We start from the raw sequence: 56,766 nt of genomic DNA, 5'->3' as shown, positions 1-56,766 counted from the left end.
TGCCAGTCATTCCCCACCATGATAGGGATGGTGAAGCGCGTCGATTGCAGAGATGATGCCGACGTCGGAGCCAGCGGGGGGAGACGCGATGAACTTCGAGTTGACGGTCGAGCAGCGCCAGATCCGCGAGGCGGTGCTGGAACTGTGTGCGCGCTTCGACGAGCACTACTGGCTGGAACGCGACAACAGCGGTGAATTTCCCGAAGACTTCTGTCGCGCGCTGGCCGATGCCGGCTTCATGGGCATCGCGGTGCCGGAGCAATACGGCGGCAGCGGCCTGGGCGTCACCGAAGCGGCGCTGGTGCTGCAGGCCATCTCCGAATCGGGCGCCGCCAACAGCGGCCTGTCGGCGATCGGCATCGGCCTGTTCGGCGCCAAGCCCATCATCATGTACGGCAACGACGCACAGAAGAACGAATGGCTGCCGCGCATCGTGCGCCGCGACGACATCGCCTGCTTCGGCGTCACCGAACCGAGCACCGGCCACGACACCACGCGCCTGAAGACCCGCGCGGTACGCAAGGGCGACCACTACATCGTGTCGGGGGAGAAGGTCTGGATCTCGACCGCGCAGGTCGCCAACAAGATCATGCTCATCACGCGCACCACGCCCATCGAGCAAACCGCGCGGCCGATGGACGGGCTGTCGCTGTTTTATACCGATCTCGACCGACGCTATGTCGACGTGCGCAAGATCGACAAGATGGGGCGTGCCTGCGTCGACTCCAACCAACTGTTCTTCGACGACCTGCCGGTGCCGGTCGCGCATCGCATCGGCGAAGAGGGCAAGGGTTTCCGCTACCTGCTGGCCGGCCTCAACGCCGAGCGCATCCTGGTGGCGGCGGGCCTGGTCGGTCTCGGCCGCGTGGCCTTGAAGCGCGCCGTCGACTACGCCAATCAGCGCGTGGTGTTCGGTCGGCCGATCGGCCAGAACCAGGCGATACAGCACCCGCTCGCCAAGAACCACATGGAACTCGAGGCGGCGAACCTGATGGCCATGAAGGCCGCCTCGCTCTACGACAACGACCAGGAATGCGGCGCCGAGGCCAACAGCGCCAAGTACCTCGCCGCCGAAGCGGCCTTCAGCACCTGCACCAACGCGGTCATGACCCATGGCGGCATGGGCTACGCCAAGGAGTACCACGTCGAGCGCTACCTGCGCGAAGTGATGATTCATCGCATCGCGCCGATCAGCCCGGCCTTGATGCTGTGTTACATCGCCGAACGCGTGCTCGGCCTGCCCAAATCCTATTGAGGACTTGCCATGGACTTCGCGATTGAACTCGCCACCGCCGCCGACAGTTGGAAGGTCGCCAAGCGTGCCGAGCAGCTCGGCTTCCACTCCGCGTGGTTCGAGGACAGCCAGATGGTGGCGGCCGATCCCTTCGTGGCGATGGCCGCCGCCGCCATGCAGACCTCGCGCATCCGGCTCGGCACCGGCGTGTGCGTGCCGACCAACCGCCTGCCGCCGGTCACCGCCAACATGCTCGCGAGCTTGAACTCGCTGGCGCCGGGACGCATCGACTGGGGCGTCGGCACCGGCTTCTCGGCGCGTCGCGCGATGGGACTCGGCGCCATCAGCGTCGACACCTTGAGTCGTCATCTGCGCGCGGTGCAGGGCCTCCTGGCGCGCGACACCGTCGAATGGGATTTCGGCGCCGGGCGCCGGCGCAAGATCCGCTTTCTGAATCCCGAGGTGCCGCTGTTCAACACCACCGACCCGATACGCACCCACGTCGCGGCCATGGGCCCGCGCACGCGCGAGCTGGCCGCCGAACTCGGCTGCCACTGGATCACGCTGTTCATGTCGCAGGACCAGGTGCGCGCGGAAATGGCCGCCATGGAGGCAGCGTGGCGCGCCGCCGGACGCGACCCCGCCGCCCATCGCAAGCTCGCCTTCACCTTCGGCGCGGTGCTGCGCGACGGTGAAAGCTGCGCGACGCCGCGCGTGCGCGCCCAGGCCGGGCCGCTGGCGGCGATGGTGCTGCACAACCTGATGGAAGCCGACGCCGGCGATCTCGGCACCGGCGACGTGGAAGACGACGCGCTGGTCGCCGCCTACCGGGCGCTGTATCGCGATTACCAGCCGGCCGATGCCCGCTACCTGACCCTGCACCGCGGCCATGCCTTGTTCATGCGCCCGGAGGAAGACGCGGTACTGCCGGCCGATTTCATTCGCAAATCGACCTTCACCGGCACCGTGCGCGAGCTCGCCGACCAGGTCAAAGGCATTGCCGACGCCGGCTACAGCGAGATTTCCTTCGTGGTGTTGCCGCAATATCCCGACGCGGTCGATGACTGGGCGCGGGTCATGGAAGCGGCCAAGGTCTGACGTCCCGCTGCGTTGCCTGCGGCGGCACGCTGGCCGTGCGCCGCGCCATCGGCTAGCCTCGCGCCCCGTGTCGTCACGTTCACCGCTCATTGCTCTCGCCCTGCTGTTGCTCGCCGCGGCGGGCGCCATGTATTGGCTGGCGGTGCTGACGGTCGACGATGTCTTCATCGTCTATCGTTACGCGCGCAATCTCGCCAACGGCGCGGGCCTGGTGTTCAACGTCGGTGAGCGCGTGGAAGGCGTCACCTGTTTCCTGTGGACGCTGGCACTGGCGCCGCTGCACGCGCTGGGCGGCTCGCTGCCGCGGCTCGCGCCGCTGTTATGCGCGCTCTGCGGGCTCACCACCATCGCCCTGGTCACGCGCCTGCATGCCGCGTGCGAGGACCGGCGGCACATCGCGTGGCGCGATCTGCTGCCGGCACTGTTGCTGGTCTCCAGTCCGCCCTTCATCTATTGGTCAGTGGGCGCGCTCGAGGCGGTGCCGTTCGCGCTGCTGGTGAGCCTGGCGCTGCTGGCCCACGCGCGCGAGATGCGCGCTCCGGCAGCGTGGCCCGCGTCGGCGCTGTGGCTGGGACTGGCGGCCATGACGCGTCCGGAAACACCGGTGGTGGCCCTGGCTTTGATGGTCGATCGACTGTTGCATGCGCGCGAACGCGGCGACCGTGCACTCGCCGGCAAGGCCATGCTGCGCTGGCTCGCGGTGCTGGCGGCGGTGGTGCTGCCCTTCCTGTGCTTTCGCTACGCGTATTTCGGCGAATGGCTGCCCAACACCTATTACGCCAAGCTCGGTGCGCCGCTCACCGCGCGCCTGCCCACCGGCCTGCATTACCTGCTGGGCTGGACGGAAACCCTGCTGCCGCACTTCGGTCTCGACGCCCGCACGCGTCGCACCCTGGCCTGGCAGGTGCTCATCCTGCTCATGTTGATGCTGCTGGTGGCGCTCGCCGAACGGCGCGTGCGCGCCTGTGCGCTGACGGCCATCGCCCTGCTCGTCGCCTGCGTCTTCGAAGGCGGTGACTGGATGACCATGTCGCGCTTCGTGGTGCCGGCACTGCCCGCACTGGCCGTGGTGGGCGCCGCCGCGTTGCTGAAGCTCGGCGCACGGCGCCACCGCGCCTGGCTCGCGGCCGCGGTGACGATGCTGGTCGTGGTGGCGGGCGGCGTCGCCGCCCAGCGCGAACGGGACGGCGGACGCGGCATGCGCGCGGTGGCGCTCGGCCATGAACGCGCCCACGGCGCGCTCGGCCGTTACATCGTCCGCCATGCCGCGCCCGGCGACACCGTGGCCCTGATGGATGTCGGCCTCATCGGCTGGCTGGCGGCCGACCAGCGCATCCTCGATATCTCGGGCCTGACCGATCATTTCATTGCTCGCGCGCCGGGCCCGTTTCTCGACAAGCGCTACCCGGCGTCCTATGTACTCGATGCCAAGCCGCGCTTCGTGGTGCTGGCGCCGGGCTTCGGACCCGATCGCCGTATCGCCGCCGAGCCCGGCTTTCAGTCGCGCTATCGCCTCGTCCAACGCCACAATGCCCAGGCCAATCTCGAGCCGCCCGGCAACTATCCCCTGCTGCTCTTCGAGCGTCGCGCGGATGGCGGCGCGGCGCCGGCCGCACGATGAGGCGCCCGGCGCCGATTTAAGCTTTGCGCTTCGCGGCCGCTCTCTGTCGCTCAACGTACTCGGTCGCAAGTCCGACGAGAGGAGCGCAGCATGGCCACAGAACCTTACGGGCAGAGCGGAAACCAGGACTTGATCCAACGCTTCCTCAGCCATTGTCATCGCAAGCATGTGCCGGCCAAGAGCACCATCATTCGCCAGGGCGACCCGTCGCGCGACCTGTTCTACGTGGTGAGTGGCTCGGTGACGGTACGCATCGAGGATGAGCAGGGCAACGAGCTGGTGCTGGCTTACCTCAATGCCGGCGAATTCTTCGGCGAGATTGGCCTGTTCGGCGATGACGTCAAACGCAGTGCCGTGGTGCGTGCCAAGGTTGCGAGTGAAATCGCCCAGATCAGCTACGAGCGACTGAAGAGCACGCCTTCGCTGTTTCCCGACCTGTTGATGATCATCGCCGAGCAGCTCGCCCATCGACTGCGGCGCATGGACCAGAAGATCGGCGACCTCGCGTTCCTGGATGTCGCCGGCCGCGTGGCCCGCACCCTGACCGAGCTCAGCAAGGAACCGAGCGCCATCACCCACCCGGACGGCATGCTGGTGCGCATCACGCGCCTGGAGCTCGGCGACATCGTCGGCGCCTCGCGTGAAATGGTCGGCCGCGTGCTGGTGGTGCTGGAAGAGCAAGGACTCATCAGCGTCGATGGCAAGTCGGTGGTGGTGCTCGGCAAACGTGAATTCAGCCAGCCGCGCGTGCGACCGGCCCTGGCGGCGGCCGCGGCAGGACGCTGAGCGCGGCGCGACTCACGCTCGATTCCGGCGACGGTGCCCGCTATCCTGCGCGGGTACCCGGCGGCGGCCGCATTTCTCCGCGCCGATGGATGCCTGGCATAAGGATGGTGCTGTTTCCACTTCAGGAGCACGTCTTCCGTCCGCCGTCATGGCCCCGTCCCCGCAATCAGCGCTGGTCTATTCCCTGGTGCGTATCGGTCTCGGCAAGACCTTGCTGGCGACCAAGGGCGGCGATCGCTATGTCGTGCACAGGCTCGAAGAGCGCGACGATCGCCTGGGTTTGATCAAGCTCGGTGAGCTGAAAGCATACGGCGCGCCGGTGATCGGCCGCGTCAGTCGCCCCGAAGCGATCCTGAGCTTGCCGTGGCGCGAAACCTTGACCTTCTATGGCCGCTGGTACGACGAGCTGTCGTCGGCCGATCGCAAGTACGCCTTGCGCAGGAAGATCGCGCGCGCGCCGCTGGAAACGCTGCTCGAGCAGATCGCGCGTGACGACCGCTATGGCCTGGTCGGCACCTACTACGCGGTGTTTCGCACCATCATGGACTGCAAGCAACGCATTCCCCTGATCCTGCTCGACACCAACCTGGTGGACGAAGGCAGCCTGCCGGTGATCCTGCCCGACGCGACCGACGACAAGAGCTACAAGGAAATGGAAGCCTTGCTACGCCTCATGCTGCGCATGGAAGAGGTGAAAGCCTCGTAGGTGCGAATTCATTCGCACGCTCAGATCTTCGCCGCCGCCAGCTCGCCGCTCTTGAACATCTCCACCAGCCTGAACTTCTGCAGCTTGCCCGAAGCGGTGGCGGGAATGACCGGCAGCGCGTACCACTGGCTGGGCACCTTGTGTCGCGCCAGGCGTGAGGCCACGTATTCGCGCAGCGCCTCGCCGCTGGCTTGCGTATCGGCCTTGAAACTCAGCACCGCGCCCACCTGCTCGCCCCAGTAGTCGTCGGGGATGCCGACCACCGCCACTTCGGCGACGGCGGGATGGGTGTAGAGCACTTCCTCGATCTCGCGCGGATAGATGTTCTCGCCGCCACGAATGATCATGTCCTTCAGGCGTCCGGTGACGCGGCAAAAACCGCGCGCGTCCATGCTGCACAGGTCGCCGGTATGCAGCCAGCCGTCGGCATCGATGGTGGCGGCGGTCGCCTCAGGCATGTCGTAGTAACCCATCATCACCAGGAAGCCGCGCGTGCACAGTTCACCCGGCGTATCCAGCGGCGCCGTCGCGCCGCTCACGGGATCGATGATCTTCACTTCGATCTGCGGAATCGGTTGACCGATGGTCTCGCTCTTGTCGAGCGCGTTGTCGTGCGGGCGGGTATGGGTGATGGCCGGCGAGGTCTCGGTCTGGCCATAGCCGATGATGAGCGTCACGCCGAACTGCTCTTCGACCTGGCGCACCACTTCCATGGGCACGATGGTGGCGCCGGAGAACACCGTCCTGAGCGTGGACAGATCGCGCGGCCGGCGCGCCTGTGCCGCCAGCAGCGCGATCAACATGGTCGGCACGCCGAAGGTATAGGTGACGTGCTCCTGCTCGACGAGATCCAGCATGGACTCGGCGTCGAAGGCCGCCGGCTGCACCATGGTCGCGCCGATCTGCGCCATGCCCAGCACGTTGCCGACGCAGCCTGCGGTATGGAATAGCGGCGCCACCGCGAGATTGATGGTGCTGGCATCGAGCGCCTTGACCAACGCCATGATGCGCGAATTGTTGGTCACGCTGTAATGATTGAGCAGCGCACCCTTGGGCTGCCCGGTGGTGCCCGAGGTGTACTGGATCATGCAGGGTTGGCGCGGATCGACCGCCGGCAATACCGCGCCCTGGTCGTGGGCGGCGACGAAGTCGGCGAGATCATCCAGGCACGCGACGGCGGCCAGCGTGAGGCCTTCACGCGTCACCGCCTCGTCGACCGCCGCGCGCATGTCGAGGCCGCGGTAATCGCGTGCATGGAACACGCCGCGCGCACGCGACTGGCGCAGCACGTAGGCGAGTTCGCTGGCGCGATAGGCGGGGTTGACCGTCACCAGCACCATGCCGGCCAGCGCCAGGCCATATTGCACGATGATCCACTCGGGACTGTTGCCGGCCCACACCGCCACGTGGTCGCCAGGCTTGAAGACGTTCAGCAGTGAGCGCGCGGTGCGCTCGGCCTCGTGCAGCAAGGCGCCATAGCTCCAGCGCCGGCGGCTGGCCGCGTCGGCGTTGCCCTCCACCAGCGCGATGCGATCGCCATGCGCGGCGGCCGCCGCGCGCAGCACGTCGCCGCAGCTCGTATCAAGCAGCGCTATGTCGCCTTGCAGCGGCCAGTAGGATTCGGTGAGCAGCGTCATGTCGGCAGATTGAGCACGTGCTTGGCGATGATGTTGCGCTGGATCTCGTTGCTGCCGGCGTAGATCGGCGCCGGCCGCGCGTTGTAGAAGTGGCTCAGCACGTCGACTTCGGCGCTGCCGAAACGCTGCACGCCGCGCGCGCCCGCCGCCTCGCCGCCCGCCTCCAGGATCATTTCCGAGAGCCGCACGTAGGTTTCGGTCGACCAGATCTTGAGCAGCGAGATATCGATGCCCGGCTCTTCACCACGTTTCAGCATCGCGGCGTAGTCGCCGTACAACGCTTCGAGGTCGAGCACGTCGAGCGCGATGCGCGCCAGCGCGTCGACGAACACCGCGTCCTCCAGGCGACCGTCGGCGCGCGCGAGGTCGCGCAGTTGATGCAGGGCGTGCTGACACAGCTTGGGGCTGCCGACGAACAGTCGTTCATGGCCGAGCAGCGACTTGGCGATGGTCCAGCCCTGGTTGAATGCGCCCACCAGGTTGGCGCGCGGCACGCGCACGTCGTCGAGGAACACTTCGCAGAAATCGACGTGACCGCCAAGGTTGATGATCGGCCGCACCGTGACGCCGGGCTGGTCGAGATCGATGAGCAGAAAGCTGATACCGGCCTGCGGCTTGGCCTGCGGGTCGGTGCGCACCAGGCAATACATGTGCGTGGCATCCATGCCGTGAGTGGTCCAGGTCTTCTGACCGTTGACGATGAACTCGTCGCCCTCGAGCACCGCGCTGGTCGACAGCGAGGCGAGATCGGAACCGGCATTCGGCTCGGAATAGCCCTGGCACCAGATCTCGTCGCCGGTCAGCGCGCGGGCGAGGTAACGCTCGCGCTGTTCCTGGTTGCCATGGGCCTGGAGTATCGGCCCGATCATGACGATGCCCTGGTCGGGCGCGCGCGCCACGCCCCAGCGTTCCAGCTCTTCGATGAAGATGATCATCTTGCTGGCGCTCAAGGCCATGCCGCCGTATTCGCGCGGCCATGCCGGCGCCGCCCAGCCACGCGCCACCAGCTTGGCATGCCAGTCCTTGATCTCGGCCCAGCGCAGCTGGCCGGGCGGATGACGCAGCTGCGGCGGGTAATTCGCTTCTATCCAATGGCGCACGGTGCTGCGGAACAGGCGGTCTTCGACTTCGTTCCAGTCGCCGCCCGGCGGCAGGTAATCATCGGGCAAGGGCGTCGGCAGCGCTTCCTGCGTGGCGCTCTCGCCGTGCAGCAGCGCGGCCATGCCGCGCAGCTCGGTGATGGCGCCACCGTAGCGCGCGCCCATCACCAGGCCACGTTGCACGTACAGCGACACGTCGCATTGCTCGGTGTAGCCGATGGCGCCGTGCAGTTGGATCGCTTCGCGCAGCACGCGCGTGACGGTGTCGCAGGCACGCTGACGCACGCGTGCGCAGGCCAGCGTGCTGTCCGCGCCGGCATCGATGCTCGCCACCGCCACGTCGAGCGCGGCGCGCGTCAGGCGCACATGCATGAACATGTCGACGGCGCGATGCTGCAAGGCCTGGAAGCTGCCGAGCGCGCGACCAAACTGGCGACGCGTGCGCAGGTACTCGAGCGTCATCTCGAGCAGCGCTTCGCACAGGCCGAGCATGTAGGCGCTGCCGCCTACCGCGGAAAACGCCAGGCTGCGCGCGACCTGTTTGGGGATGAGCGGCACGCTGATCGCGCAACGCAGGCCCTGGCAGGCGACACGGCCGTCGCGCGTGTCGTCGGCCAGCGTCACGGCGTCAATGGTGAGACCGGGCGCATCACGCGGCACCACGCACAGCACATCGCCGCTCGCGGTGCGCGCCGGGATCAGCAGCACATCGGCGTCGGCCGCCAGCGGCACCTGGCCCAAGTGCCCGTCGAGGACCAGCACATCGCCGTCGCGGCGCGCGCTGACGGCGCGCTGCCAGGCGGCCGGCGTCAGGGGCGCGCCGTAGATCACCGTGCCGTCCATCAAGGCGGTGAGCCGGTCTTCGACGCCAGGGGCGGCGGACAGCAGGCTGGCCGCCATCACCGCGCTTTCGATAAAGGGCTCGCCGGCCACCACGCGCCCGAGTTCACGGCACACGCTCGCCACCGCCCGCGCGCCGAGGCCGAGGCCGCCAACGTCCTCGCCCACCACCAGGCCGCACCAGCCGAGTTCGGCCATTTCGCGCCAGGCATCGCGATCGAAGGCGTGGCCGGCGCCGTGCAACGCGCGCAGGCGCCGCGGCGCAAGCGCGCGCGCGCAATAGTCGGCGACGCTGTCTGTCAGCAGTTCGGTGTAGTCCGGTTCGCCACCGGCGGTGGGGCTCGTGTTGTTCATGGCCGGCAGCATAACGGGCCAAACGGAATGTGCAATTCAACTTGTAGGGAGGTGATGACAGCAGCGCCGGTGATGGCCCGAATGTGCGTGTGACGCTTGAATTTGCGCGGTGGATCTTTCACCGTGCCTCGCACTCGCCAGGCGGCGCCGAAACCAGAGGACCCGCGTTTCATGGCCCCATCGCAAGTCGACAGCGTCGGCCGACAGGCCCGCCGCAGCAATCACGTGAGCGCCCTGGCGGTCGGCCTGGTGCTGCTGCTCGGCGCCGGCTGGTATTACCTGTCGGCGCGCAGCGCTTCGGAGCACCTCGCCAAGAACAGCTTTCGGCAGTTGAACAATCTCGCCGACCAGGCCGACGCGGTGATGGTCAATTTCCCGCACCTGTTCAATTTCCTGCCGGTGGCCGCCAGCGCCGGCACCGCCGCGACGCGCGATGCCGCTGTTGCACGCGAGGATTGCAGCGCCGCCGCCATCACCGCCGAAGGCGCGGCACTGCAACGCTACCTGCAGTGCCAGCTGCTGAGCGGCGCCGCGCGCAATGCCGAACGCGACGCCGCGGTGCGCGAGGCGCTGGCCACCGTCAGCCAGGTGCGCAAGGACCATCGCGACAACGAGATCCGGTACCGACGTTCGCTGCAGAGCAATCGCCTGCTGGCCAATCTCAGCATGCGCTGGGTCGAGTTCGCCGACTCGATGTGCGTGGGCAGCGGCGATACGCGCGTCAGCGGCCCGCATTTCGATTTGATCGGCGCCGCCGGCCAACGCGAACTGGTGGTCACCGATTGCCCGAGTGATGGCAAGCCGCCGGCCTCGGGGCGACGCCTGCCGAGCGCGCACCTGCCTTTCGGCGCGCTGTTCGACGCGGCCGGTCTGAATTTCGATTTCGACCAGTTCGCGGTGCTCGATGCCGAAGGCAGCATCCTCTATCTCTCCACCGCGCGGCTCGGCAAAGGTCGCCACGATTTCGGCCGCCTGCCCGACACCAGCGAATTCGCACGGGTGCTGAAGCTCGACATTGGCAAGATGCCGGTCGCGGCCGGCGCCGACGGCGCCACCGGCGGCGCCGAAGACGAACGCTACACGCGCATCCTGAAACGCCGCTTCGGCGCCACCGACTACACGGTGTTCGTGCAACCCCACGTGCCGGCGCTGCCGCCGGCGGCGGGCGCGCGCGGCGCGGCCAGCTGGTACGTGGTGGGCTTGAAGGAAACCAGCCGCTTCAATGCCGAACGTTTCCACGTCGGCCCGCTGCAGTTCGCGCTGTTCAGCTTCGCGCTGCTGCTCGCGATTGCCGTGCTGCCGGCGGTGCGCCTGCTGTTCCTCGGCCGCGGCACCAGCCTGTCGCGCTTCGATTTCAGCCTGTTGGTGGTGAGCCTGATCGTGGCCACCGGCAGCGCGGTGATGCTGGGTCTCATCGTCAATTCCAGCGCCAAGCTCGCCATCGACACCGATGCCACGCTGGAACAGCTGGCCGGTGAATTGAAGCGCGGGCTCGAACGCGAACTCACGAGCAAGGCGCGCGCGCTGGACGAGGCCGAACGCACCATCCTCGCCAGCTACCGGGCGCTGCCGGCGCCGCTCCAGGCGCTGCTGGTCGAAGCACGAGGCCTGCACCAGCATTCGCCGCTGTACCAGGCGCTGGCGGCGGACTATCCCGCGCTCGGCTTTCCGTCGCGGCACGCGCACCTGTCGCGCGACGATGTCGCCGCGCTGCAGTACCTCGCCAGTGATCAGCCACTGTATCGCGACCTGACACGCGTGCTGCTGCGCCAGCCCGAGTTGATTACGGCCTTGCCCGACATCCTCACGCTGCAGCGCCATGCCCATGCCTACTACGACGGCCTCGTGGCGCTGGACGCGCACAACGTCGACCCGGCCTGCGCCAACCCCAGCGCCTCCTACCGCCTCGCCGATCAGCCGCGCGACGACGCCACGCCCGCCACCGCCGGCGACTACGCGCTGGCATGGCTCATCGACGAGAACGGTGACCAGGTGTTCGGCCAGCTCAACAACCGGCGCGGCCAGCTGCGGCATCTCAACGTGCCGAGCCGCGACTATTTCAAGCGCGCGCGCGACGGCCAGGTGTGGCACCCGGCCTGGGCCGGGCCTGAGGGCATCTATGTCGAGCGCGTGTGGTCGCGCAGTGAAGGACGCAAGACCACCATCTTCGCGCGGCCGCTGGCCACCGATGTCGACGAGCTGGCGCCGGCCCTGCGTGCCTGTGGACCGCGGGTGGCGGCGCTCATGACCAACATGCGAGCCCTGACCGCCGCGGTACTGCCGGCGCACTACGGTTACGCCGTGATCGCCGACCAAAGCGGCGAAGTGCTGTTCCATGCCAATGACGAGGCGGCGCTGATCGAAAATTTCTATACCGAGACCAACAACGACAAGGCGCTGCTGGCCGCCACCGAACACGACCAGGACGAGCACTTCACGAGCTTCTACAGCGACCGCTGGATCCAGGGCTTCGTCACCGCCGTGCCGGGCATGCCGTGGTCGGTGGTGGTGTATCACGACAACGAGCTGTCGGCCTCGCTGATCTTCGAGTCGGCGGTGCTGGCCTTCGTGCCGGTGTTCGCCATCGCGCTGCTGGTGCTGCTCGGCATGGAGTTGCAGCATGGGCTCGGCTACATCATCGCCAACGCGTGGTGGCCGCATCCCGACAACGCGCTGCGCCATGCCCTGACCGCGGCCATCAGCATCGCCTACGCGATTGCGCTGTTCTTCAACCTCGGCAACCGCGATGGCCTGGCGCTGGTCACGCAGCCGATCCTGATCGGGCCGCTGTTGTTCGCCTACCTGTCGCTGCTGTGGGCGGAAGCGTCGCTGCGCAAGGTGCTGCTGGTCGTGATCCCGCTCATCGCGCTGACCTGGGGCTTCATGCTCGACGGCGTGGTGTTCGCGGTGCTGGCCCTGGCATTGGCGGGCGTGATCGTGGCGTTCAGCCGCGTCGAGCGTATCGCGCTGGCGCTCCGGCCGTGGTTTCGCACCGTGCACGCCATCGCCGGCATCGGCCTGTTCACCGCCGTCGCCGGTGTGCCGGTGTTCGGCTTCTACCAGGACGCGGTCAGCTACTACCTCGCGCGCGAAGCGGATTTCGCCAACGCCTGGACGCGCCACCAGCTACGCACGCGCGGCAACACCATCAGCGAGTATTGCCAGACCCTGCGCGAAGGCGCACGGCTGGGCGGTGAGTGCGCGCTGCCAGCGCCACGCTACGATGAACGACTCGCGACGCTGCACGCCGAGCCGGCCTGCGCGGCCACCGCCAGCGCGCCGCCCTGCGACTATCACCCGAAGGATTCCTTCGCCTACCGCGCGGCGCTGCTGTTGAAGCAGGGGCTCGCGCCCTATTCCGACGAGAACGCCATGTTGCGACCTTTGAGCGGCGCGCCCAGCCTGAAGGCGCCGGTGTTGCGAAGGCCGGACGTGTCGCGCTATCTCGATTCGAGCGCGATGTTCCTGATCCTGTCCTGTACTTCGCTGTTCCTCGGCCTGGTGTCGTGGCTGGCGTCGCGCCGCCTGTTCGGCCTGCAGGGCGCGGGCGCCTACAGCTTCCTGCCGCCGTGGCCGCTGGCGGCCGACGCGGCGGACGAGCGGCCCGCGCTTGCCGAGCTACGCGCCTCCAGCGTGCTGGTCGGCTATTCGCCGAGTGCGCTGGAGCTCGAGCAATGGGCGGCCCATTGCACGGTGATGCCCTGGCATGTGGTCGAAGCGCAGGCCGATATCGCGCTCACGCTGGTGGTCACGGGTCTCGAGTTCGCGCTCAAGGACAGCTACGCCGCGCGCGCCGCCGCCTGTCGCGAGGCACTGCGGCAGTTGCTGACGCGCGGCGCGGTGGTGGTGCTGGTGTGTGAAGTGGTGCCGGATTTCTTCATCCACGACGCGGTCGCCAACGGCATCGGCCATCTCGGCAGCGATGGCGCGGCGCAGTTCGCCTGGCTCGATCTCATCGACAGCTTCGAACGCCTGGGCGCGCCGCAGCGCTGGCAGGGCGGCGTCACGCGCAGCGACCCGGTGGACGACGAGCTGTCGACCTTCCCGGAACTGCAGATCCACGCACCGGCCATCAAGCAACGCACGCGCGACGCGGCGCGGCCGGTGCAGTTCATGGCGGTGGTGTTCCGCGTCGCCGAGAGCGTGTACTTCCGCAAGTGGAGCGCCTCGACCTTGCGCGAGCAGGCGCTGCTGTTGCAGCTCGTGCGTCGTGAGCTGGTCAATCCCGACCAGCACGACGTGCTGGAGAGCCTCTTGAATCGCGGCCTCATCGTGCGCGAGCCGCGCATCCGCATCGCCAGTCGTACTTTTCAATGGTTCGTCGAGAACGTCGAGATCTCGCGCGAACTCGACCAGTTCAGCGCGCGCTACCAGGACAGCCTGTGGCAGTCCATGCGCTGGCCGGTGATCATGGTGCTGGGCCTCTTGGCGCTGTTCCTGTTCCAGAGCGGCGACGACAAGATGCAATGGGTGATAGCGTCGCTGGGCTCGATCATCACCTTGAGCACCACCGTCAGGCAGCTGTGGACGCTGGTGAAAGGGGACGCATCGTAGGTGCGAACAGGCGATCGGTGGGTCAGGCTTCAGCCTGACACCTGCAGGTGCGAATGACTCCGCACCTGCAAGCCATACCCTGCGCTCAGAGATTGCCCTTGTGCTGCACGCCATCCACCGGCAGCATCGCGCCCGACACCCAGCTCGCCTTGTTCGAGGCCAGGAACACCACCGCGTTGGCGACTTCCTCGGGCTTGCCCATGCGACCGAAGGGAATGCTCGCGACCACCATGTCGAAGAACGCCGGGTTGTCGCGCTTGACGTTTTCCCAGAAGCCGCCGGGGAAGTTGATCGAACCCGGCGCCACGCAATTGACGCGGATGTTCTTGGGCGCGAGTTCCATGGCCATGCTCTTGGAATGGCTGATGAGGCTGGCCTTGGCCGCGGCGTAGGCCGCCACGCCCGGCAGGCTGGCTTCGAGGCCCGAGATTGAGCTGATGTGAATGACCGCGCCGCCGCCCTGCGCTTCCAGCCATGGCACCACTTTCCAGGTCGCGCGCACGGCCGCCATCACGTCCACCGACACGCTCGCCGCCCAGCCTTCCTCGGTGTCGGTCACGCCGAAGCCGGACGGATTGTTGACCAGCACATCGACGCGGCCCAGCACCGCGTGGGCGTTGTCGAGGAATCCGCCGAGCGAGGCGGCATCGCCGACGTCACAGCTCGCCGCGAACACCTTCACACCCAGCGCCGCGAGCTCGGCGCGGGTCGCTTCCAGCGCCTCGGCGCCGCGCGCGCAGATTGCGACATTGGCGCCTTCGCGCGCGAATTCCAGCGCGATGGCGCGGCCGATGCCCTTGCTGGCGCCGGTCACGATGACGCCCTTGCCCTTGAGTCCGAGATCCATAGCTTCCCCCTGTGCGTGACGCGCCTCACGCGCGATGTATTGAACGGCTGAACGCGCAGCGACGCGCGTGGAGGGGGCAAGATAGGGGGAGATCGGGCGATCGGCAAGATATTGTTGCCGTCATTGTAGGTGCGAATTCATTCGCACATTAATGGCCCGACGGGACGTTACCGCCACGACGTTTAATGTGCGAATGAATTCGCACCTACAGGAGCATGACGAAGGCGGGCTTTTACAACACCAGGCTCGGACCGCCGTTGTTGGTCCAGTAGTCGTTGTCGTAATACTCGCGCCACTCGATGATCTTGCCGTTCTCGGTCAGCTCGAACATGCCGCACACCTTGAGCTCCATCTGCCAGGTGCCGCTGCCGTTCCAGTCCCACTGGTCGACACGCTCGGTGATGACCTTGTTCTCGTGGCCGAAGCAATTGACGAGCTTGAACTCGACTTTCTTGGCCGGCGCGAAAATCGACGCAATCATCTTGCGTACGTTTTCCTTGCCGCGTATGGCTTCCAGCGGCTGGTTCAGATAGCACATGTCTTCGGTGCACTGCGCCATGCAGGCGTCGACGTCGAGGTCGTCCCAGCCTTTCAAAAACGCGCGGACCACGCCGACATTGCGCGCAATCTTCTGTTCGTTGGTCATGATGTCCATAGTCTCCATCTCTAACTACGTGGCGGTGGTCGGGGGTCAGTCGAGGTGCAGCGTCGGGCCGCCGTTCTCGAACCACATGCGATTGTCGAAATAATCGCGCCAGCCGCAGATCTTGCCTTCGTCGTTCAAGTCGAACATGCCGATGCAGGGCAGCTTGAGGCCCCAGCCACGGCCGTCGAAATCCCAGCAGTCGAGACGCTCGGTGACGACCGTGTTGCCGCGCCCGAAGCAGTTGCGCAGTTCCCAATGGCAGGCGCGCGTCAGCTTCATGATGCCGGCCACGATTTTGCGCACGTCACGCTGGCCGATGACCGGCGCCAGCGGCTGGTTGATGTAGACGATGTCGTCCGACAGGCAGGCCATCGCGACATCGGGGTCGAGCGCCTCCCAGGCGTCGACGAACATGCGCACCTTGAAGTAGTTGCGCGCGATCTTTTCTTCTTCGGTCATGGGTTCTCCCCTGTTGCTGTGGTGATGGCCTGCCTGGTGGTCGCCAATCAACGGCGAACAATAGGGGCCGCCGATGGACTCGAAAAGAGACGCTACTGACAATGTCTGTTATTTTGATGACATGACAATTCATGGTTCGGGGCCAGCCCCATGGATGCAGGTGCGATAGAAGACCTCATGATGCCGGCCACCTACGGCCGACACCTGGCGCGCCTGTTCCCGGTCGACAAGCTGCTGGCCAGCACCGGCCTCACCGCCGCCGACTTCGCCGAACGCGACCGCCGCATCACGGTGCGCCAGGCGCTGCAGTACATCAGCAATACCTTGGATCTCGCCGACGCGCCGGACTGGTACATGGCCTGGGCCGGCAACATCGCCGAGCATTTCCACGGGCCGGTGAGCTTCGCCCTCATGAGCTCGCCGACGCTGGGCGACGGCCTCGACGCCTTCGTGCGCTACTTTCCGGCGCGCATTCCCTACATGCACATGCAGGGCCGGCGCGACGGCGAGGAATTCTATGCCGAGCTGTGCCCGCTCATCGAACTCGGCGCGGCGCGCGCGCTGCTGGTGGAGACGCCGCTGCTGGTCCTGCAGCAATACCTCGCCACCGTCTACGGCGTCGACTTCAGCGGCGCACGCATCGAACTCGACTACCCGGCGCCGGCCTATGTCGCCAGCTATGCGCGCTATTTCAAGGCGCCGGTCGCGTTCAATGCCGTGCGCAATGCGCTGGTCATGCCGGCGGCGTGGCGCGAACTGCGCAACCTCGATTACCACGAATCGACCTGGTCGCACGCCCTGCGCCAATGCGAAGCGCTGGCGTCGTCACCCGAGCGCACCACCCTGGGTGAAGTGCGCAACTATTTGTGCCGCGCATTCGAACTCGAGGAGCGCCGGCGCGCGTTGCCGACCCTGGATGAAGTAGCCAATGCGCTGCATCTCGCGCCGCGCACCCTGATCCGCCGGCTGCGCCGTCTCGGCACCACCTACCAGGCCATCATGGATGAATTCCTGCGCACACGCGCGGCCGAGCTGCTCGCCAACGATCGCGTGAAGATCAAGGAAGTGGCGGCCGCCTTGGGCTTCCACAATCCCGCCAACTTCGGCAAGGCCTTCAAACGCTGGTATGGCGTTTCACCTGGCGGCTACCGCGCGCGTCACGACCATCCTGCGCCTTGATCAAGAAAGCACGCGGCGCGTCGCTAACCCTGCGAGGCGCGCGCGACCGCGATATTTCCCTGCGATTGCTGCAGAAATGCACGGCCCGAGTCTGATATCGATCAGTTTGGCGATGTGCGCTACGCGGCTTGGCGCGACGCTGACAGCCTGCGCCTGCAGGATTGTGCGCAGGGTCACGCGCATGGCTGGAACACTTCTTATACTTCGCCCTCAAAACACGCGGAGTGATTTTCTTCGATGAAGATTCGCCGACGAGGACGTGAGAAAACCATGTTGAGCCACCGTCTCATCGCCTGTGTATTGCTGGGTATCGTATGCAACGTGGCGGCCGACCCGCCCGACTGGGCCCCCGCCCATGGCCATCGCGAGAAGCATGGCGGCAAACATGATCGCGGCGACGAGCGCCGCTACGAAGGCCGACGCCGCGAAGTGGTGGTCGCTCAGCCGGTGGTGGTCGAGCAGCGCTACGGCGTGCTGAACGGTCATTGCAATCGCCAGGCGCTCGGCACCGTGCTGGGTGGCGTGGCCGGCGGTGTGGTCGGCAACCAGGTGAGCAATGGCGACCCCGCCGCCACCGCCATCGGCACCGTGGTCGGCGCGCTGCTCGGCAATGCCGCCGCGCAATCGTTCGACCCGATAGACCGCGGCTGCTCGCAGCAGGTGCTGCAGTACGCGCAGAACGGTCGACCGGTGCAGTGGATGAACGGCGCGACGACCTATGTCATGACACCCGCCGCGATTTTTCGCCAGGGCGACCGGCAATGCCGCAATTTCGTCATGCTGGTGCGCAGTGGCGGCCAGCAATGGCAGGAGAACCGCCGCGCGTGTCGCGGGCCCGGCGACAGCTGGTATGTCGATAATTGATGCACAGTGGATAGAAGGAGAGCGACATGAAAACTAGATTCATTGGTCAATGCGTGCTGGTGGCGAGCCTGGTGGCCGTCGCGGGCTGCGGCACCACCACCCAGGATCGTGGTTTGAGTGGTGCGGGCATCGGTGCCAGCGCCGGCGCCATCATCGGCGCGGTGACCGGCTTGAGCGTGGTGGAAGGCGCGGTGCTCGGCGCCGTCGGCGGTGGTCTGGTCGGCTCGCTCACCAAGCCCGACCAGGTCAACATGGGCGACCCGGCCTGGAAGAAATCCCAGACCACGCAAGCCGCGCCAGCCGCCGCCGCGGCACCGCAGGCGGTCGCCGCCCAGCCCAACCTCAACCAGGCGGTCTCCAACCTGCAGTCGCAGCTCGCCGCGCGCGGCTATGACCCGGGCCCCATCGACGGCGTGATGGGTGAGCGTACCCGTCAGGCCATCCGCGCCTACCAGCGCGATCGCCAGATGCCGGTCGACGGCCAGGTCAGCCAGGCGCTGGTATCGAGCCTGGCGGCGAACTGAGGCGCGTCAACGCCCAGGTGATCGCTGTGGGTCCGACTTCAGTCGGACATTGAATTGGCAGCCGGTCGCGACCGTACGAGCCTGAATGTCCGACTGAAGTCGGACCCACATATTCCTTCTCTCCTGTCCCCCACATCGCGCTAAACTTCGGCCACAGCCGTGGCGCCCTGCCGCGTCCCCATTCACATCAACGAACGCTGCCGGCACCTGCCGCCGCGGATAAGGCCAGAGCATCCATGAAAAAAGTCTACCCAGACGCCAAGACCGCCCTTGCGGGCCTGTTGCATGACGACATGACCATCGCCGCCGGCGGATTCGGTCTGTGCGGCATTCCGGAGAACCTGATCAGCGCGCTGGTGGACAGCGGTGCCAAGAACCTCACCATCGTCGGCAACAATGCCGGTGTCGACGATTTCGGCATGGGCCTGTTGTTGCGCACCAAGCAGGTCAAGAAGGTCATCGCCTCCTACGTCGGCGAGAACAAGGAATTCGAACGCCAGGTGCTGGCCGGCGAACTGGAACTGCAATTGACGCCGCAGGGCACGCTGGCCGAGCGGCTGCGCGCCGGCGGCGCCGGCATCCCCGGCTTCTATACCCGCACCGCGGCCGGCACCAAGCTTGCCGAAGGCAAGGAAACGAAAGTCTTCAAGGGCGTGGAATACGTGCTCGAGGAAGGCATCACCGCCGATGTCGCCATCGTCAAGGCGTGGAAGGGCGACAAGGCCGGCAACCTCGTCTATCGCAAGACCGCGCGCAACTTCAATCCCATGATCGCGACCTGCGGCAAGATGTGCGTGGCCGAAGTGGAAGAGCTGGTGGAAGTGGGTGAGCTCGACCCGGATCAGATCCACACCCCGGGCATCTACGTCGACCGCATCGTCCAGGGCAAGAACTACGAGAAGCGCATCGAGTTCCGCACCGTGGCCGGTTCGGGCGCCAAGAAAGACACGCCCGAGCGGCTGATGATGGCCAAGCGCGCCGCGCAGGAACTCGAAGACGGCTACTACGTGAATCTCGGCATCGGCATTCCGACCCTGGTGGCCAACTACATTCCCGAAGGCATGACCGTGACCCTGCAGTCGGAAAACGGCCTGCTCGGCATCGGTCCGTTCCCGGAAGAGGCCAGTGTCGACGCCGATCTCGTCAACGCCGGCAAGCAGACCATCACCGCCATTCCCGGCGCGAGCATTTTCTCGAGCGCCGATTCGTTCGCGATGATCCGCGGCGGCCACATCAACCTGTCGATCCTCGGCGGCCTGGAAGTCGCGCAGAACGGCGACCTCGCCAACTTCATGGTGCCGGGCAAGATGGTCAAGGGCCCGGGCGGCGCCATGGATCTCGTGTCAGGCGTGAAGAAGGTCATCGTGCTGATGGAGCACACCGCGAAAGACGGCAGCTCCAAGGTGCTGAAGGAATGCAGCCTGCCGGTCACCGGCAAGGGCGTGGTGAGCATGATCATCACGGAGCTGTGCGTATTCGAGGTGCTGCCGGGTGGCAAAGGCCTCGCGTTGAAGGAGCTGTTCCCCGGGGTGACTATCGAGGACGTGCGCGCCAAGACCGCCGCCGATTTCATCGATCAGCGGGCCTCTTGAGGCTGTAGCGTCCCTGTAGGTGCGAATTCATTCGCACATTGAATGGGTGGCTGGGCGCTGTGCATCGCCCTTCAATGTGCGAATGAATTCGCACCTACAACTTCATTTGATTCCGCCCATTACTTGGCCGTATCGCGGCAGCGACGCACTCGCCAACGCGCCAAACACCATGAGCCCCGTCACCATCGCCAGCGTCGCCTGGTAATCCCCGTAATGATCGAACAGGCGCCCGGCCAGCAGCGGCCCGAGCGAACTCGACAACCAGAAACACGCGTAGACCGTCGCGTAGATGAAGCCGTAGTGGCGCAAGCCGAAATAGCGCGCGGTGAGAAAGGCCAGCAGATCGACTTCGGCGCCGAGTGCGAAACCGATCAGGAACGCGGCCAATGGCGCGCGCTCCGCGCCGCCGCCCATGAGCAATGCGCAGCCGCCGGCGGTGACGACGAAGATCGCGGCGGCGACGAACGGCGCGAACAGGCGATCGATCAAGGCGCCGATGCCGATCCGACCTATCACCACGCCGATGCCGATCAGCGACGCGATACGCGCGGCCTGCGCTTGCGCAAGTCCGGCGTCGCGCAGCATCGGCACCATGTGCACGACCAGCGCCGAACAGGCGACGGCGGTCGCCGCGAAGCCGATGGCCAAGGTCCAGAACACGCGCGTGCCGAGCGCCTGGCGTCGTCCCATGCCGGGCAGGTCGAGGCCGACATCACGCGCGGACTGTCCGCCACGCGGTTTCAACCACAGGTAGACCAGCGGCCATGGTGCGAAGGCCAGCACCGCGAGCGTGACGAAACCGGCGCGCCACCCGTAGTCGGCGATGACGCTCTGCATGAGCAGGGGCAATACGATGGCCGCCGTGCCGGGCCCCGCCAGCGTGATACCGAGAGCCATGCCTCGCGCGGCTTCGAAGCTGCCCGCCACGGCGCGCGTGTAGAGAATGGAGGAAGTGCCGATGCCGGCGACATTGAGCGCGAAGAACAGCGCATAGAATGACGCGCGCGGCCCGTCGAATTGCGATACCACCAGCAGCATGAGCACGAAACACGGCACCGCCACCAGCGCCACGCGCCGCGCGCCGAGCCTGTCGAGCAGCCAGCCCAGCACCGGCGCCGCCAATACCAGGCCGACGCTGCCATAGAACAAGGTGGTGGAGACTTCGCCGCGCGACCAGTTGAAGGCCTGCTGCAGGGGCGTAACGAACAGGCCGAAGCTGTAATAGATGAGCGACGACACGCCGGTGCCACAGGCGATGGTTGCCGTCAGCAGCAAGGACCAGCCGGCCGTGATCTCGGCCTTCCACTCGCGAGGGTGCCCCATGGCGGCATTGTCGGAGCGTGTCGGTGCGGCGCGCAAGCCTGGCTCGCTGCGTGCCCGGACACGCGTCGCGGCGCGCCGCCTCTATTCGTCATCGCGACGGCGCAATAGACTTCCGGATGATGATCAAACCCCTGCAACTGGCGCTCGATTTGTTCGGCGAACTCGCGGCCCATGGTCGCGCGCGCGCGTCGGCGCCAGCGCTCGCGCCGCCACCGGCAGCATCGACACATGACGGCGACGCCGGCTTCGTCTACGAACTGCGCCGCAGCGCCCGGCGTCGCTCCCTGAGCATCGAAGTGCACGCCAATCTCAACGTGGTGGTGCGCGCGCCGCTGCGCTTTCCGCAGCGTGAAATCGAGCAGTTCATCGGTGCGCGCGCGCCGTGGGTGGCCGCCCAGCTGGAACATTTCCGCACCCTGCCGCGCATGCCGCTGGTGCCGACCTACGCGGATGGCGCGACCCACTACTACTTGGGTCTGCCCCATCGTTTGCGACTCGATCCCGAGGCAAGTCATGGCGTGCAACGCTGCGACGACAGCCTGGTGATCGGCGGGCGCGCCGCGCGCGATGGGTTGGCGGCGCGCGCGGCGCTCGATGCGTGGTACCGCAGGCGCGCCGAGGAACTGTTCAACACCATCCTCGCCGAATGCCATCTGCATCCGCGCTTCCAGCGCTATCCCTGTCCCGCCTTGCAGATCCGCGCCATGCGCACGCGCTGGGGCAGCCTCGGCACGCGACGCGGCATGACCTTGAACCTGGTGCTGATCCAGGCGCCGCGCGAATGCATTGAATTCGTGGTGATGCACGAGCTGTGTCACCTGCGTTACCACGGTCACGGCAAGGGCTTCTACAAACTCCTCGACGGCGTGTGCCCGGACTGGCGCGAACGCAAACGTCTGCTCGAGGACAGCCTGCGCTGAACATCCCGCCCCTTTCGCCGCCGCGCGCGGCGCGTGTCGCCGTCATCGGCGGCGGCCCTGCCGGTCTCATGGCCGCCGAAGCCGCGCGCGCTGCCGGCGCCGAGGTCTGCCTGTACGACGCCATGGCCTCGGTCGGACGCAAGTTCCTGCTGGCCGGCAAGGGCGGGCTCAATCTCACCCATGGCGAAGCGCTGCATGCCTTCCTGTCGCGCTATGGCGCCGAGCGCGTGCATCTCGAGGCCGCGCTGCGCGCCTTCGACAACGACGCGATTCGTAGCTGGGCGCGCGCGCTCGGCATCGAGACCTTCGTCGGCACCTCGCAGCGCGTGTTCCCGCTCGGCCTGAAGGCCGCGCCGCTGCTGCGCCGCTGGTTGGCGCGATTGCGCCACGACGGCGTGCGCTTCCACATCCGCCACCGCTGGCTGGGATGGAACGCCGATGGCGAACTGCGCTTCGCGACCCCGGCTGGCGAAGTGCGGACGGCCGCGGACAGCGTGGTGCTGGCGCTGGGCGGCGCCAGCTGGCCGGCGCTTGGCAGCGACGGCGCGTGGCTTGCCACGCTCGCCGCGCGCGGCGTGGCCGTGACGCCCTTGCGCGCCGCCAACTGCGGTTTCGAATGTCGCTGGAGCCCGCACCTGGTCGCACGCCACGGCGGCGCGGCGGTCAAGAACGTGGTCGGCAGCTGCCGTCTCGCCGATGGCAGCGTGCACTCCCGGCGCGGCGAATTCATCGTCAGCGCCGACGGCGTCGAAGGCAGCCTGGTATATGCCTTGTCGCGCGCCCTGCGCGGCGAGCTCGAGCAACGCGGCACGGCCACGCTCGTCATCGACCTCGCGCCGGACCGCGACCAGGCAACGCTGGCGCGCGCGCTCGCCGCGCCGCGTGGCAAGCATAGTCTTGCCCACGTGCTCTCGCGGCGCGCGGGCCTCGACGGCGTGAAGGCCGGCTTGTTACGGGAAGTTGCCACGCCCGAGGCGCTGGCCGACGCCACGCGCCTGGCGGCGCTGATCAAAAGCCTGCCCTTGGTATTTCACGGTACGCGGCCCGTGGCCGAAGCCATCAGCACCGCCGGCGGTGTCGCGTTCAGCGAACTCGACGAACACTTCATGCTGCGCGCGCTGCCCGGCGTGTTCTGCGCGGGTGAAATGCTGGATTGGGAAGCGCCCACCGGCGGCTACCTGCTGTCCGCCTGCCTCGCCACCGGCCGCGTGGCCGGCGCCGCCGCCGCGCGCGCCGCGTGTCTGAATGCGCCGACTACCGGCTAGCGGGCTTTTCCGCTACTTTTGCCGCCTCTCTTCAACTTCAACAGGAGGTTTGCCATGGCAACTCTGCCCGCCGGTTATCCAGAACAGGCATTCGATGCCTTCGCTTTCTTGAAGTCGCGTACCGAATTGTCGGTCGAGGACATGCAGGTGCTCGCGATGATCGAATGCTTCGGCGAAGCGTTTTATTTTCTGCTCGCCGACAACGTCAGGAATGACGAAGCGAAGGCGCTCCTGACGCGTAACGGTCAGGAAGAACGCGGCCACGCCCATCGCCTGTTGAAGGCCATCAAGTTGAAGAGCGGCGCGGATTTCGCGCTGCCGCCGAACGAGGAAAACCCGTTCTTCAAGTTCTGCCCGACCGAACTCACCTGCGATGCGGAGATTCTCGCCGCCCTCGCCCAAGGCGAAGCGGATGGCGACCTGGTCTACCAGGTGTGGGCGGATCACGAGAAGGACGGCAAGATTGCCGAGTTGCTGCGCTTGAATGGCCGTGAAGAAACCCGCCACGGCGAACGCGTCGCGGAAGTGACGAAGCTGCTGGCGGCCTGAGGCGGCGGACCAGCAACCATTGTGGGTCCGACTTCAGTCGGACATTACATTTCCCTTGGCTAATGTCCGACTGAAGTCGGACCCACAAGATTGCCCGGGAGCTAGTGTTTATGCCCCAGCGCGCATGAGAACAGGCGCTTGGGGTTGTCCACCAGGATGGTTTCAATCTGCTCGTCGGTGACGCCGGCGGCGCGCATCTTCGGCAGGATCTCCTTGAAGATGTGATTCGAACGCCAGTTCGGCAGCATCTCCTGCATCGCCTCGAAACTGCTCGCATAGGGATAGGGACGCCCCAGCCAGCACGAGATCGAATCGTGCGACATCAACACGCGCGTCAGGTGGCCGGCGCCGATCATCTTGATGATGTTGGCGATACGCACCTCGTCGGGCTGGAACAGCGAGATGCCGAAGCGATCGAAGCCGACGAAGGCGCCGCGATCGGCGAGCGACTTCTGGTATTCGAAATCGGTGGTGCCGTCGGAATGGCCGACCACCAGCTGTTCGGGCGGGCAGCCTTCGCCGGTCACGAGATCGATTTGGTCATGGCCGCAGGTCGCGTTCTGGGTGTGGGAGATGACCGGCACACCGGTGGCCTTGGCGGCGCGCGCGCCGGCGGTCACGAGCTTGCGTTCGTAGTCCGAGACCTTGCCGTCGCCGGTGGCAATCTTGACCGCGCCGGCCTTGATGCCGGTGTCGCCTATGCCCTGTTCGATTTCCTGGATATAGACCTCGACCAGTTCTTCCATCGGCATGTGACGGAAGGTGTAGGTGTTGCCTTCGGCTTCGAAGTAGGCGCCGGTGGTGCACACGATGCGCATGCCGCTCTTCTGCGACAGCTCGGCGAGAAACACCGGGTCGCGTCCGAAGTCCATCGGGCACGGATCGACGAAGGTGCCGACGCCATGGCTCTGCAATTCATGCATCTGGTCGACGGCGCGGATCATGGCGTCGTGGCGCTTGAACTTCGGCGCGCGCGCGTCGAGCTCCCAGCCGGGATAGCCGATGAGCACATGCTCGTGAATGAGCGTGCGACCGAGTTCGCCGGGCTCGGCGGTGCCGGTGGTGGTCTGGATCCTGGTCAAGGCCATGTGAGGTGCTCCCCTTCTGTGTTGCAGCGGACGGTATTTTTGTAGCTGCGAATTTATTCGCACATGGCGTGGCGCGCCATCAATGCGCGAATAAATTCGCAGCTACGGCGCATAGGCGCGCATGAACATGCCGACCGTGTCCTCCGCCAGTTCGTTCAAGGCCGCGGCGTCCGGTGCCGCGCCGACATCCAGCAGCACGCGCAGATGCTCGCCGCCCTTCAGCATCGCGAAAAGCTGGTCGGCGGCGCGTGGCGGCTTGTCGATACGCAGCGCGCCCTCGGCATCGAAGCGCTCCAGCAAACGCACCAGCGCCGCCAAGGTCGGCGCCGGGCCGGCGTCCCAGAACACCTGGTTCATGTGGGTCTCGGCGCTGGCGCTGGTCATCAACACGCGGTGCAGGGCGATGACGTCGGGATGGAACATGAGGTTGAGGAATGCGCTGGCGATGCGGGTCAAGGCTTCGCGCACGCCGAGCGGCGCGAGGTCGACGAATTCACGGGCTTCGAAGTGTTCGTCGCACTTGCTGGCGATGAGAGCGACGAACAGCCCTTCCTTGTCGGCGAAGTGGCTGTAGACCGTGAGCTTGGACACCCCCGCCGCCTGCGCGATGCGATCGACCGTGGCGCGCTCGAAACCGAGCTCGAGGAACAATTGCGAGGCGGCCGACAGGATGGCGGCGCGCTTCTCCATGTCTTTCGGTCGCCCGATGAGACGGGACGGTGACGCGTTCATGCGGGGCGGGCCGGCTTCATGACGACGATACTACTGCACCGCCCCGGCCAGCGGGGAATGCCGCCGATCAGTTGGGCCGCGTGTAGAGCGCGGCGAGCGCGTCCTTGGCGGCCGGCGTATCCCAGGCGCGCGGCCCGCGCAGGCGACCGATGAAGCGGCCCTGTGCGTCGATGAGATAGGACACCGGCAATCCCCAGCCCCAGAAGCTGTCGCTCACGCCGCCGCCGGCGGCGACATAGACCGGCAGGCGCACGCCCAGGCCTTGCGCGAAGGCCTGGATCTCGGCCGGCGCGGCATTGGTATCGATGGCCACCAACAGCACCGCGTAGCGCGCCGGGTCGAGCTCGGCGGCGAGCCTGTCCAGCGCCGGCAATTCGTCCTTGCACGGCGTGCACCAGGTCGCCCAGAAGTGCAGCAGCACGGTACGGCCGGCGAGCGTGGCCTTGTCGAGTGTCGCGCCGCCGGCCGCCGGCATCACCGTGAAAGCCGGCACCTCGTCGGCCAAGGCCTCGATGGCGAGGACGTCCTCGGCGTGGACCGGCGACAGCTGGGCCGCGACCAGCAGCAGCAGGACGCCGCCCAGGCGAATCAGGCGTCGCGTCATAACATCACGTTGATGGAGCCCATGAGCTTGAGGTCGTCACCCAGCTGGGTGCCGGTCAGGTCATGGTGGATGGGCACCTGGGCCGAGAACTCGAAGCCCCAGCGCGCGCCCATGTTCAACTGCAGGCCGGGCTGCACGAACAGCACATGGCCGCCGGAATCGAAGATGCGACTGCCGGCTTCGTCTTCCTGGCCGCGCAATTCGCCGGCGAGACCGCAGGACAGGAACCATTGCCGCGCACTGGCGCCGAGCGTGGCCGGCGACACACGGTAACGCGCGGTGAGATCGTAGTTGAGCGAGTCGCCGTAATGATAATCGTGGTCGCCCGCCTCGCCTTCGCCTTTGATGGCGCCGAGCGCATTGGCCGACAGCGACCAGCGGCCGCGCGCATGGCTCATGGACAGGCCGAACAAACCATCGGTGGAACCGGTGCCGAGCTGCAGGTGGGCATCGAGATAGTCACCGTTGTCGGCGCGCCCGTCGGTGCTGCCGCTCGGGGTCTTGATGCCGGCCATCAGCGCCACCGTGGTGGTGGTGGCGAGGGTGTGATGCTGGAACACGCGCGCCCGCGCCAACAGCGAAATGTCGCCCACGCCCCCGTCGCCGCCGTGCTGGTCCTCGACGCCGCGCACGGCCGGATCGTGATCGTGATCGTCGTCGTGCCCGTGTTCCTCTTCCGCCTCGTCGTGATGATGATGGCCGCCCTGGTGCTCGAGATGGCCATCGACCTCGGTCACGCGGAACGGCACGACACCGATCAGGGTCAGCCACGGGCGCGGATTCCAGAACGCTTGCACCTCGGTGGTGTAGTAGCTTTCGCTGGCGCCGGGGTTGGCCAGTTCGCGGCTGCCGTCGTAGACGCTGTCGAGGCTGGTATAGCGCTCGGTGATGCGCACGCCGCGACCGTTGATGGTGTCGAGCGGCGACGCGCCCTGGGAGATCAGGCAGTAGTCGCAGGCCTGGGCCAGTGGCGACGCGGCGAGCGCAGCGACCGCGAGCGCCACGCGAAATGACGAAGTCATGGGGTCAACCGTTGTATCGAGGAGAGGGGAGCTTAAGGGCGGCCGGGAAATGCGGTCGATGCGACAAATTGTCGCAGAACCGCCGGGCCCCCACGCCGCCGCGCCAGCCGCTATCATCGCGCCATGAGATGGACACTGCGTAACGGCATCGGGGTGCTGCTGGCCGCGATGCTGCTCTGCATGGCGTGGCGCGCGGGCGATGCCATCGCGGCGCGCGCCGGGGTCGGCCAGGGCCGCCCGGCGGTGGCCGGCATGCTGTGGCCCGTCCAGCCCGAGCTCGCGCCCTTCACGCTGCAGGACGCGCGCGGCGGACGCTTCGACGAAGCCGCCCTGCGCGGCCGCTGGACGCTGCTGTTCCTCGGCTACACCCATTGCCCCGACGTGTGCCCCACCACCCTCGATAGCCTGGCCAAGGCCAGCGCCGCCTTGCGCGACTTCGCGCCGTTCGCCGCGCACGGCCAGGTGCTGTTCGTGTCGGTCGATCACGACCGCGACCACGGCGAGTCGCTGCGTCGCTACGTCGAGTACTTCAACCCCGGATTTCGCGCCGCGAGCGCGCCGCCCGCCGAGCTGCACGGGCTGTTGCGGCAGCTCGACATGCAGGCGGTCCGCATCTCCAGCGACGACAGTCCGGACTATGCCTTCGAGCACTCCAGCGAAATCGTGCTGGTGGGGCCGGATCTGAAGGTGCTGGCCTTGTTCGACTACCCCCATGAGCCGGCCGACATCGCCGCACGCGTACGGGCCATCGTGGCGTTCGCGGCGCGGCCGCGTTAGGCGTCTGTGAGGAAAAAACACCCGTTAGAGGACTTACCGCCAAATATCACGGTCGTGCACAATTCCGGGGCATTTGCTGGCGTGCCGCCGCGATCCCGCCGAGCCGGGGTCGCCCGCCAGCCCTCGGTTCAAGGATCAGGAATAGTTCGTCATGGGAATATCTCGCGCTGCCCTTTGCAAGCTTTGGGGCCTCTTGCTGCTTGCCTCGCTGTCCGCTGGTGGGCCGCTGGCGCAGGCCGCCGACGACCAGGGCTACCAGGCACTGCGTGACTGGATTGCCGCCGGCAACCCCGCCGACGACGGCCTGCCCGCCGGCCAGCATCTCGGCGCCAAGGACCGCGCCGCCCTCGAGGCCTATATCCCGCGCACGGCCTGGGCCTACTACTTCTTCGACGACATGGACATGGAAATCGCCGCCCATGGCCATTACCCGCCGCCCGACACCTGGGGCAAGCAGGTCAAGCCGGGCTACAGCCTCGACGAGCGCGGCGTGCTGAAGGGCTTCACCGGCGGTGGCTACCCCTTCCCGGAAGTCACCAGCGACGATCCGCAGGTCGCCTACAAGGTCATCTGGAACATGCTGTGGCGCCCGGGTCAGAACGATTTCGACATGCCCATGGTGACCTGGCTGCGCGGTGAGGGCGGCAAGCTCGACCGCAAGATGGAATACATCTCCGTCACCGCCAACTATGCCAAGGGCGACGAGTGCCTGGTGCCGGGTTACGAGGAAGTCAAAAGCAAGCGCATCATGGAATTCCGCTCGCCGCGCGACATGGCGGGCGCCAAGGACATGTCGGTGTCCTTCGTCGATCACGACCGCGAGGACTCCGGCTGGCTGTACATGCCGGCACAGCGCAAGCCGCGCCGCACGCTGGCCTCGGAGCGCACCAGCGAACTGATGGGCATGGACATGATCCGCGAAGACCTCGACGGCTTCGGCGGCAAGGTCCACGAGAACAACTGGACCTACCTCGGCACGCGCAACGTGGTCGCCACCATCAACGTCGCCGACAACCCCGAGTTCGGCGGCCCCCACCAATGGGTGCCGAACAAGGCGCGCTGGGAAATTCGCAAGGCCCACGTGCTGCTCATCGAGCCCAAGAGCAAGGATCATCCCTACAGCCACCGCGTGGTGTTCATCGACGCGGAGAATTTCTGGACGCTGTGGATGTTCGCCTTCGACCGCGAGGACGATCAGCTGCTGCGCATGAGCCAGCATTTCATGAAGTACACCGAGTCCTACGCCGACGAGAAGCCGCAGCAGGCGCCCTACATGACGCTGGACACCGACAAGAACCTCGGCCATAAGGTGCTCATGCATCTCGGCGAAACCGACATCAATGCCAAGAAGCCCCACGCCACCATGACCCACTGTTACACCAACAAGCGGGTGTTCTCGTCGGCGCGGGCGCGCCAGTACTACTCCTTGCGCAACATGATCAGCGGCCGCCGCTGAGTACGACGCGATACGCGGCGGCCAGCGGTCGCCGCTCGGTTCAATACACGCACTGACCATCGGGAATATCTGCCATGACCTTCCGTCGCCACGGATTGCCGGCCACGCTCGCCCTGCTCGCCGCCCTGCCTTTCACCGCCGAGGCCATCGTCACCGTCAACGACGAGTTCGAACTCGAAGGCTACCTGCAGGCGCAGAACATCCTGCGCACGCCGCGCATGGACGACGCCGAGTTCGTCATGCAACGCAATACCGCGCAGATCGAAGGCAAGTATTACTTCCTCCGGGACAGCACCGCGTTCGGCCGTTTCAACACCGGCAAGCTCGAGGAAGCAACGTTCTCGTTCGTCGGTCGCGGCGTGTATGACTCGATCTACGACGCGCGCCCGTCCTATCACGACGCCTTCCCCGGCAACCAGTCCCTGCCCGGCGAGTTCGAAGGCAAGGTGCGCGAGGCCTATGTCGATCTCATCCTGCCGCCGTTCTCGCTGCGTCTCGGCAAGCAGCAGGTGGTATGGGGCGAGACCGACAACTTCCGCGCGCTGGACGTCATCAACCCGCTCGACCTGTCCTGGCACTGGAGCTGGGAATCGTGGGAAGACATCCGCATTCCCCTGTGGATGGCGCGCGGCGTGTACGACATCGGCAAGATCGGCAAGCTCGAGGAATCGTTCTTCGAACTGGTCTACATCCCGTGGGACGTGCGTCACAACATCATCTCCACCGATCCGCGCCGGCCGTGGGCCTTCACCGGCACCGGTATCGCCGAGAATGCCAACTCGGTGCTGGTCGGCAACCAGTTGAAGAACCTCGATCTGAAGGTCATCGACGGCGCGCCGGGCCGCAAGTTGGAGAACGGCCAGGCCGGCTTCCGCTTCAAGGCGGTGTGGGGCGACGTCGACTTCAGCGTCAATTACTTCTACGGCTTCTCGGCCGACGCACGTGGCGTGCTGCAGAACCAGTTCACGCGCCTCGACCCGACCACCCTGCACGTCGCCTACAAGACCGAGTACCCGCGCTCTCACGTGTTGGGCTTCACCGCCAACTATTCCGAGGAGAAATACACGCAGGCGGTGTTTCGCCTCGAGACCACCTTCACCACCGGCGTGCCGGTGGCGGTGGCGACGGGCGCGCCCTTGTCGGTCGACCCCGAGCAGGACCAGTTCGAGACCGCGCGGCGCTCGGTGGTGATGCTGGCGGCCGACCGGCCGACCTGGATCAAGTGGCTGAACCCCGATCGCACCATCTTCCTGTCCAGCCAGATCTTCTGGCGTCGCTGGCTGGACATCAGTCATTCCTATCGCGGCATCGGCGGCGTGTTCCCGGCCGAATTGAACGGCGTGGTGCAGCCCGGCCGCTTCGTCAGTCTCAACGAAGACCGCCTCGACCAGGACGAAGTGGTGATGACGTTTTCGGCCTCGACCAGCTATGGCGACGCCGGCCTCCTGCAGCCGCGCTTCGTGTTCGCCTTCGACCCGCGCTCGACCGGCGCCTACAACCAGATTGCGGTCGATTACCTGTTGTCCAGCCACGTGGTGCTGCGCTTCCAGCAGAACCTGTTCTGGCGCATCACTGGCCACAAGGCCGGGCCCTGGCAGTTGGGCGACATCTGGGGACACTCCAGCAACAACAGCCGGCACGAGTCGGTGTTCACCTTCATCTACCAGTTTTGAGGGGCAGCCGCCCCTGTAGTGCGAATGCATTCGCACCCGATGCTAAGGTGACGAATACCCACCCATTGAATGCCCGGATGGATTCGCGCCCGACTCACTCCCCGCGCATGCCGATCGAATTCATCGGCGGCCGCCGGCTCGGCGGCAGCTTCTCGTCGGATAACTTGTCCATGAGGTCCGACAAGCGCCGTGACTTCTTGACCAGGAACAGCGTCAGCACCGCGGTCGCCAGCACCGTGGCGCCCAGGTAGACGAGCTTCATGGCCAGGGATGCGGCCGCTTCGTCAATGATGTTCATGCCGAGAAAGCCGGTCGCCACCGTGCCTATCAGGCTGAAGGTGGTGACCACCGTCAGGCGATGCACCGAGGTCGACTGGCGGCGCTGGGCATCGCTGTCGAGGTACTGGCTCATGTCGCGCAATTCTTCCTTCAACTCGGCATAGAGCTCGGCGTTGCCGAGATGGCGCACGCAGGCGCGGTGCAGGGCCTGCATGTGCGGATGCTCGGACAGCACGTTGAACCAGTAGCGATGCGTGAAGCGCAGGAAGGAATCGAAGCTCGCATGCACCCGCGCGCGAAAACGCCGCAAGGAATTGCGATCGTGTACATGCGAGATCGTGGATGGCATCGACCAGGCGGTCGGAGAACACCAGCAAGGCCGCCTGGTGGAAATGCGCAATCAGGAACAGCATGAAGTACTGGTGACGGAACTGCCCGAGCAGGCCGCGCTCGGTGTCGAGGAAATACTTCGACTGCGCGTCGCCGATCACCGACAGCACGCGGCCGCTGCACAGGAAGCGCGTATTGGGTCCGTCACTCCTGCCGCTCCAGTAGCGGTCGAAACTGTAACGCGCGAAGAACGCCGTGATGTCCGGGTCGTTGTGCGGCATCGGTTCATCGGGATGCACGCTGGCGATGAGGCCGAGGCGCACCCAGTCGGCGTCCGGGATCTGCCGCGGGTCGTCCAGCGCCAGGAAGGCCATCAGCGGCATGCGGTGATAGGCAATCTGGCGATAGCGCAACAGGCCGTCGTCTTGCGCCGCATCCAGCACCATGGGCTGCACCAGCCACGCCCAGTGCGCGGCCGTGCCCGCCGCGCGGTACTGGCAGGCGAACTCCAGGTACTTGGCGCGGTTGCCGCTGTCGGAAGCCACCAGCACGCGGCCTTCGGCGTCCAGCCACTCGGCTGACCAGGTGTTGTGCACGCCGTTGCCGAACTCGTCCCAGGTGGTGGGATAGGCGCGCCCGAAGCGGTACATGAGGTCGAGCGCGGTCGACAAGGGCACGTCGTCGCCCATCACCTCGGTGTTCAGCAAGGCGACGTCGACGTCGTCAAAGAAATAGAGATCGATGTGCGCGACCTTGAGCGTGAGCGGTGCGTCGCCCTCGCGCAGGATCACGCGCAAGGCCGCGACGTCGTGGCGACGATAAACCCGGAGCGCCGATTCGCCCGGCGCGCCGTCGTTCAAACGCGGCCGTGCGCCGCGGCTCTCGCCATACAGGAAGCGCTGCACGTAAGGCAGGAAGGACACGAACTCCTTGTAATGGCGCTCCTGGAACTGGGTCGGGTCGGCGGTGAACTCGTCTTCGACGCGCTGCCACAGGCGCTCGGTGTCGGCCGCTTCCAGCAGCTGCCAATGACTGCGTTCATCGCTCTCGCCCTCGACCGGCATCAACTGCAGCGGCCACAGCAGCATCTGCCGGACATGTCGAACGAGATGATCGGAGCCGTCGAGAATGGCCATGATGCGCCTATTGTTGGTACGAATTCATTCGCCCATGGCCGCCACGGTGGCGGACTGAACAGGACATGTGCATGTGAATGTGCGAATGAATTCGCATCTACTGGGTCGCCGTGACGCCATTGGCCAGCATCGCCGCGATCTCGTCGTCGCCATAGCCCGCCTCCTTCAGCACCTCGATGCTGTGCTCGCCGAGGCGCGGCGCGAGGCCGGCGGGTGCTGGGCGGCGATTCGGACCAGGTGCTGGCGTGGCCCATCTGGTGGACCCGGCCTTCGCTCGGATGCTCCAGCGTCTCGAAATAAGCGACCGCCTCAAGATGCGGATCGTCGTAGAGCGAATCGAGATCATTCAGGCGCATGGCCGGGATGTCGGCCCTGTCGAAGAACGCCAGCCACTCGTCGGTGCCGCGCGTACGCATGACGTCGGCCACCATGCCATACAGGTCGCCGATGTGGGCGGTACGCGTGCCGATGTCGGCCATGCGCGGGTCGTCGTCGAAGCGCTCGGGCTCGCCGAGTTCGCGGAAGAACGAACGCCAGTGGCTGTCGGTATAGATGAGCGCGCACACGTAGCCGTCGCGGGTCGGAAACGGCGTGCGTTCACGCGCCAGCAGGCGCGAATAGCCCATCGGCCCGAGCGGCGGCTCGTAGCTCTGCCCGGCCATGTGTTCGCCCATCACGAAGGGCACCATGGTCTCGAACATCGGCACTTCGATGGACTGGCCGACGCCGGTCTTCTCGCGGCGATAGAGCGCGGCAGCGATGTGCCCGACCGCGGCGGTGCCGACGGTGCGATCGATCATGGTCACCGGCACGTAGCGCGGCACGCCGTCGCCGACGCGCGCCACCAGCGACGGAATGCCGACCGCGCCCTGGATGAGATCGTCATAGGCCGGCTTGGCCGCGTACGGGCCACGCTGTCCATAGCCGAACATGCCGACATAGATGATGCGCGGATTGACCGCCGCGCAATCGGCGTAGGTCAGGCGCAGCCGCGCCATGGCCTGCGGCCTGACGTTGTAGACCAGCACATCGGCCGTGGCGACGAGACGCAGCAAGGCCTCGCGGCCGGCCGCCTGCTTGAGATCCAGCACGATGGCGCGCTTGTTGCGATTGCAGTGCAGGAAGCCGCTGGCCATGCCGCGATGACGGGTGGCACCGACGTTGCGGCTGGTATCGCCCGCCGGCGGCTCGACCTTGATCACGTCGGCGCCCATGTCACCCAGCTGCTGGGTGGCGAACGGCCCCATCAGCACCGTGGTGAGATCGATGATCCTGACGCCGTCCAGCGCGCCGCTCATGAGCGCACCTCGGCGTCCGTCCCGTTGAATTGCAGCATCCCCGTCCCCATCGTTCCTGAAGCGCGCCTAGGTTAACCGATGCATCAAGGGGCGGCGACGCACGATAGGTGTGCCGTGCCCATTCACCCACGGTCCGCGCGGTAGGCGCGCCGTAGGCGGCTTGTTAGGATTGAAGGCGCGCAAAGATTCAAACTCCCGTGAGGCATCCGACATGGCGAAGAGCAAGAACACCCCCGCACCCCGTGCCGCCGGCGCGGCCATTGACATCGGCATCTCGGCCGGCGATCGCGCCCGCATCGCCGACGGCCTGGCCCACCTGCTCGCCGACAGCGTCACGCTCTACCTCATGACCCACAACTTCCACTGGAACGTGACCGGGCCGATGTTCAACACCCTGCACCTGATGTTCATGGGCCAGTACACCGAGCAGTGGAACGCGCTCGACCTCATCGCCGAGCGCATACGCGCGCTGGGATTTCCCGGCGCCGGGCACCTACCGGGAATTCGTCAAGCTCGCGTCGATCAAGGAGGTCGATGGCACGCCCAAGGCCATGGACATGGTGCGCCACCTGGTGGCCGCCCAGGAAGCGACGGCGCGCACCGCGCGCGGACTGTTCGCGGCGGTGGAAAAGGCCAACGATCAGCCGACCATGGATCTGCTCACCCAGCGCCTCGACGTGCACGAAAAGACCGCCTGGATGCTGCGCAGCCTGCTCGAAGAATAAGGCACGCCCTGCATCGTTCCAGACCCGCCACGGCGGGTTTTTTTTGTGGCCGCGGCAGCCTCAGGTCATGAGGAAGTGGCCGGACAAGGTCGCGATGGGTCGCGACTCGTCGTCCTGCCAGCAACGCGCATGCACGTTGGCGACGCGGCGGCCGAGCTTGGTGACCTCGGCGGCGGCGCGGGTCGGCACCACGCGCCCGGAGCGCAGGTAATCGACCGTGATGTTGATGGGCTTGGGCAGGGTTTCGACCTCGGGCTCGAGGATCAGCTGCACGATGGCAGCGGTTTCCAGCACCGCGCCGATGAGGCCGCCATGCAAGGCCTGCTTCCACGGGTTGCCGACGTGCAGCTCGGCGGCCGCCAACAACAGCACCACGCCGCCGTCCCGTTCCTCCACCGACAGGCCCAGGGTATCCATGTACGGAATGGCCTCGCCCATGCGCGAGTAATCGCGGCTGTCGCGCGCGGCGTGGATGATGTCGACGAAACTCATGGCGCATCCTCGGCGAGCGCCGGGCCCGCCGGTTCGAGGGAAGTGATCATGAAACTGGCCGCGCAGTTGGCTATCGGGTCGTCCCTGTCGGCATGGTAGGCAATGGCGCGCACGAAGCAGATGTTGCGCGTGACCTTGTAACAATGGGCGGCCGCCGTCACCGCCTGCCCCGGCTGGGCAGGCTTGAGATAATCGATGCGCAGATCCAGCGTCGCGATGCCCATGCGCTTGCCGAGCGCGGTGATCACCGACACGCCGCACGCCGAATCGATGGCGGTGGTGATGACGCCACCGTGCAACACGCCGGTGGTGGCATTGCCGGCAAGGCGCTCGGAATAGGGCACGCGCAGCACCGCCCGCGCATGTTCCAGATGCACGATTTCGAGACCGAGGAAATTGTTGTGCGGCGAACGGTTGCCGGGCCGCGCTAGAAAAGCACGCAGTTGATCGAGGAAGATGCTGTCGTTCATGGCGGCAGTATAGCGGCTGCGAACCACCACGCATCGGCGCCAGCGCCGTGCAGCGAATGTCGAGGGGGAGTCGATGAAGCCGATCAGCGCGCGGGCCGCGGGCCTCGCCGGGGTGATGCTTGTGCTGGGCGCGGCCGCCGTACCGGCCATGGCGGGCGGCGTGTCGGGACAGGTCACGAACGCGGCGGGACAGGGCGTGGCCGGTGTATTCGTCACCGCGCGCGACACCGCGAGCGGCATCGAGACCACGGTCTATTCCACCGACAAGGGTCGCTATGTGCTGCCCGCGCTCAGCGACGGCCATTACGAGCTGCGCGCCCATCACGCGCGCTACGAGGATGCACGCGGCGCGCTCGAGATCGGCGCGGCGCAGGCCTCGCTAGCCTTTGCATTGAACGCGGCACGCGAGCCGCTGCGCCAGGCCGCGACCGCCACCTGGTTCGCCCACGTCGAGGACGGCGCCGACAAACGCGAGTTCATCCTGAACTGCATGAGCTGCCACGAGCTGTCTTTCGCGCGCCTCTACAAGGACGGCGCGCTGCGCACGCGCCAGCAGTGGCTGGACGCCTTCGCGCTGATGAAGTCCTTCGACAAGTATGCAGTAATCCCGCCGGACTTCGATTTCGAGCACTACGCCGACTGGCTGACCAGCGAGTTCAGGCCTGCGCGCGTGGCGAACATCGCCCCGCCCGCGCTCGCGCCGCGCGAAGCGCGCGCCGAGATCACCGAGTACCCGGTGCCGATTGCGAGCGAGCTGCCGCATGACCTCGTGGTCGGGCCCGATCATCGCGTATGGGTGACGGCGTTCTGGAACAGCGCCATGTGGGCGCTCGATCCGGCCAGCGGACATTACGAGTCTTTCGAGGTAAATAATGAGCCCAACATCGCCGCGCAGGTGCGCGCGCTGGCCTTCGCGCGCGATGGCACGCTGTGGCTGGTGAACGGCGGCACGGAATCGGTGGTGCGCCTCGACCCGCGCACGCGCAAGTTCGTGACCTACAAGGTCGGCATCTACCCGCACGACATCGCCCTCGACAGTCACGGCGACGTGTGGCTGAACGACTACTTCGGCAAGACCGAAGGCATCGCGCGGCTCGCGGCCGACGATGGTTCAGTGAAGCGCTTCGCCTTGCCCTCGGCCCACCTGCCGGCCAGCGCCGGCATACCCTTGCCCTACGGCATGCAGGTGGATGCGCAGGATCGACTGTGGAGCGCGCAGCTTGCCGCCAACACCCTCGCTCGCTACGACATCGCCAGCGGCGAGGCGAAGCTCTACACCATGCCAGGCGACAATGTCGGCCCGCGGCGCATGGCGGTCGCACCCGACGGGCGCCTCTGGATAGCGGAATTCAACACCGGCCGCGTGACGAGCTTCGAGCCCGCCACGGAAAAATTCGAATCCTTCGATACCGGCATTGGCGCGGCCGGCATCTACGATGTGGAAGTCGATCCGCGTAACGGCGACGTGTGGCTGGCGGCGGCGCTGGCCTCGGAACTCATACATCTCGATGGCAAAACCCATCGCCTGACGCGCTATCCCCTGCCGACCGAGCCGGCCTACATGCGCCATCTCGCGATCGACCCGCGCAACGGTGAGGTGTGGAGCGCCTATTCGTCGCTGCCGACGGCGGCGCCAAAAGTGGTGAGACTGCGGCGCTTGCCGTGAGGCATGGCGCGGTATGCGCGGGCGACGTCCGCGAGCGGACGTCGCCCGCGACACATCACTTGGCGCGGCAGCTCACGGTGTCGGACGCGACCGTGAAGCCGGCGGCATCGATGAGCTTGCCGGTCACCTGGCCGCCCTGGATGAAGTTGGCGGCAATCGCGGTGGCGCCAGCCGCGATGTCGGCGCGTGCGCTGTCGAAATCACACTCGACTTCATCGCCTACCGAGCTCACCAGCGCGGTGGTCTTCTGGTTCGAACCGGACTTGGCCTGGCAGCGATACTGGCCGGGCACGAGGTTCTTGCCATCCACCGAGATCTTCGAGCGCGTCGCGCGCTTTTCGCACTTGACGCGGATGCTGGCGGCCTCGGCGTCGCTCGGCAGGGTGGTGATCACCATCGCGCTGGCGACGAGGGCTGAAAATAATGCTTTCTTGTACATGACGTGCTCCCTGGTTGCGCGGACCGCATGGTCCGCTTGATACACGTCGGTACATCGCCGCCGGCGCGGCGCGCGTTCAAAGGCGGCGAGGCCAGTGTCCTGTGTTGTGACGATGCGCACGAAATGCGTGCACATGCGACCACGGCAAGGGGCGTCGAAGGCAATGAATCAAAGCGTTCACCCACCGGCCTTGACCGGGCGGAAGCCGGCCTCGGCCAGCAGGCGCATCAGCGTCTCGCGATGATCGCCCTGGATCTCGATGGTGTCGTCCTTGACCGTGCCGCCGGCGCCGCAGCGCTTCTGCCATTGCTTGGCGAGGGCTTTGAGTTCATCGGCATCGACACCGACGAAGCCCTTCAACACCGTCACGGTCTTGCCGCCGCGATGGGCGGTGTTACGCAGCACGTCGACACGGCCGCGAGAGGCCTTGGCCTTGGTGTCCGGCGCTGGTGCCGGCTCGACAGTGCTTGTCGACGGCACGAGGCCGGCCAACGCGGCAAAGGGACTCGCCGCTGGCGGCGGCGGCAAGGGACGCTTCTTGTCTTTCATGAAGTGGGCGCTTGCGTTTCGAGTTACGGGAAAGCCCGGCCATTGTAGGTGCGAATTCATTCGCACATTCCAAGGCACGGTACGTACGTGCGGTGGCCTCGGTGTGCCAATGAATTCGCACCCACAGGGAACCCGGTACGGGCGGCCCTCAATAAAAAAGGCCGGGGCGTGGCCCGGCCTTCCAAGAGATGGTGGAGCCGGGGGGGATCGAACCCCCGACCTCCGCATTGCGAACGCGGCGCTCTCCCAGCTGAGCTACGACCCCATGCTTTCGTGAAGATACCGACGCGGGCTGGGGGCCCGTGGCGGCAGCACGATTGTACTCATCAATGGCCTGGTTAGTTAAGCCCGTACGGCCGCGAACTGGCGCCGCGTGGCCCGTGCTATCTTCGCGGTCGAATCAAGCTGGGGAGCTGCCATGGGTCTCATGACCGCCGCGCAATACCGCGCATCCTTGAACGACGGCCGCGTCATCTACTGGGGCGGCGAGAAGATCACTGACGTTGCCAATCATCCGCGTTTCCAGGTGCCGATTGCGGTGGCCTGCCAGGATTACGCCTACGACGACCCCGAGCTCGCGCCCGTCATCACCTACCGCACCGAGGACGGCACCACCGCCCATCGCGTCTACCAGGTGCCGCGCACCACCGAAGAGCTGGAAATGCGCCTGGAGCTCGGCCGCCACATGAGCATCGTCGGCGGCGTGACCGGCGTGTACATGGCGCTGTTGCAGGTCAAGGACCGCCTGGGCGCCATCAACCCGCGCTTCGCGCACAACATCGAGCGCATGTACCTCTACGCCCGCGACCACGACCTGCGCGCCGCCGAAGTCATCACCGACGCCAAGGGCGACCGCTCGAAGAAGGCCCACGAGCAGCACGACCCGGACATGTACGTGCGCATCGTCGAGCGACGCAACGACGGCATCGTGGTGCGCGGCGCCAAGCTGCACATCACCGCCGCGTCCCTGGTGCATGAGCTGGTGGTGATGCCGACCAAGTCCATGCGCCCCGAGGAAGCGGACTACGCGGTCGCCTTCAGCATCCCGGTCGCGACCCCCGGCGTCAGCATCATCAACCGCAGCTTCGCGCCCGCCGAGCTGAACGAGTTCGACTACCCGGCCAGCGCGCGCCACAGCATGCCGGAAGGCTTCGTGGTGTTCGACGACGTGTTCATTCCCTGGGACCGCGTGTTCCTGGCCGGCGAATGGCAGCTGGCCGGCGCCTTCGCCGCCGCGCTCGGCCTGTGGGAACGCACGCTTGGCCTCGTCATCGCCCATCACGAGGCGGAAATCATGACCGGCCTCGCGCAGCTGGTGTCCGAGCAGCAGGGCAAGGATCGCGATGCCCATATCCAGGACACCATCGCCGAACTCATCTGTTACACCGAGACCATTCGCATGGGCATCGACTACGCGGTGCGCCACTACGAATCGACGCCCGACGGCATGCTGCATCCGAACATCCTCGGCATCAATGTAACCAAGTACTATTACGCCTCGCACTTCCACGAGATGGTGAAGCACCTGCAGGACGTGGCCGGCGGTCTCGTCATCACCTTGCCGGAAGAAGCGGAGCTCAGGCATCCCGAAGCCGGCGCGTATCTGCGCAAATACCTCGCCACCGGCGCCAACACCGATGTCGAGATGCGCATGCGCGTCTACACCTTGATTCGCGATCTGACCGCCGACGCCTACGGCGGCTGGAATCTCGTCACCGCCCTGCAGGCCGGCGGCGGCTTGAAGGCGCAGCGCATCATGATGGCGCGCACCTTCGACATGGGCCATGCGCGCAAGGTGGCCTTGCAGGCGGCGGGGGTGAAGCGGTGATATGTGCGCCTGAATGTGCGAATGAATTCGCACCCACAGGGCTCCTCCATTGTGGGGCCGATTTCAATCGGACATTGGCGGCCTGAGGGATCCATCGTGCCCTCCTACTACGCCGACCCACCCGAACACATCACGCTCCTGCGCGATACGCTCAAGCGCTTCATCGCCGCCAAGTCGCCGCGCGAGAAGGCGCGGCAGTGGGAGCGGGATCATCACTTCCCGGTCGCGGAATTCGCCGAGCTCGCGGAACTCGGTGTGCTGGGGCTTACCTTCGGTGAACAATACGGCGGCGCCGGTCGCGACGTGGTGGCGGCGCTCAGCGTCATCGACGAACTGTGTACGCGCGGCACGGCCCTGGCCGGGCCCTTCGTGCATTCGGCCATGTATGCCGGGCTCAACATCACCGAATCCGGCTCCGAGCAGCAGAAGCGCGAGCTCCTGCCGCGCGTCGCCGCCGGCAAGCTGTTGCTGGCCTATGGTTTGTCCGAGCCGGACGTCGGCGGTGATCTCGCGAGCGTCAAAACCCGCGCGGAGAAGTCGGCGAGCGCGTGCGCATCAACGGCGCCAAGCGCTGGTGCACCCTGGCGCGCGACGCCGACTACATCTATTGCCTGGTGCGCTCGGACAACAGCGCGCCACGCTACGAGAACCTGTCGCTGCTGCTGGTGCCGCCGAGCACGCCGGGCGTCACCATCACCGACATCGATCACATCGGCCTGCGCTACACGCGCACCTGCGACGTGCACTTCGACGATGTCGAGGTGCCGGTGGACAACATCGTCGGCGGGCCCGAACACTGGAACCGCGGCTGGCACAAGCTGGTGGGGCCGGCGCTGGACGTCGAGCGGCTGGCGGTGGCGGCGATGGCGCTAGGCATCACGCGCGGCGCGCTGGACGATGCCTGGCGCTATGCCGGTGAGCGCAGGCAGTTCGGCAAGCTCATCGGCGAGCACCAGGCGGTGCGCCACAAGCTGGTCGATCTGCGCACGCTGTTCCAGGCCTGCGAGCACATGCTCTACCACGCCGCGTGGCTGGCCGACCAAGGCCGCAGCTGCGCGGTGGAAAGCTCGATGGCCAAGATGTTCGTCACCGATCACGGCCTCGACATCGTCATTCAATGCCAGCAGATCCTCGGCGCCTACGGCTGCGCCGAGGAATACGACATGGAACGCCATGTGCGCGACATGACCTGCCTGCCCATCGTCGGCGGCTCGTCCAACATGCAACGCAACAACATCGCCAATCGCCTGCGCCTCGCGCGTTGACGGCCACTGGCGCTTTCGACGACGCTCTTTCGTCCACACACCACCACGAGGAAACGCCATGACCGGCACCGTACTCATCGCCGGCGCCAGCGGCCTGGTCGGCACCGCCGCCGCCATCGAATTCGCCAAGGCCGGCTGGCGCGTGATCGCGCTGTCGCGACGCGTGCCGGAACTGCTGGAAGGCCTGCCCGTCACCCATGTCGCGCTCGACCTCACCGATGCCGACGCCTGTCGTGCGGCGGCGACCTCCCTGCGCGATGTCACGCACGTGGTCTACACCGCCGTCTACGAGTTGCCGGGCCTCATGGCCGGCTGGTCCGATCCCCATCAGATAGAGACCAACGGGCGCATGCTGCGCAACCTGCTGGAACCCTTGAGCGAGAGAGCGAAGCTCGAGCACGTGTCGCTGCTGCAGGGCACCAAGGCCTACGGCGCGCCCTACCGCGAAATGCGCGTGCCGGCGCGCGAAAGCCAGCCGCGTGTCGAACATCCGACCTTCTACTGGCTGCAGGAGGATTACCTGAAAGACCTCGCCGAGCGGCGCGGCTTCGGCTACACCATCTTCCGTCCGCAGCTCATCGTCGGTCCCAACCACGGCGTGGTGATGAACCTGCCGCCGGTGATCGGCATCTATGCCGCCATTCGCAAGGAACTCGGCCTGCCGTTCTCCTTCCCCGGCGGCCCGCAATGGGTATGGGAGGCGGCCGATGTGCGCCTGGTCGGCGCGGCCTTGTTGTGGGCGAGCGGCGAGCCGCGCGCGCGCGGCGAAACCTACAACCTCACCAACGGCGAAGTGTTTTCGTTTCGCGACATGTGGCCGACGCTCGCCGCCACCCTCGGTGTCGAGACCGGCGCCGATGAATCCATCTCGCTGGCCGACTACCTGCCGCGCCACGCCGACGTGTGGCAGCGTGTCGTGGCGAAACACGATCTCCGCCCCATCCCGCTGGCCGATCTGCTCGGCGAATCGCACCACTATGCCGACATGAGCTTCCTGTATGGCGTCACGGAAGCGGCGCCGGCAATCTTCGTCAGCACCGTCAAGGTGCGCCAGCATGGTTTCACCATGGCCATGAACAGCGAGGAGAGTTTCTGTCACTGGCTGCGCGATCTGATGGCGCGGCGCATTCTGCCGCTGGGCGACATCGCGCCGGAAATGCGCCTCGAAAACGCCGACCATCCGCACGCCCGGCGCCTGGCCTGAGCGCCGCGAGCAGGCGCGCGCCGCGCTCGTCGTGGGCGCGGCGCGCAGTGCGTTGACGCCCTGTCCGCGCGCGGTGTACACAGACAGCACAACGCCCCGGTATCCGTGTTGACGCCATGCGCCTCTTGCCACGCCGCCTTCATTACCACGCACGCGCGCTGGCCTGCGCCGCGGCGCTGCTGTGCGTGCCGCCCGGCGTCCATGCGGCCAGCGCTTTCACCTGTCCGCAAGCGCTGAGCGCCGCCATCCCGGCCAGGCCGGCCGGCACGGCGGGCGGCGCAAGCTTCGCGCGCCGCATCGCCACCCTGGTGCGCGGCGCGCGCGATGCCGAGACCGCGCGCGCGGTGCTCGGTGGTGACATCCCGGATTTCCTGCGCCGCCTCGAGCCCGTCGAACTGCATGCCTACTCCAGCGACGGTCGGCCGCTCAAGGCCACCGTGTGCGTGATGCCGGACTACCTCGCGGTCGGCAACGACCGGGATTTCCTGCGCATGCCGATGGGCCTGCAGGCCGCCAGCGACGTCGCCGCGCGCCTCGGCTTCGTGCTGCCGACGCCGCGCATGGTCGATGCCATCTACCGTGAATCGGCGCGCCATCTCGCGCCGCGGCCGCTGCGCGCCGGGCCGGCCATGCGTTCGACCGCCTATTTCACGCGCCACGACGCCGACATCGTCGCGCAGCTGAAGCGCCTCGGCATCGCGCCCGGCGTGTTCGTCGCCGGCCACAAGAAAGACGTGGTGCTGTCGAACCGCATGGACACCCACCCCGGGCGTATCGCCATCTACGGCTGGCACGAACCGAACGGCGAACCCATCCAACCGCTCAGCACCGCGCATGGCGTCGAATACGTCGACTACAGCCATGGCATTCGCCTGGTGAGCGACGTGATGCTGTTGAACGGCAGGGTGACTTCGGTGCACGAGGTGCTGGCCAACGCGCGGCTGGCGCCGGTCTTGAGCGATGAAGGCCCGGTCGCGAGTCTCGCCCGTTACATTCCTGAAAAGCCGCGACGCCTGGCCCACGCCCACGGCGCGATGCTGAGCATGGTCACGCACTGAGCGGCGCCCGTCTCGCGCGTCGCTCGCGCCGCGCCGAACCTGGCGGCCCACACTCCCCGTTTTTCAACCTGGTTGCCCCATGAGGATTCCATGACAGACTTCGACGTCACCGATCGCAATCGCCTGATGCGCTACCCCAAGCGCGGCGCCTATGACTCCGAGACCATCTACCCGATCCTCGACGAAGCGCTGGTGTGCCATGTGAGTTTCGCCATCGATGGCCAGCCGTTCATCATCCCGACCATCCACGCGCGCCAGGGTGACCGCGTGCTCATCCACGGCTTGAAGGGCGGACGCATGCTCGAGCATATCGAGGCAGGCAACCAGATCGCGCTGGCCGTGACGCTCGTCGACGGCCTGGTGTGCGCGCGCACCGCGTTCAATCACTCGATGAATTTTCGCTCGGCGGTGATCTACGGTAGCGGCACGGTCATCACCGAGCCGGCGGAAAAGCTCGAGGCGCTGCGCTGCCTCACGGAGCGCGTGGTGCCCGGCCGCTGGCCCCATGTGCGAGCGCCGAACGACAAGGAGATGAAGGCCACGACCATCATCGCCATCGCCATCGAGCAGGCGTCGGCCAAGGTACGGCGCGGACCGCCCGGTGATGACGGCATCGATCTCGAGTTCCCGGTATGGGCGGGCGTCATTCCGCTGCCGGTGATCCCGCAGGCGCCCGAGACCGATCCCAAGCAGACCGCCGGCTACCCGATCCCGGATTACATCGCCGCCTACAAGCGCGCGGCGGATTGACCTGCCGGTGTCGGCCGCGGCCACGCGCTTGCCGAGCGCGTGGCTACTTGCCGACGCTCTTGCAGCAGCGAAAACCCAGGTGATAGTTGGCGTGACTGTGCGCGTCCATGACGCGCCCGCCATGCCAGAACGGCGCGCGCCAGCGGCACCAGTCGGGATGGGCGCGGTAGGTATCGAAGATGAACCAGCTGCCTTTCATTTCCGTCACGCCGAGCGTGGTGCTGCCGGCGCTCGCCATCTCGGCAGGCGACAGCGGCAGGTTCATGTGCTCGGCGGCGTTGCCGTTGAGATCGTAGACCCATAGCGGACTGTGACAGGCCGGGAAATCGCCGCTCGGGTAGGTGTTCGAACCGCATTGGCCGAAGCCGCCGCCCTGGCAGCTCGCCGACTTGCGCCCGGCCTGCGCGCACACGCCGCGCTCGAATTGCGCACCGTAACTCCAGCGCGCGTCGGCCGCATGGCTGCGATTGTGCGCGGCGCGCATGCGCGCCACCGCGTCACCATAACCGACGCCCTTGGCGAGATCGAAACGGTAATCGGGCGCGGTGAGGGCGCCCTGGCAGGCGCCTTCCCATTCATGCGCATCACACAGGCGCTTGCCGAGCGCGGTGCAGACCTTGGCCGCTTCCGCCGCTTTCACCCACACCACCGGGTATTCGCAGGGCATGTCCGGGAATTCGTATTGATCGATGCAGGCGCGCGCCTCGGCGGCCGTTTCGCGCGACGGGTCGTAGAGCGGCGCCATGTATTTCGCGCCGCAGATGTTCTCGAACTCGGCCTCGGGCCAGGGCACGGGCGTCGCGGCGTTACGTGCCATGCACGCTTCACGACTGCCGGCGTGCACGGTGATGTCGGGGTTGCCCTGGCCCATGTGGCCCGAGTCCAGCAGCAGCGCGCGCAGCGCATCCATCTGTGCCGCGCTGTAGCCATGGGCGGCCTGGATGCGCGCCAGCAATTCGATATTCTGCTCGCGCAGTTCCAGCTTGCCGTTGGCCTGCGCGGTCAACGCCAGCAGCATGCCCAGCACGGCCAGCACGCGGCGTGGTGTCATCGCGCGCGCGGCGTCACGCGCCGCGTGAGGTAGAAGAAATCACGATTGTCGGGCGTCGCCAGAAAGCGCGGCAGCGGCTCACCGTGCAGCACCGGATCGCCCTGGATCATGTCGCGCACCACGTGTTCGACGGCCACCTCGCCGCCCGGCTGCCGATAGAGCGCGAGGTAGGTGTGCACCAGCGCGTTCATGTCGAGCAGCATGGCGTAATCGCAATCGTAGGCCTGGAACACGCGCGCCATCAGCGACGGCGTGGCGGTGGAGAAATAGGCATAGATGAGCATGTCGCGGCCGTTGTGTCGGGCCATGCACAGGCCCGAACGCAGCGCGCGCAGACTCGATTCGGACGAGCCCGACCAGTTGCCCGGCCCCCAGCGATTGACCAGCAGGCCCGGCACCGACTCACCGCTGTCGTGATCGCGTTCGACCAGCGCCACGCCGTTCTGGCGCGCGTAACGCACCAGCTCCAGTTTGCGCGCATCGCGTTCGGTCCAGGTGCCCATGTGCACGCTGCCGTCGACCAATACGTAGAGCGTCGCGAGGCCCGGCTTCAAGGACGACAGCACCACGCCCTGTTCGACGAAACCGTAGTGATTGCCGTTGTCGCTGCGCGAGAAGGCGCCGTACTTGAAAGCGCCGTGGTCGCGCTTGAAGCCGCCGATGAAGGTGGCGATGGTGCGCGCGGTCTGCCATGGCGGCACCATGCCGGTCATGGCCAGGGGACTGAGAGTGGCGAAGCCATCGGGCCCCGCCCAGTCCGATGTCGCATGGCTGGCGAAGGCGCGCGGCGACCAGTCGACGCGCGGATGATCGGTGCCCATGGTGAAAGCCATGTCGAACTGCGCGAGGTCGAAGGCCACGAGGTAAACCAGCGCCGAGCGTTCCACCGCGTCGAGCGGATTGACGCTGCCGAGATTGCTTTCGAGGATGGCCGGCGCGACCGCGTCGCCTTCCATCACGCTCACGTACACGCCCTGTTGCGCGCGCGCCGCGTACCAGCGCCCGGCCAGCATGCCGCCGGGCGCGTCCACCGCGATGCCGAGCCGTTCGCTGGCGATGGTGGCGTCGGCGAAGCGTTCCGCGACCCGGGCCGGGCGCGGCCCGTCGTCGCTCGTCGCGGGCGCCTCGCCGTGGCTGGCGATGGTGCCGACTTCGCGTTCGGCATCGCTGAGCCGCGCTTTCACCGCATCGACCAGCTGTTCGCCGCCCCACACCCGATCGCGCAGGAATTCGACCACGCTTTCCAGCGAGGTCTCGGCGCCGCGCAGGCGACGCCGCAGGTACAACGCGCCATCGCACAGCGGCACGTAGGGCAGCTTGCGCATGGCCGCCGCGGCCAGGCTGTTGTCGCCCTGCAAGACGCAATGCCTGTCGCCGTCGGGACTCGTGATCAGCACGCTCGAACCGTCGGCGGAATCGAGCAGCAGGCGTTGCTTGTCGGGGTCGGGCAATTCCAGATGATAGGCCACGCGTCGGCCGTCGGATGTCGGCACTTCGAGCACGTACCAGGCGTGCATGACCGGGTTGAGATCGGTCAGCACCGCGCCCGTGTCGTCGCCGCCGCCCGCCATGCGGCCGCGGGTCGACTGGCGGAAGGACTGCAGTTCCAGCACCGAACGCGCGGCCGGCGCATGGGGTGACTCGATGGCGTCGGCGCCCGGCGCGGCGCCCGGTTCGGCGAACGACGCGGCGCCGGCCAGCAGCATGGCCAGCACGACGGCGCACGCGCGCGGCGTGCGCGACGGGGCGAGAATGAAGGTCTTCACGGCTGCTGTGTATCGATACGCGCGTTGAGTGGCGAAGCCCGGCGCAGTCACTGGCCGCGCGGGCCGCATGATAGCAGCCGCGCCCGGCCGCGCGCGGCGCAGCCTGGCGATTTTTGCGCGCGCCGCTAGACAATCATGCGCTGGAAGCGGCGTGCCGCCAGCAGCAGCACCACGAACCCCATCAAGGCCAGCACCAAGGCATCGCTCCACAGTTCGGCGAGACCCGCGCCGCGCAGGATCACGCCGCGCGCGATGTCGACCATGTAGGTGGCCGGCACCAGGTAACTGATGCCGTAGAACAGCAGCGGCATGGTGTCGCGCGGGAAGATGTAGCCCGACAGGAAGATGCTCGGCAGGATGCTCATCATGCCGAGCTGCAGGGCCTCGGTCTGGGAGCCGGCGCGGGTCGAGATCAGAAGACCGATGGTGAGGTTGACGAACAGGTAGCCGGTGGCGAGACACACCAGCAGCAGCGGATTGCCGTGCATGGGCACACCGAAGGCAAAGCGCATGAACAGCAGGATCACCACCAGTTCGACCAGGCCCAGCGCGAAATACGGCGTGATCTTGCCGAGCATGATGCCGAGCGGACGCGCCGGCGTGACCAGCAGCTGCTCGAGCGTGCCGCGTTCCTTTTCGCGCACGATGGAAAACGCCGTCAACATGGTGGTGACGAACAGCAGCAGCACCGCCATCAAGCCCGGCAGGAAGAAGTTCGGCGAGCGCGAATCGGGATTGAACATGAGCTTGGGCCGTACATCGACGATGGGCTTCACGCCGTCCGGCAGCATGCGCCGCAGCGACTCGTCGAGCCCCACCTGGGTGGCGACGTTGAGCGCCTGGCCGGCCACCGCCGAATCGGAACCATCGACCATCACCAGCACCTCGGCCTGGCGCCCGGCCTCGAGATCGCGGGCGAAGGTCAGCGGGATCTTGACCGCGACCCGCGCGCGACCCGCCACCATTTCCTCGTTCAAGGCGGCGTCGGAATCGACATGACGATAGATGCGGTAGGTGTCGGTATTGCGCAGCCGATCGAGAAAGGCGCGACTCGCCTGGGTGCCGAGCAAGGCCGTGCCGTCGCGCTGGTTGGCGCCGGAGGCATCGAATACCACGGTCGGCACCTGGCGCACGTTGGTATCGATGGCGGTGCCGAGGATCACCATCTGCATGAGCGGCATCATGAGCGCGAACACGATGGCGAGACGATCGCGCCGCGCGTGCAGCATCTCCTTGTAGAACACCGCGCGAAAGCCGCGCAGCGCGTTCACGGCCCGCCCTCGATCTCGCGCTGGCGACGCTCGGTCAATGCCACGAACACGTCTTCGAGACTCGGCACCAGCGCTCGGCATTCGTCGACCGCCACGCCATTGCGCGTGAGCGCGGCGACGATGGCTTGCATGTCGACATGCGCATCGACCAGCACGTGCAGGCCGCGCCCGAAAATGGTGGACGAGCGCACGCCGGGCAGCGTGGCGGCGATGCGCCGCGCCTGGCCGGCATCGCTGGTGGTCAAGCCGTAGCGGCGCGTGCCGGCCGGCGTCACCTCCGGCAGCCGCGCCAGGCCGTCGGGCGTGCCGTCGGCGATCAGGCGGCCGTAATAGAGGTAGGCGAGATGACCGCAGCGCTCGGCTTCGTCCATGTAGTGGGTGGTGACGAAGAACGTGATGCCCTGCGCCGCCAGTTCGAACAACAGGTCCCACAGCTGCCGGCGCGCCACCGGATCGATGCCGGCGGTCGGTTCATCGAGATACAGGATGCGCGGCTCGTGGATCATCGCGCAGGCCAGCGCCAGGCGTTGGCGCCAGCCACCGGACAGGCGTGCGGCGAGGCGATCCTTGTACGGCCCGAGTCCGTTGCGTTCCAGCGCGGTGTCGATGCGCGCGGCGAGACGCGCGCCGCCCAAGCCATAGGCCATGCCGTAGAAGCGCAGGTTCTCGAGCGCCGAGAGGTCGTCGTAGAGGCCGAACTTCTGGCTCATGTAACCGATGCGGGTGCGCACCGCCTCGGCCTCGTGACTGACATCGAGACCATCGATCACCGCCGTGCCGGCGCTCGGCGGCAACAGCCCGGTCAGCATCTTGATGGTGACGGTCTTGCCGCTGCCGTTGGGGCCGAGGAAGCCGAAGATCTCGCCGGCCGCGACTTCGAACGAAACATCGTCGACGGCGGTGAAGTCGCCGAAGCGGCGCGTGAGATGGCGCGCGACGATGGCGGCGCTCATGGCGCGCGCGGCGGGAAGCGCACCTCGGCCGCGGTGCCGGCGCGCAATTCGCTGCGCCCCTCCTCCACCCGCACCTTGACGCCGATGACCTGGTGCACGCGCTCTTCGCGGGTCTGCACATTGCGCGGCAGGAACTCGGCGCGCTGACGGATCTGCTCGACCGTGCCGCGAAAACGTCGCCCGGCAAACGCGTCGACGCCGATCTCGACCTGCTGGCCGAGACTCACGTCACCGATGCGCGGCTCGGGCACGAACACCATGACGTACAGCTCGGCGCTTTCCAGCAGGCGCGCGACCGGCGCATTGGGCGCCACGAGGTCGCCGGGCCGCAGATCGAACACTTCCACCGTGGCATCGGCGGGCGCGCGCACCTGGGTTTCCGCGAGTCGCGCGCGGGCGAGCGCGAGCTCGGCCTCGGCCTGGGCGACCGCGGCGCGGGCGGCGTCGATGTCCTCGGCGCGGTAACCACTCACGGTACGCGCCGTCACCGCGCGCGCCGCCTGGTAGCGTCCCTCGGCGGCGGCCAGGCCATGTTCGGCGGCGCGCAAGGCCGCGGCGGCGGCATCGGCGGCGGTCTGCGCATCGTCGTGCGCCTGCTGCGCAATCATGCCGCGCGCCAGGAGCTCGCGACTGCGCGCCAGGCGCCGTCGGGCGTTGTCCGCATCGGCGGCGAGACGCGTGCGCTCGGCACGCGCCGCGGCTATCTCGTCGGCGCGAAAGCCGCCGCCCTGCCGGTCATTGGCGGCGGCGCGTGCCTCGGCGATGTCTTCGACGCGCGAGCCGTGCTCGCGCTTGGCGAGTTCGGCGCGCGCCGCCGCGAGTGCCGCCTCGGCCAGCGCCAGCGCCGGCGCGAGCTGTTCGTCGTCGAGTGTCACCAGCACCTGGCCGGCACGCACCTGTTCGCCTTCGCGGGTGCCGAGACTCAGCACGCGCCCGCCGACCTTGGAGCCGACTTCGATATCCCGCGCTTCGAGCGTGCCGTAGGCAATCAGCTGCGCCGGGCCGCGGCCGACGCGCTGAAAGTACGCCCATGCCAGCGCGGATGTGAGCAACAGCGCGAGGACGACGGCGCGCTTCATGCGCGGTGGGCGGCGCTGTATCGGCGCCGACGGGCGGCACGAACAAAGGGCCGAGGCGTTTCGTCAGCTTGCATGGTGCACGCATCATAGCGCCGTCGCGCCGGTGCGCCTTGTATAGCGGCGCGCCACGTCCTAGCGTTGCAGGGTCCATCCACTTGTTCGAGGCAATTCCCATGGCCGACACCGGCGCTACGCAAAACCATGAACGCTGGCTGGCGCGCCTGCTGGGCGGCGACTTCCTGTTGTGGTCGCCCAACATCCAGGCCGAAGGCTTTCTGCACTGGGATCGCATCTTCGCCACGCGACGCGTGCCGCGCGCGCCGCGGGCCAGCGTCTTGCCGACCGGCACAGGGGTGCTGGATGTGCGCTTTGCCGACCAGGGCCGCAGCTGCACGACCGACGACCTCATGCGCGATGAGCACTTGAGCGGACTGCTGGTCTTGCATCACGGCAAGATTGTGCTGGAGCGTTATGCCTTGGGCCTTGATCCGACGCAGCGTTGGCAGTCGTCGTCGATGGTCAAGTCGATAGCTTCGACCCTCATCGGCGCGGCCCTGCATGACGGTCTGATCAAAAGCCTCGACGATCCGATGACGCGTTACCTGCCGGACTTCGCCGGCAGCGCCTACGAAGGCGTCAGCATCCGCCATCTGCTCAACATGACGTCCGGCATCGACTGGACGGAGGACTACGAGGACCTGCGCGCCGACGTCGCCGAGCACTACATCAAGCCCATCGCCGAACGGCGCGCGGGCTATATCCGCGCCTATCTCAAGACCTTGAAACGCATCGACCCGCCCGGCACGCAGTTCTACTACAACACCGGCGACACCTTCCTGTTGAGCCTCATTATCTCCAGCGTCACCGGCAAGACCGTGGCCGATTACTGCGCGGAGAAGATCTGGGGTCCGTGCGGCATGGAGGTCGATGGCTACTTCATGCTGGAGTCCGATGACGGCGACGAGATCACCGGCAGTTGCTGTGGCGCTTCGCTGCGCGACTACGGCCGTTTCGGCCAGTTGATGTTGAACGACGGCGTGGCGAGCGATGGCACGCGCGTGCTGCCGGTCGGCTGGACGGCGCTCGCAACCGCGCCGTCAGCACCGAATTTTCACAAGGATATCGGTGCACGGCCGCGCCTCGACACCTCGGCCTTCAGCGGCTACGGCTACCTGTGGTGGGTGCATCACCCCGGCAGCTTCATGGCGCTCGGCGCCTACGGCCAGTGGATACACGTCGAGCCGGCCCACGGCCTCGTGTTCGTAATGGTCGGCGCCATGCCGCGCGAAGTCTTCATGCACGCCGACGAACCGGCCAGCCGCGAAAAGGGCTCACAGCATGGCGGTCCGCGGCGCCTGGCCTTCATCGAGGCGGTGAAAAGGGAACTCGGCTGAACTTCGCCAGCGAGACGCGACCTCAGGCGCGCACCGCGTAGAAGAGATTGGTCGGGCTCTTGATGTCCAGCGTCTCGGCGCTGGAGAAACCCGCCTCGGCGAACAAGGCCTTGGTGCGGGTCGGGCCGAGACAGGCGCCGAGACCGGCGCCGCCATGGGCCAGGGACTGCGTCATGCAGTGGAACATGCTGAAGCCATAGAACATCGCCGCCAGCGGATTGATGTTCTCTTCGAGCTTGTCCGACACGCGCGGCTCGATGACCAGCAGCACGCCGCCGGGCGCGAGCCGCGCGCGCAGGCCGCGCAGCACGCCCACGGGCTCGGGCAGATCGTGCAACACGTCGCACAGCGTGATGAGGTCGAACTTGTCGTCGTCCGCGAGCGCGTCGCTGGTGGTCGCCTCGTAACGCGCGGCGATGCCGGCTGCCGCGGCGCTGGCGCGCGCCTCTGCTATCGACGCCGCGTCAGGGTCGACGCCCACGCACTCGGCGGCCGGGAAAGCGCGCTTCAGCGCCAGCACCACGAAACCGCGACCACAGCCGACGTCCAGCATGCGGCCGCCCGCGGCCAGCGCGGCGCTCACCTGCGGCAGTTGTTTCAACCAGTAGTCGACCAGGCGATGCTCGTAGTTGCCGCGATTCATGTGGTCGATGGCGTGACGGCATTCCGGTGCGTAGTCGGCAAAGGGCACGCCACCGCCCTCGCGACAGGCGCGCGCCACGCGCGGTGCCACCGCCAGCAAGGGCGGCAGCATCGCGAACATGCCGCCCATGAAATGATCCGTGCCGTCGGACGCAAGCAGAAACGCGTGTTCCTCGGGCAGCGTGTAGGTGCATGCATCCGCGTCGTAATCGAGATAAGCGGCCGCGACCATGCCCTGCAGCCATTCTTCGACGTAACGTGGATTAAGACCGCTGGCGCGCACCACTTCGTCACGGCTCATGGCACCGCGCCCCTGCATGGCGCGGAACAAGCCGGTCTCGGTGCCGACGTACGCGAGGCCGGCGGCCATACCGCCCGCCATGTCGCGAAACACGCGGTCGGCCATGGCGCGCATCTTGTCCTTGTTCATCGGCTGCCCTCGTCGTTGCCCATCGAAGGGCGGGATTATCTCCGGGCGACGCGGCGTTTCAACATGTGAAACGCCGCGGCACGCGCAGCGCGCCGAGGGCGGCGACTGCGGCCGACGGTAGCGAGCCGACAAGACCGCCGCACGGCGGAATTTCGCGGTTTTGTCCGGCTTGGCCGGCAGCGACTTGCCAGGCGTCGGCGTGCTGGTTACGGTTGTTCTGTAATTCGGATATTCGTTCCGAATAATGGAACATCCATGAGCACCATCGACAAGGCACTCGACGCCCTGTTTCTCTTGAGCGAGCGCGCGCAGGCCTTGCGCCTGGCGGATCTCGCGCGCGAACTCGGCATGCCGCGTTCCAGCGCGCATCGCATCCTTGCGCCGCTGGTGCGCCGCGGCCTCGCCGAGCAGGACGGTGATGGGCGCTACCGCGCCGGCTTTGCCTTGATGGCCCTGGGGCTCAATATCGCCAGCCGCGAACCGCTGGCGACCGCCGCCAAGCCGGTGCTGGAAAGCGCCGCCGCCGAGCTCGGCGAAACGTTTTTCCTGGTGGTGGCGCGCGCCGGCAAACTGGTGGTGCTGGAAAAGGCCGAAGGCAGCGGTTTCCTGCGCGCGGCGCCGCGCCTCGGCGCCGGCGTGCCGGTGCACGCGACAGCGGTCGGCAAGCTCTATCTCGCCTTCGCGCCCGAGCAGGTCGAGTTGCAAGAGCTGCCGCGCTTCACCGCCAGAACCCTGCGCAGCCACAAGGCGCTCGGCGCCGAAGTCGAGCGCGTACGCGCGCAGGGGTGGGCGACCAACATCGAGGAATGGCAGGCCGGACTCGCGGTCGCCGCCGCGCCCATTCTGAGTCACGGACGCATGCACGGCACGGTGGCGCTCGCCACCGTTGCCGCCCGTTTCACCGCCATCGGCACGACCGCCGCCACGCGCCGCGTGGTGCACGCCGCCGAAGGCATCGCTTTACGTATCGAGGGACGCTCGCAATGAAAGTCTGGTATCGCAACCACATCGGTGACGCACGTGAGTGCCGCATCTCCATCCTCGACCATGGCCTGTTGTATGGCGACGGCGTGTTCGAAGGCATACGCATCACCGGCGGCCGCGTGTTTCGTCTTGACGATCACATTGCGCGGCTCGAACGCTCGGCGCGCGCCATCGGGCTGGAATTGCCACGCAAGGGCGCGGCGCTGGCCCAGGCCGTGCTCGACACCGCGCGCGCCAACGGCGAGGCCGAGGCCTACGTGCGACTGGTGGCGACCCGCGGCGTGGGTGAGCTCGGCGTCGATCCCGCGTCCTGCGTCGAGCCGGAATTGTTCTGCATCGTGGCGTCCTTGCGCATGTTTCCCGCCGAGGTGCGGGCCAAGGGTCTGCGCCTGCTGACGTCGTGGCTGCGCCGGCCGGCCGCCGACCTGCTCGACCCGCAGGTCAAGAGTCTCAACTATCTCAACAACGTGCTGGCCAAGCGCGATGCGCGCTTGAAAGGCTATGACGATGCGCTGTTGCTGAACGCCACCGGGCGTGTCACCGAAGCAACCGGTGCCAACCTGTTCGCCGTGCTCGAAGGCACGCTGGTTACGCCGCCGACCGCCGACGGCGCGCTGCCGGGCATCACGCGCGACAGCGTGCTGAAGATGTGTCGCGAACTCGGCATGGCGGTCGAATGCCGCTCGCTCACGCGCTATGACCTGCTGGCCGCCGACGAGGTGTTCCTGTCGGGCAGCGGCGCGGGCCTGGTCAGTGTCGCGAGCATTGACGACACGCCGATAGGCGACGGCGCACGGCCAGTCTGCGAGCGCTTACGCGATGCCTATGTCGATTTCGCGGCGCGCCACGGCGTAGCGTTCTGAGACACCCATGGCGCCGGGCTTTCGGCTCGAAGGTTCGGCGCTATACTGCGGCCACCGTTCAATCCACCTCAAAGGGGAGGGAGTGCCATGGTGGATATTCACGACGCGACCGATAACTATCGGCCGACGCCCGACGATCGCCGTCTCATAGAAGAATTTCGCAAGAATCCCATCGGGCATCACAGCCCGGACCTGCAACGTCTGCTCAATCGCCTGCGTGGCGCGCCGATGGCCGACAAGTTCTGCCTGGTGGTGGTCCAAGCCAACCGTGAATGGCAGCTGGCCAAGACCAGCGGCGTGCGTGGCAAACCCATCAAGATGCTGGCGCAACGCTTCACCAGCATGGCGGATGCCGAGTGGTATGTGTTCCGCCAGCGCTGGAAAGCCCTGACCGGCGAAACCTTGCACGAATAGCGCCGCGGCACGGCGCATGCCGGTCATGCGCGTCTCGCCTTCCACGGATTTTCCCAGGGCGCATACGAACGCCGCGGCCAAGCTGCCGCCGCTCGTGTACGCCGGCAGCGATGAGGAATTGAGTCATGATGAAAATCACCGCCTATGCCGACCGCATCAGTGTGGCGCCCGGCGAAACCATCAACTTCATGGTCAACTGCGAAGCGCGGCGTTTCACCGCCGACATCGTGCAGCTGATCTGCGGCGATCTGAATCCCGACGGCCCGGGCTACCGCGAAAAGCCGGTCAAGACGCCGGCCAACGGCACCTACAAGGGGCGCCGCCAGGTGATCCATGCCGGCTCGTTCGTGGAAGTGGCCACCGCCGAACCGCTCGCCGCGCTGGAGAGCTTCACTTTCGCCGCCTACATCTGGCCGACCACGCCGGCGCGCGGCGAGCAGGCGGTGATTTCGGCGTGGTCGCATGACACGCAACGCGGCGCGGCGCTGGTGATCGGCCCCAAGGGTCTCGGTCTGCGCATCGGCGCCGGCAAGGGCCGCGTTGAAACCATCACCACCGGCAAGGCCCTGCTGTCCCACGAATGGTATTTCGTCGCTGGCAGTTACGACGCCAGGACGCGCAGCGTGCGGCTTCTGCAGGAGCCCATGCATCATCACGTCGGCACGCGCGACGCCGCCAACAAGAACACCAAGGCCAAGCACGCCGCGTCGCTCGCGCATGGCGCGCCGCTCATCATCGGCGCGAGCTTCAAGCAGTTCGATGCGGGTCGCACGGCCTGCACCCAACACTACAACGGCAAGATAGACAGCCCGCGCGTGGCGGCACGCGCCCTCGGTGAAGCCGAGTTGCAGGCCTTCAAGGCCAAGCGCGTCAGCGGCGCATTGCTGCACGACGTCGTCGCTGCCTGGGATTTCGGCACCGACATCACCAGTGTCACGGTCAGCGATACCTCGCCCAACCGCTTGCATGGCCGCGTGGTC

The 56,766-nt window shown here is 66.8% G+C and carries 46 protein-coding genes, 1 tRNA gene and 4 pseudogenes (1 of these 51 cut by a window edge); 28 read left to right on the top strand and 23 right to left on the bottom strand.

Annotation, left to right across the window (positions count from 1 at the left end):
• The first annotated feature begins 88 nt into the window (after window positions 1-88).
• The 5 genes from IPM80_04725 to IPM80_04705 all read left to right on the top strand — a co-directional run bounded on the left by IPM80_04725 (window position 89) and on the right by IPM80_04705 (window position 5,445).
• A complete protein-coding gene (locus tag IPM80_04725; GenBank protein MBK8957737.1) occupies window positions 89-1,255 on the top strand; it encodes an acyl-CoA/acyl-ACP dehydrogenase in 1,167 nt (388 codons plus the stop codon).
• Between the two features lie 9 nt (window positions 1,256-1,264).
• Complete coding sequence (locus IPM80_04720) at window positions 1,265-2,332, top strand: LLM class flavin-dependent oxidoreductase (GenBank protein MBK8957736.1); 1,068 nt, start codon at window positions 1,265-1,267, stop codon at window positions 2,330-2,332.
• A gap of 67 nt (window positions 2,333-2,399) precedes the next feature.
• Window positions 2,400-3,953, top strand: coding sequence for a hypothetical protein (locus IPM80_04715; protein ID MBK8957735.1), 1,554 nt, complete (start codon window positions 2,400-2,402; stop codon window positions 3,951-3,953).
• 90 nt (window positions 3,954-4,043) lie between these two features.
• Window positions 4,044-4,739, top strand: a complete 696-nt coding sequence (gene crp, locus IPM80_04710) for a cAMP-activated global transcriptional regulator CRP (GenBank protein MBK8957734.1) — start codon at window positions 4,044-4,046, stop codon at window positions 4,737-4,739.
• Window positions 4,740-4,887: 148 nt separating this feature from the next.
• A complete protein-coding gene (locus IPM80_04705; GenBank protein ID MBK8957733.1) occupies window positions 4,888-5,445 on the top strand; it encodes a hypothetical protein in 558 nt (185 codons plus the stop codon).
• Window positions 5,446-5,465: 20 nt separating this feature from the next.
• Here the strand turns inward: IPM80_04705 and IPM80_04700 are convergent, their stop codons facing one another.
• Together IPM80_04700 and IPM80_04695 are read right to left on the bottom strand one after the other, a co-directional pair.
• Window positions 5,466-7,082, bottom strand: coding sequence for an AMP-binding protein (locus IPM80_04700; GenBank protein MBK8957732.1), 1,617 nt, complete (start codon window positions 7,080-7,082; stop codon window positions 5,466-5,468).
• Entirely contained in the window at window positions 7,079-9,376 is a 2,298-nt protein-coding gene (locus IPM80_04695; GenBank protein MBK8957731.1) for an acyl-CoA dehydrogenase, read from the bottom strand. The genes IPM80_04700 and IPM80_04695 overlap by 4 nt, the downstream gene beginning before the upstream one ends.
• 171 nt (window positions 9,377-9,547) lie before the next feature.
• Here IPM80_04695 and IPM80_04690 point away from each other — a divergent pair, with 171 nt between their 5' ends.
• Window positions 9,548-13,930 (top strand): cache domain-containing protein, encoded by a 4,383-nt coding sequence (locus IPM80_04690; protein MBK8957730.1) that lies wholly within the window; start codon window positions 9,548-9,550, stop codon window positions 13,928-13,930.
• An 85-nt stretch (window positions 13,931-14,015) separates the two neighbouring features.
• Here the strand turns inward: IPM80_04690 and IPM80_04685 are convergent, their stop codons facing one another.
• From IPM80_04685 to IPM80_04675, 3 genes are all read right to left on the bottom strand, one after another.
• Entirely contained in the window at window positions 14,016-14,777 is a 762-nt protein-coding gene (locus tag IPM80_04685; protein ID MBK8957729.1) for an SDR family oxidoreductase, read from the bottom strand.
• A gap of 232 nt (window positions 14,778-15,009) precedes the next feature.
• Window positions 15,010-15,441 (bottom strand): nuclear transport factor 2 family protein, encoded by a 432-nt coding sequence (locus IPM80_04680; GenBank protein MBK8957728.1) that lies wholly within the window; start codon window positions 15,439-15,441, stop codon window positions 15,010-15,012.
• A 27-nt stretch (window positions 15,442-15,468) separates the two neighbouring features.
• Entirely contained in the window at window positions 15,469-15,882 is a 414-nt protein-coding gene (locus IPM80_04675; GenBank protein MBK8957727.1) for a nuclear transport factor 2 family protein, read from the bottom strand.
• A gap of 150 nt (window positions 15,883-16,032) precedes the next feature.
• Between IPM80_04675 and IPM80_04670 the strand changes: the two genes are divergently transcribed.
• The 4 genes from IPM80_04670 (at window position 16,033) to IPM80_04655 (ending at window position 20,041) form a co-directional block, all read left to right on the top strand.
• The gene (locus tag IPM80_04670; protein MBK8957726.1) at window positions 16,033-17,061 is read left to right on the top strand and encodes an AraC family transcriptional regulator ligand-binding domain-containing protein; all 1,029 of its coding nucleotides are present in this window, start codon (window positions 16,033-16,035) and stop codon (window positions 17,059-17,061) included.
• Window positions 17,062-17,331: 270 nt separating this feature from the next.
• Window positions 17,332-17,925, top strand: a complete 594-nt coding sequence (locus IPM80_04665; GenBank protein ID MBK8957725.1) for a glycine zipper 2TM domain-containing protein — start codon at window positions 17,332-17,334, stop codon at window positions 17,923-17,925.
• 251 nt (window positions 17,926-18,176) lie between these two features.
• The gene (locus IPM80_04660) at window positions 18,177-18,449 is read left to right on the top strand and encodes a peptidoglycan-binding protein (protein ID MBK8957724.1); all 273 of its coding nucleotides are present in this window, start codon (window positions 18,177-18,179) and stop codon (window positions 18,447-18,449) included.
• A 236-nt stretch (window positions 18,450-18,685) separates the two neighbouring features.
• On the top strand, window positions 18,686-20,041 hold the full coding sequence (locus IPM80_04655) for a 3-oxoacid CoA-transferase subunit B (GenBank protein ID MBK8957723.1): 1,356 nt from the start codon (window positions 18,686-18,688) through the stop codon (window positions 20,039-20,041).
• Between the two features lie 102 nt (window positions 20,042-20,143).
• Here IPM80_04655 and IPM80_04650 read toward each other — a convergent pair whose 3' ends face one another.
• Entirely contained in the window at window positions 20,144-21,364 is a 1,221-nt protein-coding gene (locus tag IPM80_04650) for an MFS transporter (GenBank protein MBK8957722.1), read from the bottom strand.
• 116 nt (window positions 21,365-21,480) lie between these two features.
• Between IPM80_04650 and IPM80_04645 the strand changes: the two genes are divergently transcribed.
• The 3 genes from IPM80_04645 (at window position 21,481) to IPM80_04635 (ending at window position 24,098) form a co-directional block, all read left to right on the top strand.
• The gene (locus tag IPM80_04645) at window positions 21,481-22,284 is read left to right on the top strand and encodes a M48 family metallopeptidase (protein ID MBK8957721.1); all 804 of its coding nucleotides are present in this window, start codon (window positions 21,481-21,483) and stop codon (window positions 22,282-22,284) included.
• Between the two features lie 68 nt (window positions 22,285-22,352).
• The gene (locus IPM80_04640; protein ID MBK8957720.1) at window positions 22,353-23,549 is read left to right on the top strand and encodes a TIGR03862 family flavoprotein; all 1,197 of its coding nucleotides are present in this window, start codon (window positions 22,353-22,355) and stop codon (window positions 23,547-23,549) included.
• Between the two features lie 54 nt (window positions 23,550-23,603).
• Window positions 23,604-24,098, top strand: coding sequence for a ferritin-like domain-containing protein (locus IPM80_04635; protein MBK8957719.1), 495 nt, complete (start codon window positions 23,604-23,606; stop codon window positions 24,096-24,098).
• Between the two features lie 101 nt (window positions 24,099-24,199).
• Here IPM80_04635 and IPM80_04630 read toward each other — a convergent pair whose 3' ends face one another.
• The 4 genes from IPM80_04630 to IPM80_04615 form a co-directional block, all read right to left on the bottom strand.
• Window positions 24,200-25,186: a phosphotriesterase-related protein gene (locus tag IPM80_04630; protein MBK8957718.1), complete on the bottom strand. Its 987-nt coding sequence runs from the start codon at window positions 25,184-25,186 to the stop codon at window positions 24,200-24,202.
• Window positions 25,187-25,288: 102 nt separating this feature from the next.
• Entirely contained in the window at window positions 25,289-25,918 is a 630-nt protein-coding gene (locus IPM80_04625; protein ID MBK8957717.1) for a TetR/AcrR family transcriptional regulator, read from the bottom strand.
• A 67-nt stretch (window positions 25,919-25,985) separates the two neighbouring features.
• Window positions 25,986-26,522, bottom strand: a complete 537-nt coding sequence (locus tag IPM80_04620; protein ID MBK8957716.1) for a TlpA family protein disulfide reductase — start codon at window positions 26,520-26,522, stop codon at window positions 25,986-25,988.
• Complete coding sequence (locus IPM80_04615; protein ID MBK8957715.1) at window positions 26,519-27,544, bottom strand: transporter; 1,026 nt, start codon at window positions 27,542-27,544, stop codon at window positions 26,519-26,521. The genes IPM80_04620 and IPM80_04615 overlap by 4 nt, the downstream gene beginning before the upstream one ends.
• A gap of 123 nt (window positions 27,545-27,667) precedes the next feature.
• On the opposite strand from IPM80_04615, the gene IPM80_04610 reads away from it, so the two are divergent.
• From IPM80_04610 to IPM80_04600, 3 genes are all read left to right on the top strand, one after another.
• Window positions 27,668-28,321 (top strand): SCO family protein, encoded by a 654-nt coding sequence (locus IPM80_04610; protein MBK8957714.1) that lies wholly within the window; start codon window positions 27,668-27,670, stop codon window positions 28,319-28,321.
• A 151-nt stretch (window positions 28,322-28,472) separates the two neighbouring features.
• Window positions 28,473-29,777, top strand: coding sequence for a DUF1329 domain-containing protein (locus IPM80_04605; GenBank protein ID MBK8957713.1), 1,305 nt, complete (start codon window positions 28,473-28,475; stop codon window positions 29,775-29,777).
• Window positions 29,778-29,851: 74 nt separating this feature from the next.
• On the top strand, window positions 29,852-31,450 hold the full coding sequence (locus IPM80_04600; protein ID MBK8957712.1) for a hypothetical protein: 1,599 nt from the start codon (window positions 29,852-29,854) through the stop codon (window positions 31,448-31,450).
• Between the two features lie 94 nt (window positions 31,451-31,544).
• Here IPM80_04600 and IPM80_04595 read toward each other — a convergent pair.
• Together IPM80_04595 and IPM80_04590 are read right to left on the bottom strand one after the other, a co-directional pair.
• A pseudogene (locus IPM80_04595) lies at window positions 31,545-33,195 on the bottom strand (hypothetical protein).
• Window positions 33,196-33,292: 97 nt separating this feature from the next.
• Window positions 33,293-34,493 (bottom strand): annotated as a pseudogene (locus IPM80_04590) (CoA transferase).
• 211 nt (window positions 34,494-34,704) lie between these two features.
• Between IPM80_04590 and IPM80_04585 the strand changes: the two are divergent.
• Window positions 34,705-35,218: pseudogene (locus IPM80_04585) on the top strand (DNA starvation/stationary phase protection protein).
• A 60-nt stretch (window positions 35,219-35,278) separates the two neighbouring features.
• Here IPM80_04585 and IPM80_04580 read toward each other — a convergent pair.
• Together IPM80_04580 and IPM80_04575 are read right to left on the bottom strand one after the other, a co-directional pair.
• Complete coding sequence (locus IPM80_04580; GenBank protein MBK8957711.1) at window positions 35,279-35,710, bottom strand: PaaI family thioesterase; 432 nt, start codon at window positions 35,708-35,710, stop codon at window positions 35,279-35,281.
• Window positions 35,707-36,180, bottom strand: coding sequence for a PaaI family thioesterase (locus IPM80_04575; GenBank protein MBK8957710.1), 474 nt, complete (start codon window positions 36,178-36,180; stop codon window positions 35,707-35,709). Before IPM80_04575 ends, IPM80_04580 begins: the two co-directional genes overlap by 4 nt.
• Before the next feature lie 73 nt (window positions 36,181-36,253).
• On the opposite strand from IPM80_04575, the gene IPM80_04570 reads away from it, so the two are divergent.
• Entirely contained in the window at window positions 36,254-37,846 is a 1,593-nt protein-coding gene (locus tag IPM80_04570) for a carboxypeptidase regulatory-like domain-containing protein (protein ID MBK8957709.1), read from the top strand.
• Window positions 37,847-37,901: 55 nt separating this feature from the next.
• On the opposite strand, the gene IPM80_04565 is transcribed toward IPM80_04570, so the two are convergent.
• The 3 genes from IPM80_04565 to IPM80_04555 form a co-directional block, all read right to left on the bottom strand.
• Window positions 37,902-38,285 carry a hypothetical protein gene (locus tag IPM80_04565; GenBank protein MBK8957708.1) on the bottom strand — a complete coding sequence of 128 codons (384 nt, stop codon included), beginning with the start codon at window positions 38,283-38,285 and terminating at the stop codon, window positions 37,902-37,904.
• Between the two features lie 177 nt (window positions 38,286-38,462).
• Window positions 38,463-38,834, bottom strand: a complete 372-nt coding sequence (locus IPM80_04560; protein ID MBK8957707.1) for a translation initiation factor — start codon at window positions 38,832-38,834, stop codon at window positions 38,463-38,465.
• A 189-nt stretch (window positions 38,835-39,023) separates the two neighbouring features.
• Window positions 39,024-39,099 (bottom strand) — tRNA-Ala (locus IPM80_04555).
• Window positions 39,100-39,252: 153 nt separating this feature from the next.
• Here IPM80_04555 and IPM80_04550 point away from each other — a divergent pair.
• The 5 genes and pseudogenes from IPM80_04550 to IPM80_04530 all read left to right on the top strand — a co-directional run bounded on the left by IPM80_04550 (window position 39,253) and on the right by IPM80_04530 (window position 44,939).
• Window positions 39,253-40,662 (top strand): 4-hydroxyphenylacetate 3-hydroxylase, encoded by a 1,410-nt coding sequence (locus IPM80_04550; protein MBK8957706.1) that lies wholly within the window; start codon window positions 39,253-39,255, stop codon window positions 40,660-40,662.
• A 21-nt stretch (window positions 40,663-40,683) separates the two neighbouring features.
• Window positions 40,684-41,927, top strand: a pseudogene (locus IPM80_04545) (acyl-CoA/acyl-ACP dehydrogenase).
• A 58-nt stretch (window positions 41,928-41,985) separates the two neighbouring features.
• Entirely contained in the window at window positions 41,986-43,131 is a 1,146-nt protein-coding gene (locus IPM80_04540; GenBank protein MBK8957705.1) for an SDR family oxidoreductase, read from the top strand.
• A 116-nt stretch (window positions 43,132-43,247) separates the two neighbouring features.
• On the top strand, window positions 43,248-44,189 hold the full coding sequence (locus IPM80_04535; protein ID MBK8957704.1) for a hypothetical protein: 942 nt from the start codon (window positions 43,248-43,250) through the stop codon (window positions 44,187-44,189).
• Window positions 44,190-44,279: 90 nt separating this feature from the next.
• The gene (locus tag IPM80_04530; GenBank protein MBK8957703.1) at window positions 44,280-44,939 is read left to right on the top strand and encodes a pyridoxamine 5'-phosphate oxidase family protein; all 660 of its coding nucleotides are present in this window, start codon (window positions 44,280-44,282) and stop codon (window positions 44,937-44,939) included.
• A gap of 43 nt (window positions 44,940-44,982) precedes the next feature.
• Here the strand turns inward: IPM80_04530 and IPM80_04525 are convergent, their stop codons facing one another.
• The 5 genes from IPM80_04525 to IPM80_04505 form a co-directional block, all read right to left on the bottom strand.
• Entirely contained in the window at window positions 44,983-45,990 is a 1,008-nt protein-coding gene (locus IPM80_04525; GenBank protein MBK8957702.1) for a hypothetical protein, read from the bottom strand.
• On the bottom strand, window positions 45,987-47,756 hold the full coding sequence (locus tag IPM80_04520) for a hypothetical protein (GenBank protein ID MBK8957701.1): 1,770 nt from the start codon (window positions 47,754-47,756) through the stop codon (window positions 45,987-45,989). The genes IPM80_04525 and IPM80_04520 overlap by 4 nt, the downstream gene beginning before the upstream one ends.
• A gap of 125 nt (window positions 47,757-47,881) precedes the next feature.
• Entirely contained in the window at window positions 47,882-49,027 is a 1,146-nt protein-coding gene (locus tag IPM80_04515) for an ABC transporter permease (GenBank protein MBK8957700.1), read from the bottom strand.
• The gene (locus IPM80_04510) at window positions 49,024-49,980 is read right to left on the bottom strand and encodes an ABC transporter ATP-binding protein (protein MBK8957699.1); all 957 of its coding nucleotides are present in this window, start codon (window positions 49,978-49,980) and stop codon (window positions 49,024-49,026) included. Before IPM80_04510 ends, IPM80_04515 begins: the two co-directional genes overlap by 4 nt.
• A complete protein-coding gene (locus IPM80_04505; protein MBK8957698.1) occupies window positions 49,977-51,059 on the bottom strand; it encodes an efflux RND transporter periplasmic adaptor subunit in 1,083 nt (360 codons plus the stop codon). The genes IPM80_04510 and IPM80_04505 overlap by 4 nt, the downstream gene beginning before the upstream one ends.
• Before the next feature lie 173 nt (window positions 51,060-51,232).
• Between IPM80_04505 and IPM80_04500 the strand changes: the two genes are divergently transcribed.
• Window positions 51,233-52,453: a serine hydrolase gene (locus tag IPM80_04500; GenBank protein ID MBK8957697.1), complete on the top strand. Its 1,221-nt coding sequence runs from the start codon at window positions 51,233-51,235 to the stop codon at window positions 52,451-52,453.
• A gap of 22 nt (window positions 52,454-52,475) precedes the next feature.
• Here IPM80_04500 and IPM80_04495 read toward each other — a convergent pair whose 3' ends face one another.
• The gene (locus IPM80_04495) at window positions 52,476-53,525 is read right to left on the bottom strand and encodes a methyltransferase domain-containing protein (GenBank protein MBK8957696.1); all 1,050 of its coding nucleotides are present in this window, start codon (window positions 53,523-53,525) and stop codon (window positions 52,476-52,478) included.
• A 255-nt stretch (window positions 53,526-53,780) separates the two neighbouring features.
• Between IPM80_04495 and IPM80_04490 the strand changes: the two genes are divergently transcribed.
• The 4 genes from IPM80_04490 to IPM80_04475 form a co-directional block, all read left to right on the top strand.
• Window positions 53,781-54,512, top strand: a complete 732-nt coding sequence (locus IPM80_04490; protein MBK8957695.1) for an IclR family transcriptional regulator — start codon at window positions 53,781-53,783, stop codon at window positions 54,510-54,512.
• Entirely contained in the window at window positions 54,509-55,372 is an 864-nt protein-coding gene (locus IPM80_04485) for an aminotransferase class IV (GenBank protein MBK8957694.1), read from the top strand. The genes IPM80_04490 and IPM80_04485 overlap by 4 nt, the downstream gene beginning before the upstream one ends.
• A gap of 87 nt (window positions 55,373-55,459) precedes the next feature.
• The gene (locus IPM80_04480; protein ID MBK8957693.1) at window positions 55,460-55,786 is read left to right on the top strand and encodes a hypothetical protein; all 327 of its coding nucleotides are present in this window, start codon (window positions 55,460-55,462) and stop codon (window positions 55,784-55,786) included.
• A gap of 125 nt (window positions 55,787-55,911) precedes the next feature.
• Window positions 55,912-56,766: the start of a LamG domain-containing protein gene (locus IPM80_04475; protein ID MBK8957692.1), read on the top strand. 1,404 nt of this gene lie beyond the right edge of the window; only the first 855 of its 2,259 coding nucleotides appear in the window; the start codon lies at window positions 55,912-55,914; its stop codon lies beyond the right edge, outside the window.

This window comes from Pseudomonadota bacterium, assembly GCA_016719885.1.
Taxonomy (GTDB): domain Bacteria; phylum Pseudomonadota; class Gammaproteobacteria.
This window is presented reverse-complemented; position numbering and strand designations above follow the sequence as displayed.

What these genes read in the sequence shown, in the direction of transcription:
- crp (MBK8957734.1), top strand. Translation starts at nt 4,044, where the DNA reads ATGGCCACAGAACCTTACGGGCAGAGCGGAAACCAGGACTTGATCCAA.
- IPM80_04490 (MBK8957695.1), top strand. Translation starts at nt 53,781, where the DNA reads ATGAGCACCATCGACAAGGCACTCGACGCCCTGTTTCTCTTGAGCGAG.
- IPM80_04630 (MBK8957718.1), bottom strand. Translation starts at nt 25,186, where the DNA reads ATGGCCTTGACCAGGATCCAGACCACCACCGGCACCGCCGAGCCCGGC.
- IPM80_04625 (MBK8957717.1), bottom strand. Translation starts at nt 25,918, where the DNA reads ATGAACGCGTCACCGTCCCGTCTCATCGGGCGACCGAAAGACATGGAG.
- IPM80_04680 (MBK8957728.1), bottom strand. Translation starts at nt 15,441, where the DNA reads ATGGAGACTATGGACATCATGACCAACGAACAGAAGATTGCGCGCAAT.
- IPM80_04600 (MBK8957712.1), top strand. Translation starts at nt 29,852, where the DNA reads ATGACCTTCCGTCGCCACGGATTGCCGGCCACGCTCGCCCTGCTCGCC.
- IPM80_04670 (MBK8957726.1), top strand. Translation starts at nt 16,033, where the DNA reads ATGGATGCAGGTGCGATAGAAGACCTCATGATGCCGGCCACCTACGGC.
- IPM80_04690 (MBK8957730.1), top strand. Translation starts at nt 9,548, where the DNA reads ATGGCCCCATCGCAAGTCGACAGCGTCGGCCGACAGGCCCGCCGCAGC.
- IPM80_04575 (MBK8957710.1), bottom strand. Translation starts at nt 36,180, where the DNA reads ATGAACGACAGCATCTTCCTCGATCAACTGCGTGCTTTTCTAGCGCGG.
- IPM80_04530 (MBK8957703.1), top strand. Translation starts at nt 44,280, where the DNA reads ATGACAGACTTCGACGTCACCGATCGCAATCGCCTGATGCGCTACCCC.
- IPM80_04685 (MBK8957729.1), bottom strand. Translation starts at nt 14,777, where the DNA reads ATGGATCTCGGACTCAAGGGCAAGGGCGTCATCGTGACCGGCGCCAGC.
- IPM80_04480 (MBK8957693.1), top strand. Translation starts at nt 55,460, where the DNA reads ATGGTGGATATTCACGACGCGACCGATAACTATCGGCCGACGCCCGAC.
- IPM80_04645 (MBK8957721.1), top strand. Translation starts at nt 21,481, where the DNA reads ATGATGATCAAACCCCTGCAACTGGCGCTCGATTTGTTCGGCGAACTC.
- IPM80_04650 (MBK8957722.1), bottom strand. Translation starts at nt 21,364, where the DNA reads ATGGGGCACCCTCGCGAGTGGAAGGCCGAGATCACGGCCGGCTGGTCC.
- IPM80_04535 (MBK8957704.1), top strand. Translation starts at nt 43,248, where the DNA reads ATGCGCCTCTTGCCACGCCGCCTTCATTACCACGCACGCGCGCTGGCC.
- IPM80_04705 (MBK8957733.1), top strand. Translation starts at nt 4,888, where the DNA reads ATGGCCCCGTCCCCGCAATCAGCGCTGGTCTATTCCCTGGTGCGTATC.
- IPM80_04550 (MBK8957706.1), top strand. Translation starts at nt 39,253, where the DNA reads ATGGGTCTCATGACCGCCGCGCAATACCGCGCATCCTTGAACGACGGC.
- IPM80_04640 (MBK8957720.1), top strand. Translation starts at nt 22,353, where the DNA reads ATGGCCGCCGAAGCCGCGCGCGCTGCCGGCGCCGAGGTCTGCCTGTAC.
- IPM80_04615 (MBK8957715.1), bottom strand. Translation starts at nt 27,544, where the DNA reads ATGACTTCGTCATTTCGCGTGGCGCTCGCGGTCGCTGCGCTCGCCGCG.
- IPM80_04570 (MBK8957709.1), top strand. Translation starts at nt 36,254, where the DNA reads ATGAAGCCGATCAGCGCGCGGGCCGCGGGCCTCGCCGGGGTGATGCTT.
- IPM80_04565 (MBK8957708.1), bottom strand. Translation starts at nt 38,285, where the DNA reads ATGTACAAGAAAGCATTATTTTCAGCCCTCGTCGCCAGCGCGATGGTG.
- IPM80_04605 (MBK8957713.1), top strand. Translation starts at nt 28,473, where the DNA reads ATGGGAATATCTCGCGCTGCCCTTTGCAAGCTTTGGGGCCTCTTGCTG.
- IPM80_04510 (MBK8957699.1), bottom strand. Translation starts at nt 49,980, where the DNA reads ATGAGCGCCGCCATCGTCGCGCGCCATCTCACGCGCCGCTTCGGCGAC.
- IPM80_04700 (MBK8957732.1), bottom strand. Translation starts at nt 7,082, where the DNA reads ATGACGCTGCTCACCGAATCCTACTGGCCGCTGCAAGGCGACATAGCG.
- IPM80_04695 (MBK8957731.1), bottom strand. Translation starts at nt 9,376, where the DNA reads ATGAACAACACGAGCCCCACCGCCGGTGGCGAACCGGACTACACCGAA.
- IPM80_04655 (MBK8957723.1), top strand. Translation starts at nt 18,686, where the DNA reads ATGAAAAAAGTCTACCCAGACGCCAAGACCGCCCTTGCGGGCCTGTTG.
- IPM80_04580 (MBK8957711.1), bottom strand. Translation starts at nt 35,710, where the DNA reads ATGAGTTTCGTCGACATCATCCACGCCGCGCGCGACAGCCGCGATTAC.
- IPM80_04665 (MBK8957725.1), top strand. Translation starts at nt 17,332, where the DNA reads ATGTTGAGCCACCGTCTCATCGCCTGTGTATTGCTGGGTATCGTATGC.
- IPM80_04525 (MBK8957702.1), bottom strand. Translation starts at nt 45,990, where the DNA reads ATGACACCACGCCGCGTGCTGGCCGTGCTGGGCATGCTGCTGGCGTTG.
- IPM80_04725 (MBK8957737.1), top strand. Translation starts at nt 89, where the DNA reads ATGAACTTCGAGTTGACGGTCGAGCAGCGCCAGATCCGCGAGGCGGTG.
- IPM80_04620 (MBK8957716.1), bottom strand. Translation starts at nt 26,522, where the DNA reads ATGACGCGACGCCTGATTCGCCTGGGCGGCGTCCTGCTGCTGCTGGTC.
- IPM80_04675 (MBK8957727.1), bottom strand. Translation starts at nt 15,882, where the DNA reads ATGACCGAAGAAGAAAAGATCGCGCGCAACTACTTCAAGGTGCGCATG.
- IPM80_04495 (MBK8957696.1), bottom strand. Translation starts at nt 53,525, where the DNA reads ATGAACAAGGACAAGATGCGCGCCATGGCCGACCGCGTGTTTCGCGAC.
- IPM80_04560 (MBK8957707.1), bottom strand. Translation starts at nt 38,834, where the DNA reads ATGAAAGACAAGAAGCGTCCCTTGCCGCCGCCGCCAGCGGCGAGTCCC.
- IPM80_04610 (MBK8957714.1), top strand. Translation starts at nt 27,668, where the DNA reads ATGAGATGGACACTGCGTAACGGCATCGGGGTGCTGCTGGCCGCGATG.
- IPM80_04485 (MBK8957694.1), top strand. Translation starts at nt 54,509, where the DNA reads ATGAAAGTCTGGTATCGCAACCACATCGGTGACGCACGTGAGTGCCGC.
- IPM80_04505 (MBK8957698.1), bottom strand. Translation starts at nt 51,059, where the DNA reads ATGAAGCGCGCCGTCGTCCTCGCGCTGTTGCTCACATCCGCGCTGGCA.
- IPM80_04660 (MBK8957724.1), top strand. Translation starts at nt 18,177, where the DNA reads ATGGGCGACCCGGCCTGGAAGAAATCCCAGACCACGCAAGCCGCGCCA.
- IPM80_04720 (MBK8957736.1), top strand. Translation starts at nt 1,265, where the DNA reads ATGGACTTCGCGATTGAACTCGCCACCGCCGCCGACAGTTGGAAGGTC.
- IPM80_04540 (MBK8957705.1), top strand. Translation starts at nt 41,986, where the DNA reads ATGACCGGCACCGTACTCATCGCCGGCGCCAGCGGCCTGGTCGGCACC.
- IPM80_04500 (MBK8957697.1), top strand. Translation starts at nt 51,233, where the DNA reads ATGGCCGACACCGGCGCTACGCAAAACCATGAACGCTGGCTGGCGCGC.
- IPM80_04635 (MBK8957719.1), top strand. Translation starts at nt 23,604, where the DNA reads ATGGCAACTCTGCCCGCCGGTTATCCAGAACAGGCATTCGATGCCTTC.